The 57,250-nt window shown below is 65.4% G+C and carries 51 protein-coding genes and 1 pseudogene (2 of these 52 cut by a window edge); 32 read left to right on the top strand and 20 right to left on the bottom strand.

The features are described from left to right. On the top strand, nt 1–433 hold the 3' portion of the coding sequence (locus ACQR1E_RS14945) for a cupin domain-containing protein (RefSeq protein ID WP_434897224.1). 86 nt of this gene lie to the left of the window's left edge; 433 of the gene's 519 nt are visible here — the last part of the coding sequence; its start codon lies beyond the left edge, outside the window; the stop codon is at nt 431–433. 173 nt (nt 434–606) lie between these two features. On the opposite strand, the pseudogene ACQR1E_RS14950 reads toward ACQR1E_RS14945, so the two are convergent. The 5 genes and pseudogenes from ACQR1E_RS14950 to ACQR1E_RS14970 form a co-directional block, all read right to left on the bottom strand. Beyond that, nucleotides 607–708, bottom strand: a pseudogene (locus tag ACQR1E_RS14950) (GTP-binding protein); the annotation flags it as partial. Nucleotides 709–1,142: 434 nt separating this feature from the next. Then, nucleotides 1,143–2,372, bottom strand: a complete 1,230-nt coding sequence (locus tag ACQR1E_RS14955) for a TadE/TadG family type IV pilus assembly protein (RefSeq protein ID WP_315827018.1) — start codon at nt 2,370–2,372, stop codon at nt 1,143–1,145. A 285-nt stretch (nt 2,373–2,657) separates the two neighbouring features. After that, on the bottom strand, nt 2,658–2,816 hold the full coding sequence (locus ACQR1E_RS14960) for a hypothetical protein (protein WP_315750456.1): 159 nt from the start codon (nt 2,814–2,816) through the stop codon (nt 2,658–2,660). A gap of 23 nt (nt 2,817–2,839) precedes the next feature. Continuing rightward, the gene (locus ACQR1E_RS14965; protein WP_434897225.1) at nt 2,840–4,006 is read right to left on the bottom strand and encodes a hypothetical protein; all 1,167 of its coding nucleotides are present in this window, start codon (nt 4,004–4,006) and stop codon (nt 2,840–2,842) included. Continuing rightward, nucleotides 4,003–4,704: a FecR family protein gene (locus ACQR1E_RS14970; RefSeq protein WP_434897226.1), complete on the bottom strand. Its 702-nt coding sequence runs from the start codon at nt 4,702–4,704 to the stop codon at nt 4,003–4,005. The genes ACQR1E_RS14965 and ACQR1E_RS14970 overlap by 4 nt, the downstream gene beginning before the upstream one ends. 139 nt (nt 4,705–4,843) lie before the next feature. Here ACQR1E_RS14970 and ACQR1E_RS14975 point away from each other — a divergent pair, with 139 nt between their 5' ends. Continuing rightward, nucleotides 4,844–6,172, top strand: coding sequence for a phospholipid carrier-dependent glycosyltransferase (locus ACQR1E_RS14975; protein WP_315827015.1), 1,329 nt, complete (start codon nt 4,844–4,846; stop codon nt 6,170–6,172). 66 nt (nt 6,173–6,238) lie between these two features. Here ACQR1E_RS14975 and ACQR1E_RS14980 read toward each other — a convergent pair whose 3' ends face one another. Further along, entirely contained in the window at nt 6,239–6,889 is a 651-nt protein-coding gene (locus ACQR1E_RS14980) for an OmpA family protein (protein ID WP_315717358.1), read from the bottom strand. A 75-nt stretch (nt 6,890–6,964) separates the two neighbouring features. On the opposite strand from ACQR1E_RS14980, the gene ACQR1E_RS14985 reads away from it, so the two are divergent. The 5 genes from ACQR1E_RS14985 to ACQR1E_RS15005 all read left to right on the top strand — a co-directional run bounded on the left by ACQR1E_RS14985 (nt 6,965) and on the right by ACQR1E_RS15005 (nt 10,446). Beyond that, complete coding sequence (locus ACQR1E_RS14985; protein WP_315717356.1) at nt 6,965–7,138, top strand: hypothetical protein; 174 nt, start codon at nt 6,965–6,967, stop codon at nt 7,136–7,138. Nucleotides 7,139–7,274: 136 nt separating this feature from the next. After that, nucleotides 7,275–7,505 (top strand): hypothetical protein, encoded by a 231-nt coding sequence (locus ACQR1E_RS14990; protein WP_315717355.1) that lies wholly within the window; start codon nt 7,275–7,277, stop codon nt 7,503–7,505. A gap of 74 nt (nt 7,506–7,579) precedes the next feature. Continuing rightward, nucleotides 7,580–8,752, top strand: coding sequence for a winged helix-turn-helix domain-containing protein (locus ACQR1E_RS14995; RefSeq protein ID WP_434897227.1), 1,173 nt, complete (start codon nt 7,580–7,582; stop codon nt 8,750–8,752). Nucleotides 8,753–8,877: 125 nt separating this feature from the next. Next, nucleotides 8,878–9,435 carry a TetR/AcrR family transcriptional regulator gene (locus ACQR1E_RS15000; protein WP_434897228.1) on the top strand — a complete coding sequence of 186 codons (558 nt, stop codon included), beginning with the start codon at nt 8,878–8,880 and terminating at the stop codon, nt 9,433–9,435. Between the two features lie 48 nt (nt 9,436–9,483). Beyond that, complete coding sequence (locus ACQR1E_RS15005; protein WP_316167404.1) at nt 9,484–10,446, top strand: alpha/beta fold hydrolase; 963 nt, start codon at nt 9,484–9,486, stop codon at nt 10,444–10,446. 36 nt (nt 10,447–10,482) lie between these two features. Here ACQR1E_RS15005 and ACQR1E_RS15010 read toward each other — a convergent pair whose 3' ends face one another. Continuing rightward, nucleotides 10,483–10,917, bottom strand: coding sequence for a DUF2809 domain-containing protein (locus ACQR1E_RS15010; protein WP_316235213.1), 435 nt, complete (start codon nt 10,915–10,917; stop codon nt 10,483–10,485). Nucleotides 10,918–11,045: 128 nt separating this feature from the next. Here ACQR1E_RS15010 and ACQR1E_RS15015 point away from each other — a divergent pair, with 128 nt between their 5' ends. From ACQR1E_RS15015 to ACQR1E_RS15105, 19 genes are all read left to right on the top strand, one after another. Next, entirely contained in the window at nt 11,046–12,377 is a 1,332-nt protein-coding gene (locus ACQR1E_RS15015) for an MFS transporter (RefSeq protein WP_316235214.1), read from the top strand. 225 nt (nt 12,378–12,602) lie between these two features. Then, nucleotides 12,603–13,709, top strand: a complete 1,107-nt coding sequence (locus ACQR1E_RS15020; protein WP_315750370.1) for an efflux RND transporter periplasmic adaptor subunit — start codon at nt 12,603–12,605, stop codon at nt 13,707–13,709. Between the two features lie 266 nt (nt 13,710–13,975). Then, on the top strand, nt 13,976–17,116 hold the full coding sequence (locus ACQR1E_RS15025; RefSeq protein WP_315827008.1) for an efflux RND transporter permease subunit: 3,141 nt from the start codon (nt 13,976–13,978) through the stop codon (nt 17,114–17,116). A gap of 21 nt (nt 17,117–17,137) precedes the next feature. Then, nucleotides 17,138–17,749, top strand: a complete 612-nt coding sequence (locus tag ACQR1E_RS15030) for a TetR/AcrR family transcriptional regulator (RefSeq protein ID WP_315717347.1) — start codon at nt 17,138–17,140, stop codon at nt 17,747–17,749. 65 nt (nt 17,750–17,814) lie between these two features. Beyond that, entirely contained in the window at nt 17,815–18,438 is a 624-nt protein-coding gene (locus ACQR1E_RS15035; protein WP_315717346.1) for a flavin reductase family protein, read from the top strand. 46 nt (nt 18,439–18,484) lie between these two features. Further along, a complete protein-coding gene (locus tag ACQR1E_RS15040) occupies nt 18,485–18,913 on the top strand; it encodes an acyl-CoA thioesterase (protein WP_315717345.1) in 429 nt (142 codons plus the stop codon). A 373-nt stretch (nt 18,914–19,286) separates the two neighbouring features. Next, entirely contained in the window at nt 19,287–19,559 is a 273-nt protein-coding gene (locus tag ACQR1E_RS15045; RefSeq protein ID WP_315750373.1) for a hypothetical protein, read from the top strand. A gap of 160 nt (nt 19,560–19,719) precedes the next feature. Continuing rightward, complete coding sequence (locus ACQR1E_RS15050) at nt 19,720–19,911, top strand: hypothetical protein (protein WP_315717343.1); 192 nt, start codon at nt 19,720–19,722, stop codon at nt 19,909–19,911. A 143-nt stretch (nt 19,912–20,054) separates the two neighbouring features. After that, nucleotides 20,055–20,888: a DeoR/GlpR family DNA-binding transcription regulator gene (locus ACQR1E_RS15055; protein ID WP_315717342.1), complete on the top strand. Its 834-nt coding sequence runs from the start codon at nt 20,055–20,057 to the stop codon at nt 20,886–20,888. Between the two features lie 153 nt (nt 20,889–21,041). Continuing rightward, nucleotides 21,042–22,595 carry a glycerol-3-phosphate dehydrogenase gene (glpD, locus tag ACQR1E_RS15060; protein ID WP_434897229.1) on the top strand — a complete coding sequence of 518 codons (1,554 nt, stop codon included), beginning with the start codon at nt 21,042–21,044 and terminating at the stop codon, nt 22,593–22,595. Next, nucleotides 22,592–23,674, top strand: a complete 1,083-nt coding sequence (locus ACQR1E_RS15065; RefSeq protein WP_315717340.1) for an ABC transporter ATP-binding protein — start codon at nt 22,592–22,594, stop codon at nt 23,672–23,674. Before glpD ends, ACQR1E_RS15065 begins: the two co-directional genes overlap by 4 nt. A gap of 12 nt (nt 23,675–23,686) precedes the next feature. Beyond that, nucleotides 23,687–24,769 (top strand): ABC transporter ATP-binding protein, encoded by a 1,083-nt coding sequence (locus ACQR1E_RS15070; protein WP_315717339.1) that lies wholly within the window; start codon nt 23,687–23,689, stop codon nt 24,767–24,769. Nucleotides 24,770–24,772: 3 nt separating this feature from the next. Continuing rightward, complete coding sequence (locus ACQR1E_RS15075) at nt 24,773–25,675, top strand: carbohydrate ABC transporter permease (protein WP_315717338.1); 903 nt, start codon at nt 24,773–24,775, stop codon at nt 25,673–25,675. Further along, nucleotides 25,675–26,481, top strand: coding sequence for a carbohydrate ABC transporter permease (locus ACQR1E_RS15080; RefSeq protein ID WP_315717337.1), 807 nt, complete (start codon nt 25,675–25,677; stop codon nt 26,479–26,481). The genes ACQR1E_RS15075 and ACQR1E_RS15080 overlap by 1 nt, the downstream gene beginning before the upstream one ends. 187 nt (nt 26,482–26,668) lie before the next feature. After that, a complete protein-coding gene (locus tag ACQR1E_RS15085; RefSeq protein WP_315717336.1) occupies nt 26,669–26,998 on the top strand; it encodes a DUF2160 domain-containing protein in 330 nt (109 codons plus the stop codon). A gap of 123 nt (nt 26,999–27,121) precedes the next feature. Next, on the top strand, nt 27,122–28,864 hold the full coding sequence (locus tag ACQR1E_RS15090; RefSeq protein WP_315717375.1) for an ABC transporter substrate-binding protein: 1,743 nt from the start codon (nt 27,122–27,124) through the stop codon (nt 28,862–28,864). Between the two features lie 335 nt (nt 28,865–29,199). Next, entirely contained in the window at nt 29,200–29,976 is a 777-nt protein-coding gene (gene exbB / locus ACQR1E_RS15095) for a tonB-system energizer ExbB (RefSeq protein WP_315827007.1), read from the top strand. 3 nt (nt 29,977–29,979) lie between these two features. Then, entirely contained in the window at nt 29,980–30,405 is a 426-nt protein-coding gene (gene exbD / locus ACQR1E_RS15100) for a TonB system transport protein ExbD (RefSeq protein WP_315738390.1), read from the top strand. After that, complete coding sequence (locus ACQR1E_RS15105; RefSeq protein WP_315717332.1) at nt 30,402–31,322, top strand: energy transducer TonB family protein; 921 nt, start codon at nt 30,402–30,404, stop codon at nt 31,320–31,322. The genes exbD and ACQR1E_RS15105 overlap by 4 nt, the downstream gene beginning before the upstream one ends. A 43-nt stretch (nt 31,323–31,365) precedes the next feature. Here ACQR1E_RS15105 and ACQR1E_RS15110 read toward each other — a convergent pair whose 3' ends face one another. Beyond that, nucleotides 31,366–31,707 carry a hypothetical protein gene (locus ACQR1E_RS15110; protein ID WP_315717331.1) on the bottom strand — a complete coding sequence of 114 codons (342 nt, stop codon included), beginning with the start codon at nt 31,705–31,707 and terminating at the stop codon, nt 31,366–31,368. A 49-nt stretch (nt 31,708–31,756) separates the two neighbouring features. Beyond that, entirely contained in the window at nt 31,757–32,599 is an 843-nt protein-coding gene (locus ACQR1E_RS15115; protein ID WP_315717330.1) for a hypothetical protein, read from the bottom strand. A gap of 958 nt (nt 32,600–33,557) precedes the next feature. Here ACQR1E_RS15115 and ACQR1E_RS15120 point away from each other — a divergent pair. Further along, nucleotides 33,558–33,914 (top strand): EF-hand domain-containing protein, encoded by a 357-nt coding sequence (locus ACQR1E_RS15120; RefSeq protein WP_315717374.1) that lies wholly within the window; start codon nt 33,558–33,560, stop codon nt 33,912–33,914. 126 nt (nt 33,915–34,040) lie between these two features. On the opposite strand, the gene ACQR1E_RS15125 is transcribed toward ACQR1E_RS15120, so the two are convergent. After that, nucleotides 34,041–34,676: a response regulator transcription factor gene (locus ACQR1E_RS15125; RefSeq protein WP_434897230.1), complete on the bottom strand. Its 636-nt coding sequence runs from the start codon at nt 34,674–34,676 to the stop codon at nt 34,041–34,043. A gap of 312 nt (nt 34,677–34,988) precedes the next feature. On the opposite strand from ACQR1E_RS15125, the gene ACQR1E_RS15130 reads away from it, so the two are divergent. Both ACQR1E_RS15130 and ACQR1E_RS15135 read left to right on the top strand, forming a co-directional pair. After that, nucleotides 34,989–37,364: a TonB-dependent receptor gene (locus ACQR1E_RS15130; RefSeq protein WP_434897231.1), complete on the top strand. Its 2,376-nt coding sequence runs from the start codon at nt 34,989–34,991 to the stop codon at nt 37,362–37,364. A gap of 516 nt (nt 37,365–37,880) precedes the next feature. Beyond that, entirely contained in the window at nt 37,881–38,297 is a 417-nt protein-coding gene (locus tag ACQR1E_RS15135; protein WP_434897255.1) for a hypothetical protein, read from the top strand. A gap of 174 nt (nt 38,298–38,471) precedes the next feature. Here ACQR1E_RS15135 and ACQR1E_RS15140 read toward each other — a convergent pair whose 3' ends face one another. From ACQR1E_RS15140 to pgm, 4 genes are all read right to left on the bottom strand, one after another. Further along, a complete protein-coding gene (locus tag ACQR1E_RS15140) occupies nt 38,472–39,569 on the bottom strand; it encodes an alkene reductase (protein ID WP_434897232.1) in 1,098 nt (365 codons plus the stop codon). A gap of 158 nt (nt 39,570–39,727) precedes the next feature. Beyond that, nucleotides 39,728–40,231: a DUF1993 domain-containing protein gene (locus tag ACQR1E_RS15145; protein ID WP_434897233.1), complete on the bottom strand. Its 504-nt coding sequence runs from the start codon at nt 40,229–40,231 to the stop codon at nt 39,728–39,730. 438 nt (nt 40,232–40,669) lie between these two features. Then, a complete protein-coding gene (locus ACQR1E_RS15150; RefSeq protein WP_315750451.1) occupies nt 40,670–41,905 on the bottom strand; it encodes a lytic murein transglycosylase in 1,236 nt (411 codons plus the stop codon). A gap of 232 nt (nt 41,906–42,137) precedes the next feature. Continuing rightward, entirely contained in the window at nt 42,138–43,778 is a 1,641-nt protein-coding gene (pgm, locus tag ACQR1E_RS15155; protein ID WP_315717325.1) for a phosphoglucomutase (alpha-D-glucose-1,6-bisphosphate-dependent), read from the bottom strand. Nucleotides 43,779–44,145: 367 nt separating this feature from the next. On the opposite strand from pgm, the gene ACQR1E_RS15160 reads away from it, so the two are divergent. Further along, the gene (locus ACQR1E_RS15160) at nt 44,146–44,976 is read left to right on the top strand and encodes a hypothetical protein (protein ID WP_434897234.1); all 831 of its coding nucleotides are present in this window, start codon (nt 44,146–44,148) and stop codon (nt 44,974–44,976) included. 25 nt (nt 44,977–45,001) lie between these two features. Here the strand turns inward: ACQR1E_RS15160 and ACQR1E_RS15165 are convergent, their stop codons facing one another. The 3 genes from ACQR1E_RS15165 to ACQR1E_RS15175 form a co-directional block, all read right to left on the bottom strand. Beyond that, entirely contained in the window at nt 45,002–45,541 is a 540-nt protein-coding gene (locus tag ACQR1E_RS15165) for a hypothetical protein (protein ID WP_315826999.1), read from the bottom strand. A 13-nt stretch (nt 45,542–45,554) separates the two neighbouring features. Then, nucleotides 45,555–46,730: a zinc-dependent alcohol dehydrogenase gene (locus ACQR1E_RS15170; protein WP_434897235.1), complete on the bottom strand. Its 1,176-nt coding sequence runs from the start codon at nt 46,728–46,730 to the stop codon at nt 45,555–45,557. 110 nt (nt 46,731–46,840) lie between these two features. Then, on the bottom strand, nt 46,841–47,248 hold the full coding sequence (locus ACQR1E_RS15175; protein ID WP_315717321.1) for a hypothetical protein: 408 nt from the start codon (nt 47,246–47,248) through the stop codon (nt 46,841–46,843). Between the two features lie 347 nt (nt 47,249–47,595). Between ACQR1E_RS15175 and ACQR1E_RS15180 the strand changes: the two genes are divergently transcribed. After that, on the top strand, nt 47,596–48,894 hold the full coding sequence (locus tag ACQR1E_RS15180; RefSeq protein ID WP_315717320.1) for a TadE/TadG family type IV pilus assembly protein: 1,299 nt from the start codon (nt 47,596–47,598) through the stop codon (nt 48,892–48,894). Between the two features lie 18 nt (nt 48,895–48,912). Here ACQR1E_RS15180 and mdoH read toward each other — a convergent pair whose 3' ends face one another. Next, entirely contained in the window at nt 48,913–51,042 is a 2,130-nt protein-coding gene (mdoH, locus tag ACQR1E_RS15185; protein ID WP_434844553.1) for a glucans biosynthesis glucosyltransferase MdoH, read from the bottom strand. Then, nucleotides 51,030–52,535 carry a glucan biosynthesis protein G gene (locus ACQR1E_RS15190; protein WP_316167427.1) on the bottom strand — a complete coding sequence of 502 codons (1,506 nt, stop codon included), beginning with the start codon at nt 52,533–52,535 and terminating at the stop codon, nt 51,030–51,032. The genes mdoH and ACQR1E_RS15190 overlap by 13 nt, the downstream gene beginning before the upstream one ends. Nucleotides 52,536–53,123: 588 nt before the next feature. Between ACQR1E_RS15190 and arsA the strand changes: the two genes are divergently transcribed. Further along, on the top strand, nt 53,124–54,893 hold the full coding sequence (gene arsA, locus ACQR1E_RS15195) for an arsenical pump-driving ATPase (protein ID WP_434897236.1): 1,770 nt from the start codon (nt 53,124–53,126) through the stop codon (nt 54,891–54,893). A gap of 921 nt (nt 54,894–55,814) precedes the next feature. On the opposite strand, the gene ACQR1E_RS15200 is transcribed toward arsA, so the two are convergent. Further along, on the bottom strand, nt 55,815–57,250 hold the 3' portion of the coding sequence (locus ACQR1E_RS15200) for a helix-turn-helix domain-containing protein (protein ID WP_315717316.1). The gene runs 10 nt beyond the window's last position; only the last 1,436 of its 1,446 coding nucleotides appear in the window; the start codon falls outside the window, past its right edge — the gene reads right to left on this strand; it ends in the stop codon at nt 55,815–55,817.

Raw genomic sequence — 57,250 nt, forward strand, 5'->3', positions numbered from 1 at the left:
GGGCAATCAGCTCGATTCCAACGTGCCGTCGACGCCGGGCATGGACCGCAAGGCGGCGATCAACTTCGCGCGCGTCGGAGCGCAGAAATTGTGGGCGGGCACGGTCACGATCAGGCCTGACGCCAAGACCGGGGCGCATCATCACGGTCATCTCGAGAGCTTGATCTACGTCGTGAAAGGCAAGGCGCGGATGCGCTGGGGCGATCGGCTGCAGTTCACCGCGGAGGCCGGTCCCGGCGATTTCATCTTCGTGCCGCCCTATGTGCCGCACCAGGAGATCAATGCGAGCCCGGACGAAGTGCTCGAATGCGTGCTGGTGCGCAGCGACGGCGAGGCGGTCGCGATCAACATCGACATCGAGCCGGTCGAGAAGCCCGAGACGGTGCTGTGGATCGACCCGGTGCACCGCGATCCTGCCGAATCGAAGTCGTAGCCATCAAGGAAATGGCGGAGCCGTCTCGCGACGGCTCCGCCGGGCAGGGAGCGGCTATACCGCCTTCCCTCTCACACGCGAAGCAGGGGCGACTGTCGCGCGTGTGTCTCGCTGGTCGTTGCACCCGAGCCGTTGTTCGGATGAATGCTGATCAGGCCGCCTCGTTGGCGCGGCGCCAGCTTCCGAGCCTGGCGGTTGTTCAGGATGTGGCTGACCAAAGTGGTCTTCCCAGCCCCGAGGAAGCCGGACAAGACCGTGACGGGGAGTTTGCGCATCGAGATCGAACAGCCTCTTCAGGGGAAAGGGTCGGTGCCGGCGGGCGGGCATGCGGCCTCTTTATGCAATGTTATAACGTAACATCATCTGAAACGGGAGAGGGTGTCAAGGGGAGAGAGTGGCGACGAAGGCGTGAGTGGGCGGGCTCGCGGCCGCTTGGGGAGTCGGCAGAGGCGGCGGCCGAGACGCAGGGCTCGAGCGGCTCTGGTGAGCTGGTGAAGCCCTTGCAGTGCTGAAACGACGCTGCAGCCGCCAGCGACACCGCGTTCCCTCTGCCGTGAAGAACGCGGAGAGGGAAGCAGTATCGGTGGCGGGATGCAGCTCCGTTTCATCTCCTAAAAGAGGAGCTGATATCTTTTCGTGTAGCCGGGTCGTCAGTCCCTGCGACAAGCTACTGAAACAGCACTCACGAGAATTGGCTCAGCTATGGCACCTACCTCGACAGGAACGCCGTGCCGGCCGGACCACTGGCCGCCGACATCGACAGTGCGCCGGGCGCGATCGCCCAGTTGGTCTGGTTCAGGATCAGCGTGTTGAACACCATCGTGACGCTGTTGCTGCTCATGGTCGAGACCGAGTTGATGGTGACGTTGCGGCTCGGCAGATACATCAGGCCGGTGTAGGACGAGCTGCTGGTGCCGTTGATCGGCAGGTTCGTCGTCGACAGGCCGCTCGGCTCGTACATCAGGATATTGGCGTAGGTGCCGCTGGTCGGCGCCGACAGCGTCGCATTGACGTTGCCGTTGAAGGTGAGCGTCGCGTTCTGGTCGACGAGGTAGAAGGTGACGCCGCTGCCGGTGACCGTCCACCCCGAGTTGAAGGTCATCGCGCCGCCCTTGATGATGTAGAGGCCCGGATTGAGCGTCAGCGTGCCGGAGCCGTTGAAATTGGTCGCGCCGCAATAGACGCCGGGATTGAGGGTGACCGAGCCGGGATCATAGACTTTGTTGTTGGTGGTGCACGCGCCCACCGTGACGGCGGGCAGCTTGCCGGCAAATGGGTCGGAGATCGCCGCGCAGCCAGTCTCGGCCGGCGGAGTGACGCCGCCGTTCTTGGTGATGTTGGTGCCCTTGATGCAGATGCGCTTGACGTTGAGCGTGGCGTTGAACATCGCGGCCGGGCTCTGCGTCGACAGCACGTGGATCTCGCAGCTCGGCGCATTGAGCTGGGCCCCGGAATTCACCAGCAATGATTGCGCGTTGATGGTGCTGACCAGCAGGATGCAGACGGGCGACGTGGTCTGCGCGCCGGCCTTGGCCGTTGCGGACGCCGTCACGCCGAGCGACGTCGTGCCCATCACGTTGAGGAACGAGGTCTTCACCGAGGTCGTCGCAGTGCCCGACAGCGAGCCGTCGCTGTTGGGCGTGAAGGTCGCCGTTGTGCCGGTGCCGAACCGGCCTCTGAAGCTGCCCGAGAACACCGCGCTCGCGGTCGACACCTGCTGCGCGCTCGCCTGGGTCACGCCGGCGAGGACCGCGGCGTCGACCGACTTCTGCAACTGCGCCCTGGTGTCGCTCGACTTGGCGAAATCGACCGCGGCGCCGACCGACACCAGGATCGGGATGATGGTGATGGCGAAGATCATGCTGATCTGGCCGTCCTTCGCGCGGCCAAATCTCCATGCCAGATCGCGAAGAGTCTTCGACGAAATCGATGCGGTCATGTGCGACGCTTCCTGCTGATGGCTGTCCGAGGCTCGATGCCGGCGGATGCGAGCCCCTGCTGCAAAGGAAGTGGCGGTCAGACGTTACCGCATGCTGAATCCGGTTCCGTAAAGGAAACCGGCAGCGGAGTAGCGGAAGCGGAAGGTTATCAGGCCGTTTGCCGGATCATCGACAGGTGCCCGTTCGCACCACTCATTGGTAGCAGTCGCGCGAATTGCCTGTATTTGGCGGTGACGGCTTGTGAGTTGCAAGCGGTCGGATTGCGCCCGCCGGTGGATGTCGCGCTAACGAGGCGAACGCCAGATCCGGGGCGAGAGAACGCGGCTGCACACCAATGCGTAGAGCGCGGTCACCAGGATGACGGTGAGATTGACCATGACCGCGTTGAGCGCGCTCGGCAGCCCGACTCGCAGGATGTCGGCGAACAGCCGGCCCTGGTGCACCCGCCAGGGGCCAGCGCCAGCCGCTAATAATGGACGCGCAGGCCGATGCCGCCGTGGATGGTGTTGCCGACCGGCTGCGGGCCGAGCGTGCCGTTGACGAACAGATCGGCGATCCAGCCCTGCGGCAGGCGGAAGCCGAGCCGGCCGCCATATTCGAACCAGCCCTGGCTGCCCATGGTCGGCGTCACCGTGCCGTTGCCGGTGACGGTGGCGACGATGCCGGAGCTGGTCGCGAACGACTGGACGTAGCCGCCATTGATGTTGGCCTCGATGCTCGTGCCGAACAGGTGGGTCCACTGGCCGCCGACCTTGACCAGGCTGGTGCGGTCGGTGCCGCCGGCGATCGTCGCATCGAACGGGTTGAAGGCCACCGCGGGATCGCGATAGCCGGCGACGTGCTGCCACAACTGCCACAGCTCGACCGACGCCGCGAGCTCGTCGCGCGGCGAGAGCCGGCTGATCCAGCCGGCGCGGCCGTAGACCGCGTAGTTCGATGCCGTGGTGGTGCCGTCCACGGTGACGTTACCGAGGCTCGTTGCATAGCTCCGGCCGTAGCGCACGCGCTCATAGGGCGTCAGGATCGTGCCGACGTCGAAGAACGGCCGCGACGAGCCCCAGTCGACGAAGTCGTAGCGCAGTGCGAAGGCGCCGATCGGCGCCGACGTCACGTGGTAGCCGTTCTCGTCGTAGTGCGTGTAGGCGAGGCCCGCGAGCAGCGCCAGATTGTTTGTGAGCTGCTTGCGGCCATGGATGCCGGCCGAGAACGAGCCGGCCGAGCCGAATGCGCTAATGCAGTCGTTGCAGTTGACCTGCTCGTTGACGCCGAGCAGCACCAGCCCGAGCACGCGGTTGGTGATCATCTGGTTGAAGCGCTGGTCGGCGAGGCCGTTGATCGCGTTCGCGCTGTTTCCCGCGCCGGTGGGCGACGGCGACGGGGTCGGCGAGATCGAGGGAGAGGGCGTCGGTGTCGGACTTGAGGTCGATGTCGGCGTGGCCGACGGCGTCGGCGTCGCGGTGGGCGAGGAGGTCGGCGACGGCGACGGGCTGGGGCACGGCGCCGCCGCGAAATTGTCCACCCCGCAACTGCTCTGCGCGGCGGCCGGCGCGGCTTGCAGCGCAAGCGCGAGCAGCCCGCCGGCGATGGCGGTCATCAGGAGAGCAAGCTGACCGCGGTGCGTTCTCATCGTCATCGCCCGCACAGGATGCCGGTGAAGTCCTGCGGCGGCGTATTGCTGGCGAGATCGGTGACCGTGCAAAGGCCGGATGTCGACGCGCAGGTCGCGGCAAAACTCCAGGACGGATTGCTGGTCTTCTTGATCGCGCTTCGGCCGTTGCCGGTCGCGGTGATGATCGCGGTGTCGCCCGGCTGCGTCAGCTCGAGGCATTGGAAGGTGAGGGTGCAGACCCGCGAAGCGCCTTCCTGCAGCACGACCATGGTCTGGCCGCGCTGCGAGCGGATGTCGAGGATGGTGCCGCGCACGCCGATGGTCGCGAGCGGCGTGTTGATCTTGTAGGCGGTTTTCTCGGAATGGCCGGTGACGAAGCGGAACGCGCCGGTGCCGAGCCGGATCGCGATATCGCGATAGCTGGTCTCGTCGTTGAAGACGGTGCGGTCGAGCGTCAGGGTGGCGTTGGCGCCGAGCGAGAGATTGGTGCTGTCGATCATGACGAGCCGCGCGGCGCTGTCATTGCCGGTGCGCACCGTCTCGTTGCGCACGACGCCGTCGCCGACATTGATCGGACTGCTCGACGCGCCTGCCACGCGCAGCACGTCCTTCTGCACCAGCACGGCCTCGCCGATGCGGCCGTCGGCGCTTGCCCCGCCCGCCAAGCCCAGCAGGGCGGCGGCCGAGATTGCAGCGACACAGGCTCGGCGACGCTGATTCATATCCACACCGAAGATTGTTCCTTGCCCAATCTAGCCGAAGACGGCGCGCGGGGTTGTTGTAAAATAGGCACAAGTTTGCCTCTATGACCGTTCGGTGGTTAGTTGCCGCCACCGTGAGATCAGTTCAACGCGGAGGCCCATGAAGGTATCTGCTGCTCGCCGCGATGACGACGAAGAGGACGGCGAGGTTGCGCAGGATGGCGCTCTGTCGGTCCGCCGCTGTGTGATGACGGCATTGCTGATCTTCGCGATCGCGCACGTCGTGCTGATGATCGGGCTCGCCTCGCCGCCGAAATTCGTCTTCGACGAGGTGCATTACGTGCCGGCGGCGCGGCAGATGCTGGGACTGGCGCCGGCGACGCCGCAGCTCAACCCGATGCATCCGCCGCTCGCCAAGGAGCTGATTGCGCTGTCGATCAGGACGTTCGGCGATAACGCCTTCGCATGGCGCTATCCCGGTACCGTGCTCGGCGGGCTCGCCGTGGCCGCGATCTATCTATGCGGCCTGGCGCTGTTCGCGGCGCAATGGCCTGCCATTGCGGCGGCGCTGCTCGCGGCCTTCAACCAGATGCTGTTCGTGCAGGCGCGCATCGCGATGCTCGACATCGGCGCGCTCGCCTTCAGCCTGCTCGGGATCGCGGCCTTTCTGTTTTCGTTCCGGCAGCGCCGGCCGCAGGTCGTGTTCGCGCTGGCGGGCGCGCTGTTCGGCCTTGCGATCGCCTGCAAATGGAGCGGGCTGTTTCCGCTGCTGACGGCGCTTCTCATCGTCGGTCTCATCAAGCTGTTGCAGCATTGGCAGACCTCGTTCGGTGATGGCGAGCCGACCGACTGGTATCGGCCCGAGCAATGGCCGCAACTGAGCTGGCCGCAGATCGTGCTGTGCCTCGTCGCGATGCCCACCGTCTGCTATCTCGCGACCTTCGTCCCGCTGCACGGCCTGTCCGTCGTGGGCATCTTCGAGGCGCAGCGGCGCATCTTTGACGACAGCGTCACCACGGCGATCGCCGGCCACACCTATATGAGCGCGTGGCCGACCTGGCCGTTGCTGGTCCGTCCGGTCTGGTTCTTGTTCGACAAGACGAGCGACACCGACATCGCCGCGGTGGTGCTGCTCGGCAATCCGCTGGTGCTGTGGCCGGCGCTTGCGGCGATCGCGATCTGCGTCCGGGATTTCATCGCGACGCGCAGCGCGACGGCGTTCCTGATCCTGGCGTTCTATCTCGGCTGCTATCTGCCCTGGGCGCTGCTGCCGCGCGCGCTGAGCTTCATCTACTACTACCTGCCGTCGGCGACGCTGGCGAGCCTCGCGCTCGTCCATGTGCTGACCCGCTGGCCGCGCTGGGTGCTGTTGAGCTATGTCGCCGTCGCGATCCTGGGCTTCGTCGCGATGCTGCCGGTCAGCGCCGCCTTCATCGGCACGACGATGCAGACCTTCACCCGGTTGATGCTGTTCCAGAGCTGGATCTGAAACCGGACAAAAAGCGCCCCGCCCGCCAGGGACCGTGGGCAGGCGGGGCGATGCGCGGCGGAGCGCTCACTTCGCCGCGGTTTTGGTGTCCATGTTGACGACCTGGACCCGCCGGTTGAGCGGATCGGCCGGGTTGGCCGCGTCCTTGAGCTTGGTCTTGCCATAGCCGACCGTGACGAGGTCCTGGCCGGGGAGGGCGAACTTCTCGACCAGATAGCGTTTGATGGTGTCGGCACGGCGCTCGGAGAGATCCTGGTTGAAGCCGTCGCTGCCGATGCCGTCGGTATGGCCGGCGACCACGAAGGTCGAGCCCTTCAGGTTCGGATCGGACAGCGCCTTGCCGAGCTCCTGCACGGCCGGCATCGAGGCCTTGCTGATCTCGGCCGAGTTGTAGTCGAACTGGATCTCGAGATCGATCTTGGGCTTGGTGGCCGCGATCTCGGCAATCTGCTCGCGCTCGCCGAGCGACAGCGAGCGGGTCTTGCGGTTGCGCATGCTGTCGATGAAGGCCGCTTGCTTCGCCTGCGCTGCCGCGTCGGCCTGCGGAGTCGCCTGCGGTCCGACCGAAATGCCGCGCGTCACGGCCTTCGGCTTCAGCGCGTTGAGGATCTTGTCGGCCGATACGGCCTCGCCGGCGAGCGCGGTGCCTGCACCGATCGCCAGCATGGCGGAGAACGCCGCCGCCTGAACTGCAAAGCGTCCAAAATATGGGGTCATCGTCGTTATCCTCGGGTCGTCATGCCCTATGGCCATTGGATGCGTGAACGATAGAACGGGTTCAAAGCATCAAATGTGATCGACGTCACGTTGCCGGACCGGGCGGCGCTTGAGGGGCGAAGCGAGTGGTCCGCGGGATGCGCCGCGCGCTGCCGCAAAGCGATCGGCAGGTGGCCGGTCCGCGAACAACAAATCGGCCAGATGCGGTTCTACCGGATAGCGCTCGCCGGGAAAAAATCGCAAACCTGAGGGACGCAAACGGCGAGTGGATTCGTAGTCAAAGAAACGCGAACAGAAAAGCAAAGCCGTGTTCAACCCATCGCACAGGCGCGACTATCAGTCCCATCGGGCAAGCAGTCAGGATCAGACGGGATCAGTGGGTTCCATGTCGACGCTGATCGGAGCTGGCATCATTGCGGCATCGATCCTGCTGTCGACGCTGATCACTGCGGTCGGCAACCGCTATGTCGGCCTGGAAAGTCCCTCCGAGGATACGGCCTGGCTGGTCGACCGCCTGACCGGCCGCATCTACAAGTGCCGTGCGCCGGATCCCGGCCGCGCCAGCTGCAAGGCCGAGATCGCCACCGGCAGCATTCCGGACAAGTCCAAGCCTTGAGGTTCCGCTAGGGGATCTCGCCGGCCTGATTTGCCGTTGCGGGAGCGGGGGCGAATCTCGCACCATTGCGCGGCATGCCCGCCGTTTCCACGCCCATCCCGCTCCCCAAGCCGCAGGCGCGCCGCATCTGGCTGCGCGCGCAGCGGCTCGATGCCGAGGCGCCGTTCGGCGCGGGCCCCGAGGCGGTCGCCGCCGCCATTGCCCATCTCGGCTATGTGCAGATCGACACCATCAACGTCATCGAGCGCTGCCATCACCACATCCTGTTCAGCCGCATTCCCGCCTATCGCCGCGCCGATCTCAGGCAGGCGCAGAGCACCGACAAGACCGTCTTCGAATATTGGACCCACGCGCTGTCCTATATTCCGGTGCAGGACTTCCGCTACTTCGTTCCGGCGATGCGCCGCCACCGCCGCGAGGGCCATCGCTGGCTCACGACCGTGAAGCCTGAGGATACGCGCAAGGTCATGCGGCTGATCCGCCAAGGCGGCGCGCTGACGATCCGCGACATCGACGACGACGTTCTGCGCGAGAAGGACCACGCCTGGGCCAGCCGCAAGCCGTCGAAGCGCGCGCTGCAGCTCGGCTTCTACGAGGGCGTGCTGACGGTGTCGGGCCGCGACGGCATGCTCAAGACCTACGACCTCACCACCCGGCATTTCGGCTGGGAACGGCTGCCGAAGGGCGCCAATGATCGCGAGATCGCAACCTATCTGCTCGACCGCGGCTTGCGCGCCCAAGGCGTCGTCAGCCTCGATTCGCTCTGCCATCTCAATGCGCCAAGCAAGGCCGCGGTACGGCGGGTCATCGATGCCAGGGTCCGGCGCGGCGAGCTGCTGCCGGTGACGGCGGAGGGCGCCGGCAAGCAGGAGCACTGGATCACGCCTGCTGCATTGGCAGCGCCGATCGAGATCGATCCGGCGCGCGTGCACATTCTGTCGCCGTTCGATCCGCTGATCATCCAGCGCAAGCGGACGCAGGCGATCTTCGACTATGAGCATCGCTTCGAGGCCTATGTCCCGAAGGACAGGCGCCTGTTCGGCTATTTCGCGCTGCCCGTCCTGGTCGGCGACGAGATCGTCGCCGCGCTCGACCTCAAGACTGACCGCCAGAACGGCAAGCTCCTGATGCAGAAATGGAGCTGGGTCGGCCAGGGCAAGGCCGCGCGTGGCGAGCGGCGCAAGGCGCTGAAGCGGCAGATCGAGGATGAGCTGCACCGGTTCCAGAAGTTTCAGCTTGGAGATTGAGGCCGGGAGCAACGGGTCCGTTTTCGCTTGAATTGGGAATGATTGTTTCCTATTATCCGGCCATGATGAAGTCTCCGAAGGATTCCGTCGAGCGCCGTGGGCCTGGCCGGCCGCGCGAGTTTGACATGGACACCGCCTTGAGCAGGGCGCTGGTGGTCTTCAGCGAGCGCGGCTACCACGCGGCATCGCTGGCCGAGCTACGCGTCGCGATGAAGCTCGCGACGGGAAGTCTCTACAAGGCGTTCCAGGACAAGCGCGCGATCTTCCTCGCGACACTCGATTACTACATCGCGCGGCGTGACCGCCAGGTGCGCGAACGTCTCGATGCGCAGTACAGCGGCCGCGACAAGCTGCGGGCCTTGCTGCAGTTCTATGCCGAGTCCGCCAGTGACAGCGAGGGCCGGCGCGGTTGCATGGTCGTCACCAGCGCGGCGGAGCTCGCCACCTTGGATGCGGAGGCCGCCGCCAAGGTCCGCGGGGCGATGCGCCAGGTTGAGAGCCTGGTGTGCGATCTGATCAAGCTCGGACAATCCGACGGATCGATCCGGCCGAATCTCGACGCGGAAGCCGTGGCTGGCGCTCTTTTCTGTGTAATCCAGGGGCTGCGGGTGGTCGGCAAGACGGGGCGTGCCAAGAGCGAGATGATGAGCGTCGCAAATCAAGCCGCGACCTTGTTCGCGTGACATCGTGCCAAATTAGGAAACATTTGTTCTATAATAAGGAGAATGATCGTGCCCGAGTTGATGAACGCCATCTCTGCCCAAAGTCCGTCGCGCCTGGTCGCGGCTGAGCCGTTCTGTCGCGCCGAGCCCTCGTTGCCGGGATTCACCCACCGCTTCGAGACAGTCGAGGGTGTCAGGCTGCACTATGTCAGCGGTGGCCCGCCGGATGGCGAGGTGGTGGTGCTGCTCGCAGGCTTCCCCGAAAGCTGGTTTGCCTGGCGCAAGGTCATGCCGCTGCTCGGGTCGCGCTATCGGGTCATCGCGCCGGATCTCCCGGGGCAGGGCGACTCGGACCGGCCAGCGGAAGGCTACGACACGCAGGCCCTGGCCACGGCGGTGCATCGCCTGCTGCAGCAGCTCGGCGTCACCAGCTATCATCTGGTGGCCCATGATATCGGCGCGTGGGTGGCCTATCCCTATGCGGCCCTGTTCGAAGCCGAGGTGCGCAGTCTGGCCCTGCTCGATGCAGGAATTCCGGGCGTCACCTTGCCCGAGGCGCTGCCGTTCGCGCCCGACCGCGCGTGGCGCACCTGGCACTTCGCGTTCCACGCCGTCGCGGATCTCCCGGAGATGCTGATCCATGGCCGCGAACGCGACTATCTCGCGTGGTTCCTGCGCCGCAAAGGGGCCGATCCCCAGGCGTTCTCCGAAAGCGATCTCGACGAATACGCCCGCGTGCTGACCAAGGCCGGCGGCTTGCGCGCCGGGCTCGCTTATTATCGTGCCGCCGCACTGTCCGCGCTTCAGAACCGCGAGCTGAAACAAAGGGGCAAGCTGAAGCCGCCGGTGCTGGCCGTCGGTGCCGACCAGGGATCGATCGTGGACATGGCCGCGCCGCTCAGGGAGGTCGCCGATCACGTCGAGGGCATCATCATCTCCGGGTGCGGTCACTACATTCCGGAAGAACAGCCTGCCATCCTGGCGGAGGAGCTGAAGGCCTTCTTCGGCCGCGCCGGCGCGGGGCCGATCTGAGCTGTCGGTTGATATCGCGGCCTGCCGTGGACAGGCCTATGCCGCAGCAGGCCGCGTCGCGCATCGGTCGATCCAGATGCCGATGACGACGCCGACGACATAGGCCGCGATGTTCCACAGCGAGAAGATCCGTCCGAGCAGCAGCGCGCCGGCCAAGGTCAAGCGGAAGCTGTCGAGCCAGGGCGTGTGGATCAGCCTGGAGGCTTCGACGATGGCGGCGATTGCGATCGCGAGCCCGCCAATCAGCCGCCACGACATCAGCGGGAGCAGTGCGACGAGCAGCAGATAGACCATCGTCGCCCAGAGCACCGAGCCGCCATACTTGACGATGAAGGCGGGAAGGCCGAGGCCGAGACCATGGAAGCGCAGGCCGACCCCGAGCGCGATCGCGATCAGCGCCGTCGCGAGCGCACGTGCTGCGCGGCGGCGCCGGTCAGCGCGGGTGAGCATCTCGGGCGACGAGGGCGTCATGCGCGCGCCGCGCCCCCGCGATGCGCCGACGGGCTGTGGGATGTCAGGTTTTCCGATTGACTTGCCACGACCGATGCTCAACACCGCCTTCAACTATCAATGTCCAGAAAGCTCCCGGGAGGAGATCGATGAGTCCGTCCGCCACCACTCCGGCCGCACCTGGCCGCTCCGACATCGAGGCCGCGACCATCCGCGCGATCTCCTGGCGGCTGATTCCCTTTCTGGTGCTGGCCTATTTCTTCTCCTATCTGGATCGCGTCAATCTCGGCTTCGCCGCGCTGACCATGAACGCGGAGCTGAAATTCTCGCCGCTGGTGTTCGCCTGGGGCGCGGGCATCTTCTTCATCGGCTATTTCATCTTCGAGGTGCCGAGCAATCTCGCGCTGGAGAAGTTCGGCGCCAGCCGCTGGATCGCCCGCATCATGGTGACCTGGGGGATCATCTCGGCGCTGATGGCCGTGGTCTCGGGCCCCTGGAGCTTCTACACGCTGCGCTTCCTGCTCGGCGTCGCCGAGGCCGGATTCTTTCCCGGCATCATCCTCTATCTCACTTACTGGTATCCCGCGCAGTATCGTGCGCGCTTCCTCGCCGCCTTCGCGGTTGCCGTGCCGATTTCGACCGTGATCGGCGCGCCCGTCTCCGGCCTGCTGCTCGGCATGCACGGCCTGATGGGGCTGCAGGGCTGGCAGTGGCTGTTCATCATCGAGGGAATTCCGTCCATCATCCTTGGCGTCGTCACCTGGTTCTATTTGACCGACCGGCCGGAGCACGCGACCTGGCTGTCGGCGGAGCAGAAGGCCTGGCTCGCGGCAAGGCTCGAGGCCGAAACGGCGGCGAAGCAGGCCGCCGGACACATGACGCTCGGTGAGGCGCTGTCGTCGCCCAAGGTGATCGTGCTCAGCCTGATCTATTTCGGCTTCGTCGGCGCGCTCTACGGCATGCAGTTCTGGCTGCCGCAGATCGTCAAGGCGTTCGGACTGAGCAATGTGCAGACCGGCTTCGTCACCGCGATCCCCTATGCGTTCGGCACCGTCGCGATGATCCTGTGGGCGCGGCATTCCGATGCGACGCGCGAGCGCGTGATCCATGTCGGCGCGCCGCTGATCCTGATCGCTGTCGCGCTGGCCGCCTCGAGCGTGATCGGCGATCCCACGCTCACCATGGTCGCGCTGACGGTCGCCGCGATCGGCGTGTTCTGCGTCTTCGGCGTGTTCTGGACCTTGCCCACGGCGTGGCTGTCGGGCACGGCAGCGGCCGGCGCCATCGCGCTGATCAACTCGATCGGCAATCTCGCCGGCTTCGGCGGTCCCTATCTGGTCGGCTGGATCAAGGACACCACCGGCTCCACCACCCACGGCCTGCTCGCGCTGTCGGTGTTGCCGCTGATCGCCGGGCTGCTCGTGTTCTTCGGCGGCCATGAGAGCAGGGTCGAATTCGCGGACCAGGCGCCGGCGGAGTGAGTCCCACGTGCATGCTGTGATCGGCATTCGGCTTTCGACCGTTGTCCGGCACGGCCCCGAAAGGACGGCGGGGATGGGCATTGACGCAGTTCAGAGCCTGCCTGCCGCGCCAATGAGCACCTGCGGCAACATGTCCAGATGTTCACGAAGTCATGATCACTGACGAATATTGACAATCGTCACTCAACATTCGACACTTCCTCGCAACTGCAGCGAGGGTGCCCCATGTTGATCCGCCTGATTTTCGCGAGCTATACCAAGCTGTTGACTGGTCTTGCGCTGGCCACCATGGCCGTCGCCCTGGCCGGGTGCAATGAAACCGTCGCCCAGAAAGCCGAGCCGATCCGGCCGGTGCTGGTCGCCCCCGTGCATTACGAGGCCGAGACGCCTGAACGCAGCTTCGTCGGCACCATCAGGCCGCGCATCGAGGCCGATATCGGCTTCCGCGTCGCCGGCAAGGTCGCCAAGCGCCTGGTCGAGGTCGGCCAGACCGTCGATGTCGGCCAGCCGCTCGCCACGCTCGACGAGGTCGACCTGAAGCTCCAGGCCGAGCAGGCCGAAGCCGAATTCCGCGCCGCCACCGGCGTGCTTGCGCAGGCGTCCGCCGCCGAGACCCGAGCCAAGGAGCTGCGGGCCAAGGGCTGGACCACCGATGCTCAGATGGACCAGGCCAGGGCGTCCGCCGACGAGGCGAGGGCACGGCTCAACCGTGCCGAACGCTCGGTCGAGCTGACCCGCAACTCGCTGTCCTACGCGACGCTGGTTGCGGACGCGCGCGGTGTCGTCACTGCGAGCATGATCGAGCCAGGCGTGGTCGTTGCCGCCGGCCAGGCGGCGATCCGTGTCGCGCGTTTCGCAGAGAAGGAGGCGGTGGTCGCGATCCCGGAGACCCTGCTCGAACGCGCCAAGACCGGCAGCGCCTACGTCACGCTGTGGTCGGAAGCCGACAAGAAATATGCGGCGAAGCTGCGCGAGATCGCGCCCACCGCCGATTCCGCGACGCGCACCTATCTCGCCAAGTTCTCGCTGCCGGACGCCGGCGAAGCCGTCTCGCTCGGTATGACCGCGACCTTGACGCTCGCCGATCCCGCCACCACGCGCGTCGCGCGGCTGCCGCTGTCGGCGCTGTTCAGCGAGGGCCGCGATCCGTCGCTCTATGTCGTCAACGACAAGGGCGAGGTGACGCTGAAGCCGGTGAAGGTGAAGGCCTATGACAGCAAGGATGTGCTCGTCACGTCAGGCGTCGACGAGGGCGACAAGGTCGTGGCGCTCGGCGTGCAGAAGATCGATCCCGCCCAGAAGGTGCGGGTCGTGTCAGCGCTGACGTTCTAGTTCTCCTGTCGTTCCGGGCGCACGCAGTGCGAACCCGGAACCTCGAGATTCCGGGTTCGATGCTTCGCATCGCCCCGGAATGACGAAAGTAATGGTTGTCATTGCGAGGAGCGAAGCGACGAAGCAATCCAGACTGTTTCCACGGAAGGATTCCTGGATTGCTTCCACCGTCGCCCTTCGGGCTCTGGCGGACAAGTCGCTTCGCTCGCAATGACGATCACTGAGAATGGCCTGGAATAGCGATATCGGATCATCGGAGAGCACCCATGAAGCGGTTCAACCTGTCGGCCTGGGCGGTCAATCATCCGCCGCTGGTGCTGTTCCTGATCATCGCGCTCGGCGTCGCCGGCTTCTTCTCCTATCAGAAGCTCGGCCGTGCCGAAGATCCGTTCTTCACCGTCAAGGTCGTCAACGTCTCGGTGATGTGGCCGGGCGCGACGGCGGCCGAGATGCAGAGCCAGGTCGCCGACCCCATCGAGAAGAAGCTGCAGGAGCTGCCTTACTTCGAGAAGGTGCAGACCTATTCGAAGCCGGCCTTCACCGCGATGCAGGTGACCTTCCGCGATTCGACGCCGCCGGCAGAGGTGCCGCATCTGTTCTACCTGATCCGCAAGAAGCTCGACGACGTGCAGTCGTCGCTGCCGTCGGGCATCGTCGGGCCGTTCGTCAATGACGAGTTCTCCGACGTCGATTCCATCTTGTTCATGATGACCGGCGACGGCGCCGATTATGCGCAATTGAAGAAGACCGCCGAAGGCCTGCGCCAGCGCCTGCTCAAGGTCACCGGCGTCACCAAGGTCAATCTCTACGGCACCCAGGACGAGCGCATCTATGTCGAGTTCAGCCATGCCAAGCTCGCCACGCTCGGCATCACACCGCAGGCCCTGTTCGATTCGTTGGCCAAGCAGAACAATGTGACCCCGGCCGGCACGGTCGAGACCTCGTCGCAGCGCGTGCCGCTGCGCGTCACCGGCGCGCTCGACGGCGCCAAGGCGGTGGCGGAGACGCCGGTCGAAAGCAACGGACGCGTGTTCCGGCTCGGCGACATCGCGACCGTCACCCACGGCTACGTCGATCCGCCGAGCTTCAAGGTGCGGCAGGAGGGCAAGCCCGCGCTCGGCATCGGCGTGGTCACGGCCAAGGAGGCCAACATCCTGGAGCTCGGCAAGGAGGTGCACGCCGCCGCCGCCGATTTCATGAAGGCCGTGCCGCAGGGCATCGAGATCGAGCAGATCGCAGACCAGCCCAAGGTGGTCGAGCACGCCGTCAGCGAGTTCGTGCACTCGTTCGTCGAGGCGCTGGTGATCGTGCTGTTCGTGTCGTTCCTGGCGCTGGGATGGCGCACCGGCATCGTGGTGGCGCTGTCGGTGCCGCTGGTGCTCGGACTCGTCTTCATCGTCATGAACATCATGGGGCTCAACCTGCACCGCATCTCGCTCGGCGCCCTGATCATCGCGCTCGGCCTGCTGGTCGACGATGCCATCATCGCGGTCGAGATGATGGTGGTGAAGATGGAGCAGGGCTGGGACCGGATGCGCGCCGCGTCGTTTGCCTGGGAATCCACCGCATTCCCGATGCTGACCGGCACCCTGGTCACGGCCGCCGGCTTCCTGCCGATCGGCTTTGCCAATTCGGCGGTCGGCGAATATGCCGGCAGCATCTTCTGGATCGTCGCCATCGCGCTGGTCGCGTCGTGGTTCGTCGCGGTGATCTTCACGCCCTATATCGGCGTCAAGCTGCTGCCCGACATCAAGGTTCATCACGACCATGATGAGCACGCGATCTACGATACGCGCATGTATCGCGGCCTGCGCCGCGTGATCCGCTGGTGCGTCGATCACCGCATCACCACAGTCGCTGCGACGGTCGGCGTGTTCGCGGCATCGATCGTGGCCTTCGGCCACGTCCAGCAGCAGTTCTTCCCGCTGTCGGAACGCCCCGAGCTGTTCCTGCAGTTGCGGCTGCCGGAGGGCACCGCATTCGGTGTCACCGAGAAGGCTGCCAAATCAGCAGAGAAGCTGCTCAAGGACGACAAGGACATCGAGACCTACACCGCCTATGTCGGGCAGGGCTCGCCGCGGTTCTGGCTCGGCCTCAACCCGCAACTTCCGAACGAGGCCTTCGCCGAGATCGTGATCGTCGCCAAGGACGTCGCCGCGCGCGAGCGCATCAAGGCCAAGATCGAGACCGCGGCTGCGAATGGCGAGCTGAACGAAGCGCGCGTCCGCGTCGATCGCTTCAATTTCGGTCCGCCGGTCGGCTTCCCCGTCCAGTTCCGCGTCATTGGCCCGGATGCGGCGAAGGTGCGCGAGATCGCCCATCAGGTGCGCGACGTCATGCGCCAGAATCCGAATGTCAGGGATCCGCAGCTCGACTGGAACGAGCAGTCGCCCTACCTCAAGCTGGTCGTCGACCAGGATCGTGCCCGCGCGCTCGGCCTGACCCCGCAGGACGTGTCGCAGTCGCTGGCGATGCTGATCTCCGGCGTGCAGGTCACGACCATCCGTGACGGCATCGAGAAGGTCGGCGTCGTCGCCCGTGCGGCGCCGTCCGAACGGCTGGATCTCGCCCATGTCGGCGACCTCACCATCACCTCGAAGAACGGCGTGGCCGTGCCGCTGCAGCAGATCGCCAAGATCGAGTATTCCCACGAGGAGCCGATCCTGTGGCGTCGCAACCGCGACATGGCGATCACGGTGCGCGCCGACGTGGCGGATGGCGTCCAGGCGCCGGATGTCACCAACCAGATCTCGCCGAAGCTGCAGGATATCCGCAACCACCTCGCGCCCGCCTACCGGATCGAGGCCGGCGGCGCGTTCGAGGAATCCGCCAAGGGCAATGCCTCGATCTTCGTGCTGTTTCCGCTGATGGTCATCGTGATGCTGACCCTGCTGATGATCCAGCTGCAGAGCTTCTCACGGCTGATCCTGGTGTTCCTGACCGCGCCGCTCGGCATCGTCGGCGCCTCGCTCGGGCTCAATGTCGCCAACGCGCCGTTCGGCTTCGTGGCGCTGCTCGGCCTGATCGCGCTCGCCGGCATGATCATGCGCAACGCGGTGATCCTGGTCGATCAGATCGAGACCGACGTTGCCCATGGCCTGACCCGCAAGGAGGCGATCATCGAGGCCACGGTGCGCCGTGCCCGCCCCGTGGTGCTGACCGCGCTCGCCGCGATCCTCGCCATGATCCCGCTGTCGCGCTCGGCGTTCTGGGGCCCGATGGCGATCACCATCATGGGCGGGTTGTTCGTTGCAACCTTCCTGACGCTGCTGTACTTGCCTGGATTGTATGCCCTATGGTTCCGCAAGAGTCTGGACGAGCGCGGAGCGAAAGACGCGGATCATTCCGCAGCGCAGCACACTGACGTGCCGAGGCCCGCGCTTCCTCTGGCCGAGGCCGCCGAATGAAGGACCAACAAGATCGCAGGCATGATGACCCTGGTTTCCGACCATATCGAATCCGATACGCACGAGCGCATTCTCGTCGTTGCTGAGCGCCTGTTTCGACAGATCGGCTACCAGAAGACGACCGTCGCCGACATCGCCAAGGAGCTCCGTATGAGCCCGGCGAATGTCTACCGGTTCTTCGACTCCAAGAAGGCGATCCACCGGGGGGTCGCCCACACGCTGATGGCCCAGGTCGAGGCGGCCGCCATCATGATCGCGGAGCGGCCCGGCCCGGCGGCGCCGCGGCTGCGCGAGCTGCTCGGCACGATCCATCGCATGAACACCGAGCGCTATGTCGGCGACAGCAAGCTGCACGAGATGGTCGCGGTGGCGATGGAGGAGAGCTGGGACGTCTGCGAGGCGCACATGCTGCTGATCACCGAGATCATCGGCCGGGTGATCGGGCAGGGCGCGGCGTCCGGCGAATTCGCGGTCACCGATCTGCCGCTGGCGGCAAAATGTGCGACGACCGCGATGATGCGCTTCTTCCATCCGCAGATGATCGCGCAATGCGCGACCAAGCCGGGCCCGACGATCGACGAGATGATCGATTTCGTGCTGTCAGGCCTTGGTTCCAGGCGCGCTGCAAGCTAAGTTCGCCGTCATTCGAGCGAAGCTTCGTCGCTTGCGCTCCCCGCAATGACGGAAGGGACGACGGCGTGACCGAACGGGATCTGCATTTCTACGAACCGAAGAACGGCCACGGCCTGCGCCACGATCCCTTCAACGCCATCGTCGCGCCGCGTCCGATCGGCTGGATCTCGTCGCGTGATCCGGACGGTCACGTCAACCTTGCGCCGTACAGCTTTTTCAACGCCTTCAACTACACGCCGCCGATCATCGGCTTCTCCTCGACGCAGTGGAAGGACTCGGTCGCCAACATCCAGGACACCGGCGAGTTCGTCTGGAACCTGGTGACGCGCGGCCTGGCGACGCAGATGAATGCGACCGCCGCGCATGTCGCGCGCGAGGTCGACGAGTTCAAGCTTGCGGGCGTGACGCCGGTAGCTTGCAAGTTCGTCAACGTGCCGCGCGTCGGCGAAAGCCCTGTCGCGTTCGAGTGCAAGGTGACGCAGATCATCCAGCTGCAGGGCGCCGACGGTGCCAAGGCGCAGGCCTGGCTGACGCTCGGCGAGGTGGTCGGCGTGCATATCGACAAGACGCTGATCAAGGATGGCGTCTACCAGACGGCGCTGGCGCATCCGATCGTCCGTGCCGGGCGTCGCGGCGACTATTTCGAGATCATGCAGGAGGCGATGTTCGAAATGGCGAGGCCGGACTGACGGACTTGCGCCTCTTGAACGCTGCTGCAATTGGAGACCACCCGACGTGACCGAAGCGACCGTCCATGCCGCGCTGTCCGCGCCGACCGAGCCCCGCGGCGATCTCTGCATCCGCACCCTGGCGATGCCGGCCGACACCAATGCCAATGGCGACATCTTCGGCGGCTGGCTGCTCAGCCAGATGGACGTCGGCGGCGGCGTGTACGCCGCCAAGGTCGCGAAGTCGCGCACGGTGACGGTCGCGATCGAGGCGATGAACTTCCGCAAGGCGGTGTATGTCGGCGATCTCGTTTCGGTCTATGCGCATCTCGTCCGCGTCGGCCGCACCTCGATGACGGTGCGTCTCGAAGCCTGGGTGCTGCGCCGGAAGGAGGAGCAGCCGATCCTCGTCACCGACGGCAACTTCACCTACGTGTCGATCGACGACGATGGCCGGCCGCAGCCGATCAGGCGCGACGGCTCCGTCACAGCCTGATCACATTCGCGGTCTGTCGGCGCAAGTAACCTCTGTTAATCCGCCGCATATGTCGCTCGCTCGGCATAAGGAACCGCGATCCGGCGATACGCGTTTGTTTGGGTCGGGCGGGACGGAGACGCGAAGGCCGAGCATGCGCGCTCGGCGTCTGCCGCGATCACTCTCGCGCGAGATGCGCCTTGTCCACAGGGCGAGCGTCTTTACGATAATTGCAAGTTCTGGTTGCTTGGCTGCGCGTTGCCGCGTCTCTGCCGTATTGCGTGCTTCGAGTGACACATTCGGACGAGCAGCGCTGACGGCAGTTCGTTTTCGATCCACAAGGCAAAAAATGCCAGCCGGAAAAAATTGCCGGCACAGAGGAAACGGCGGGGGCGTGTTGCGCGAACAGGGTGGGAGGAAGTCCATGTCGGACGTTGACGAGAAACTGACCTTGCAGGTCCTGAAGAAGCTGCAGCAGCGGCTTCTCCACGCCGAGCGCAGGATTTGCGTCTACGAGAATCAGCTCAGCGCGTTTCGTGAACATCACGTCGAGGTGTTGAGGGATCTGCGCACGATCTATCAGTTGCTTGGTCAGCATCAACACCGTCTCGGCGGAGCCGATGCGTCGCTGCGCAAGGTGACGCTCGTGCCGGATGATCCGCACTGATTCGGCAAGGGGTCACGGCGTGAGTGCGTGCAGCGCAGCCAACATAACATCCACACAATTTCCTGTTGGCATTCACATCGGAATAGCCGGTGGCTCCCTGCACGGAACATTCGTCATGGAGCTCGGTTATACGCCCCGGAATGAACGACGGGATTGCGCAATGTCCGACACCTACATCATCGAGGTCAGCTCCCAGGCGGCGGGGATCGTCGTCCGCGACCGCGGCGGCTTCCGCTTCTTCGCGGCGTCCCATCGCTTCAATGCCCTCGAGGGCCAGGTGTTTCGCAATGCCCGCGAAGCCGAACGCGCCGCGATTCGGCTCGTGACCGGCGAGCTGAGCGCAGCCGCCTGAGCAGACGGGCGCACACGGCGGACGTCAGCCGGACCAGACCGCCGCGACGTTTCAGGCGATTGCTGCGATGCGCCCAATGCTTGCCGATTGACGCTTGACTCGATCAGCATCACCATGGTGCAGCTTGTCCCCGAAAGCTTGCCATGGCCGTCCTCTCTCAACGCCAGACCGACATCCTCAACATCGCGCGCGCCTCCGGCCGCGTCATGGTGGAGGATCTCGCGCGCCGCTTCGAAGTCTCGGCCCAGACCATCCGCAAGGACCTCAACGATCTGTGCGAGCAGCGCGCGCTGACGCGCATCCATGGCGGGGCCATCATCGCCTCCGGGGTCGAGAATCTCGCCTACGAGGCGCGGCGCTTCGTCGCTGCCGAGGAGAAGAAGGCGATCGGTGCGGTCGCAGCCGCGCGGATTCCGAACGGCTCCTCGCTGTTCATCAATATCGGCACCACGACGGAGGAGGTGGCGAGCGCGCTGTCGTCGCACCAGGACCTGCTCGTCATCACCAACAATCTCAACGTCGCGATGCTGCTCTATCCGCATCCGCGCATCGAGGTGATCGTGGCCGGCGGCACGGTGCGGCGCTCAGACGGCGGCGTGATCGGATCGACCGCGACGCAGCTGATCGGCCAGTTCAAGGTCGACTATGCGATCATCGGCGCATCCGCGATCGACGAGGAAGGCGCGCTGCTCGACTTCGACTATCGCGAGGTCCAGGTGGCGCAGGCGATCATCGCCAATGCCCGCAGCGTGATGCTGGTGGCCGATTCCACCAAGCTCCACCGCAGCGCGCCGGTGCGCATCGCCCATCTCAGCCAGATCCAGACCTTCGTCACCGACCGGCCGCTGCCGGACGGACTGGCCAGCCTCTGCCATAGCCGCGGCATCGAGGTGGTCTCGGCGATGTCCGCCGACGAGGCCGACGACGCCGTAGAGGCAACCGAAACGGCGGGGTCCGCCGTGCTCCGCCGCGCCTGACTTTCCGCCACTCTTGCAGGCTCCTTGATCCCGGTTTGGGCAGGTTTTGCCCAACCGCGGCCCAACATGCGAATTTCGATTTGCTTTCACTTTCGTTTGTGTTTAACTCGAAACTGAAAGTGAAATCGCCGCAGTCAAGGCGATTGCCGGGGGATGCGTCTGTTGGAGCGGATCTACGACCTCGCCATTATCGGAGGCGGCGTGAACGGTTGCGGCATCGCGCGCGATGCCGCCGGACGCGGAAATTCCGTTTTCCTTTGTGAAATGAATGATCTGGCGAGCGGAACCTCGTCCTGGTCGACCAAGCTCGTGCATGGCGGCCTGCGCTATCTCGAATATTACGAGTTCCGGCTGGTCCGCGAGGCGCTGATCGAGCGCGAAGTCCTGTGGCAGATCGCGCCCCACATCATCCGTCCGCTGCGCTTCGTGCTGCCGCATCATTCGGGGCTGCGCCCGGCCTGGCTGCTGCGCCTCGGCCTGTTCCTCTATGACCATCTCGGCGGCCGCAAGCTGCTGCCGCCGACGCGGTCGGTGAACCTGCGCAGCGACGAGGTCGGCCGCCCCTTGATCCCCGGGCGCTACAGCAAGGGCTTCGAATATTCCGACTGCTTCGTCGACGATGCGCGTCTGGTCGTGCTGACCGCGCGGGATGCTGCCGATCGCGGCGCCGTCATCCGCACCCGCACGCGTGCGACCGAGATCCGTCAGGATGGCGGCCATTGGCTGGTCACGACCGATAACACGCAGACCGGCGAGCGCGAGACCATCAAGGCGCGCGCGCTGGTCAATGCCGCCGGTCCCTGGGTCGAGCAGGTGCTGGCGACCGGCGCCGGCGTCAATGCCAAGGCCAAGGTGCGGCTGGTGCAGGGCTCGCACATCGTGGTGCGCAAGCTCTACGATCACGATCGCGCCTACATCTTCCAGAACGCCGACGGCCGTATCATCTTCGCCATTCCCTATCAGCAGGATTTCACGCTGATCGGCACCACCGATCGCGACTATCAGGGTGATCCGGCCAAGGTGAAGGCGACCGACGAGGAGATCGCCTATCTCTGCGCCGCGCTCGGGGAATATCTCGCCAAGCCGGTGACGCCGGCCGACGTTGTGTGGAGCTATTCCGGCGTGCGGCCACTCTATGACGACGGCGCCAGCGAGGCCAAGGCGGCGACCCGCGACTACGTGTTCGAGCTCGATACGCCCGGCGGCTTGCCGCTGCTGTCGATCTATGGCGGCAAGATCACCACCTACCGGCGCCTGTCGGAAGAGGCGCTGGAGCGTCTCGCGCCCTATGTGAAAGGGGGCAAGGCGGAGGAGGGATGGACCGGCAAGGCGTCGCTGCCCGGCGGCGACATGAAGGTTTCGGCCGTCGGGCCGTTGATTGCGGATCTCCGCAAGACCTATCCGTTCCTGTCGGATGCACATGCGAAGCGGATCGCCCATGCCTATGGCACGCGGGCTGCGGCCATGCTCGCCGGTGCGACATCTTTGGCCGATCTCGGCCAGGATTTCGGTGGCACCTTGACGGAGCGTGAAGTCAGGTACCTGATGACGAACGAGTGGGCGTTGACGGCCGAGGACATCGTGTGGCGGCGATCGAAGCTGGGGTTGCGGATGTCGGCGGCTGAGATCGCCGCGCTCGATGCGTGGATCACAGCCAATCGCGAGCGCTCCGCCGTGCCGGCGCGTGAGGCGGGAGGGCGCGCATGAGCGTGACGCTCGATCACGTCTCCCGAATTGTCGACGGCGTGACCACCATTCGCGACGTCTCGCTGACGTTGCAGCGCGGTACGCTGAGCGTGCTGCTCGGGCCGACGCTGTCCGGCAAGACCTCGATCATGCGGCTGCTCGCCGGCCTCGACCGGCCGACCACGGGGCGGGTGCTGGTCGACGGCAAGGACGTCACCGGCGCCGACGTGCGGCAGCGCTCGGTCGCGATGGTCTATCAGCAGTTCATCAACTATCCCTCGCTCTCGGTCTATGAGAACATCGCTTCGCCGTTGCGCGTGCAAGGCAAGTCGCGCCAGGAGATCGAGAAGCGCGTGGCGGAAGCAGCCCGGCTGCTCCGGCTCGAGCCCTATCTGAAGCGTACGCCGCTGCAGCTCTCCGGCGGCCAGCAGCAGCGCACCGCGATCGCGCGCGCCCTGGTGAAGGGTGCGGACCTCGTGCTGCTGGACGAGCCGCTCGCCAATCTCGACTACAAGCTGCGCGAGGAGCTGCGCACCGAGCTGCCGCGCATCTTCGAGGCATCCGGCGCAATCTTCGTCTACGCCACCACCGAGCCGTCGGAGGCGCTGCTGCTCGGCGGCCGCACCATCTGCATGTGGGAAGGGCAGGCGCTGCAGGCCGGCGATACTGCGGCCGTGTATCGCCGACCCGACACCTTGCGTGTCGGCCAGGTGTTCTCGGATCCGCCGATGAATACGGTCGAGATCCAGAAGCGCGGCGAGAGCGTGGAGTACGCCGGCGGGGTCAAGGCGCCGGCGGTAGGCCTCTATGCTGATCTGCCCGATGGCGCCTATCGCGTGGGCTTCCGCCCGCATCAGCTCGGGCTTGGCAAAGGCGATGGCAGCCACGGCCGCCATGCCTTTCCTGCGATCGTCTCGGTCACCGAGATCACGGGATCGGAGAGCTTCGTGCATCTGACGCGCGACGGCATGAACTGGGTCTCCGTGCTGCACGGCGTCCATGAATACGAGCCCGGCGAGATCCTCGACGCGGTGCTCGATCCGTCCAATGTGTTCGTGTTCGACGCCGGCGACCGCCTGGTCGCCGCGCCGGCGATCTGAGGGAGATGCCGCATGGCCCGCATTGACCTCGTCGATCTCGCCCACGCCTACAACGGCAACAGCGGCGATATCGAGAGCTACGCGCTGAAGCCGGTGACGATGACCTGGCGCCAGGGCGGCGCCTATGCGCTGCTCGGCCCGTCCGGCTGCGGCAAGACCACGCTGCTCAACTTGATCTCCGGCATTCTGACGCCTTCGCACGGCAAGATCCTGTTCGACGGCACCGACATCACCAAAGCCTCGACCCGCGAGCGCAACATCGCGCAGGTGTTCCAGTTTCCGGTGATCTACGACACCATGACGGTCGGCGAGAACCTCGCCTTTCCGCTCAAGAACCGCGGCGTGCCGAAAGCGGAGATCGACAAGCGCGTCGCCGAGATCGCGCGGCTCTTGGACCTGACGCCGGACCTGCATCGCAAGGCGACACGGCTCACCGCCGACGCCAAGCAGAAGATCTCGCTCGGCCGCGGCCTGGTGCGCTCCGACGTCGCCGCCGTGTTGTTCGATGAGCCGCTGACCGTGATCGATCCCGAGCTGAAATGGCAGCTCCGCTCGAAGCTGAAGGCGCTGCATCGCGAGCTCGACCTGACGATGATCTACGTCACCCACGACCAGACCGAGGCGCTGACCTTCGCCGACACCGTCGTCGTGATGCACGACGGCCGCGTGGTGCAGAGCGGCACGCCGGCGGAATTGTTCGACAAGCCCGCGCACACCTTCGTCGGCTACTTCATCGGCTCGCCCGGCATGAACATCCTCTCCGCCGAGGTAAAGGGCCGCGAGGCCCGCATCGATGGCCACACCCTGACGCTGTCGCGCAGCTACGACGCGCTGCCGGCCGGCGCCAAGATCGAGATCGGCGTCCGCCCGGAATTCGTCGATGTCGCTCAGCCCGGACCGGGCCTGCTCGACGCCAATATCGAACGTGTCGACGATCTCGGCCGCATCCGCTTCGCCCGCGTCCGCGTCGGCGACGTCAAGTTCGCCGCGCGCCTGCCGGCCGGCTTCTCGCCGCAGGGCTCGGCGATCGGGCTGAAGTTCGATCCAGCCTATGTCCACGTCTATGCCGACAGCCGTCTCGTCGAGGGAGCCTGAGTGATGGACAAGACCATCAACAACAAGGCCTGGTTCCTGGTGCTGCCGGTGTTCCTGCTGGTGGCGTTCTCCGCTGTCCTGCCGCTGATGACGGTGGTGAACTATTCGATGCAGGACACGTTCGGCAACAACCAGTTCTTCTGGAATGGCGTCGGCTGGTTCAAGGAGCTGCTCGATCCCTCGACCGATCTCGGCGGGCGCTTTCTCGCCTCGCTCGGGCGTAACCTGATCTTCTCGCTCGCGATCCTGGCCATCGAGGTTCCGCTCGGAATCGTCGTGGCGCTGTCGATGCCGCGGGGCGGATGGACCGTGGCGTTCTGCCTCGTCGTGCTGGCGCTGCCACTTCTGATTCCGTGGAACGTGGTCGGCACGATCTGGCAGATCTTCGGCCGCTCCGACATCGGCCTGCTCGGCTACACGCTCAACGCCATCGGCCTGGACTACAATTACGTCTCGAACGACGCCGACGCCTGGTTTACGGTCATCTTGATGGACGTCTGGCACTGGACCAGCCTGGTAGCGCTGCTGTGCTATGCCGGCCTGAAGTCGATCCCCGACGCCTATTACCAGGCTGCGCAGATCGACGGCGCCTCGCGCTGGGCGGTGTTCACCGCGATCCAGCTGCCCAAGATGCATCGCGTGCTGCTGATCGCCGTGCTGCTGCGCTTCATGGACAGCTTCATGATCTACACCGAGCCGTTCGTCGTCACAGGCGGCGGGCCGGGCAATTCGACGACCTTCATCTCGATCGAGCTCGTCAAGATCGCGCTCGGCCAGTTCGATCTCGGCAAGGCGGCTGCCCTGTCGCTGGTCTACAATCTGATCATCCTGATCGTCTGCTGGGTGTTCTACACCATCATGACCAATGCCGGCGCCGAGCGGCGGCCGGTGAAAGGGGGCGCGTGATGAACACCATTCCGGGCCGTCGGATCATCATCTCGCTATTCCTGGTCTTCCTGCTGTTGCCGATCTACTGGCTCGTCAACATGAGCTTCAAGACCAACAACGAGATCGTCACCACGATGAACTTGTGGCCGCATCAGCCGACGCTGGCCAACTACATGCGCATCTTCACCGACGAGAGCTGGTATTCCGGCTACATCAACTCGCTGAAATACGTGATCATCAACACGGTGATCTCGATCCTCGTGGCGCTGCCGGCGGCCTATGCATTCTCGCGGTACCGCTTCCTTGGCGACAAGCACCTGTTCTTCTGGCTGCTGTCGAACCGCATGGCGCCGGCTGCGGTCTACGCGCTGCCGTTCTTCAATCTGTATTCGGCGATCGGCCTGTTCGATACGCCCTGGGCGGTGGCGCTGGCGCATTGCATCTTCAATATCCCGCTCGCGGTCTGGATCCTCGAAGGCTTCGTGTCGTCGGTGCCGCGCGAGATCGACGAGACGGCGTTCCTCGACGGCTACTCGTTTCCGCGCTTCTTCGTGAAGATCCTGGTGCCGCTGATCGCGAGCGGCATCGGCGTCGCCGCCTTCTTCTGCTTCATGTTCTCCTGGGTCGAACTGCTGCTCGCGCGCACGCTGACCTCCGTCGACGCCAAGCCGATCTCGGCGGTGATGACGCGCACCGTCTCGGCGTCCGGCATGGATTGGGGTCTGCTCGCGGCTGCCGGCGTGCTCACGATCATCCCCGGGGCGCTCGTCATCTGGTTCGTCCGCAACTACATCGCGCGCGGCTTCGCGCTGGGACGGGTGTGATGACGCACGCTTGTTGCCACGGCCTCCGTTCCGCCTCCCCCGCTTGCGGGGGAGGCCGTATCGCATCGTCAGATGCGATACGGGTGGGGGCATCTCTCCTCTCGGGCGCTCCGACGCGCGGCGCCCCCACCCCAACCCTCCCCCGCAAGCGGGGGAGGGGGCCCATTACCGCCTGGAGCCGATAGCCATGAACAGCATCGCATGGATGGCATGGACCTTGCCGACCGCGATCTTCTTTGCTGCGCTCGCATGCACGCTCGGCGTCATGATCGTGCTCGCCGCGCGCTACCCGGAGGCCGAGCGGGTCGGCGTGCTGCGCATCCCGACCACGCGCGGCGACCGGCTGTTCATCTCGCTGATCTCGGCCGCCGTCATTCATCTCGTATGGATCGGTCTGGTCGGCACCGACACGATTGCGACCTTGCCGATCGGCGAGGAAGGGTTTGAGGTTTCGAGCCTGTGGCTCGCGACCGCAATTTCGCTTGCATCAGCCGTTGCGATCTTCCGCACCGTCTGACGCAGGTGAAAAGGGGCAGATCCGGGGGCAACCCGGACCTGGATACGTCTGTCGCTCAAGGAGGAAAGCATGCGACACTTGAAACCTAGGAAGCATCACCTGACCAAGGCGAGCTATCTCGCGATGACCAGCGCTGCTGCGCTGTTCGCCGCCACTATGACGCTGTCCGTGCCGGCACGTGCGGACGACGCCACGATCCAGAAGTGGATCGACAGCGAATTCCAGCCTTCGACGCTGTCGAAGGAAGAGCAGAAGAAGGAGCTCGAGTGGTTCGCGAAGGCCGCCGAGCCCTTCAAGGGCATGGAGATCAACGTCGTCTCCGAGACCATCACGACTCACGAATACGAGTCGAAGACTCTCGCCAAGGCGTTCAGCGAAATCACCGGCATCAAGCTCAAGCACGACATTATCCAGGAAGGTGACGTCGTCGAGAAGCTGCAGACCCAGATGCAGTCCGGCAAGAACGTCTATGACGGCTGGATCAACGACTCCGACCTGATCGGCACCCACTTCCGTTACGGCCAGACGATCGCGCTGTCGGACTACATGAAGGGCGAAGGCAAGGACGTCACCGATCCGATGCTCGACGTCAACGACTTCATCGGCAAGTCGTTCACGACCGCGCCGGACGGCAAGCTCTATCAGCTGCCCGACCAGCAGTTCGCGAACCTGTATTGGTTCCGCTACGACTGGTTCACCAATCCGGACTACAAGGCCAAGTTCAAGGCCAAGTATGGCTACGACCTCGGCGTGCCCGTGAACTGGTCGGCCTATGAGGACATCGCCGAGTTCTTCACCAACGACATCAAGGAGATCAACGGCGTCAAGGTCTATGGCCACATGGACTATGGCAAGAAGGATCCCTCGCTCGGCTGGCGCTTCACCGACGCCTGGCTGTCGATGGCCGGCAACGGCGACAAGGGCATCCCGAACGGCCTGCCGGTCGACGAATGGGGCATCCGCATGGAAGGCTGCCGTCCGGTCGGCTCGTCGATCGAGCGCGGCGGTGACACCAACGGCCCGGCGGCCGTCTACTCGATCGCGAAGTATCTCGACTGGATGAAGAAGTATGCGCCGCCGCAGGCGCAGGGCATGACCTTCTCCGAGGCCGGTCCGGTCCCGGCGCAGGGCAACGTCGCTCAGCAGATCTTCTGGTACACCGCCTTCACCGCCGACATGGTGAAGCCCGGCCTGCCGGTCGTGAATGCGGACGGCACGCCGAAGTGGCGCATGGCCCCGTCGCCGCATGGCGCGTACTGGAAGGAGGGCATGAAGCTCGGCTACCAGGATGCCGGTTCTGCGACGCTCTTGAAGTCGACCCCGCCGGATCGCCGCAAGGCCGCCTGGCTGTACCTGCAGTTCATCGTCTCCAAGACGGTGTCGCTGAAGAAGAGCCATGTCGGCCTCACCTTCATCCGTGAATCCGACATCTGGGACAAGTCGTTCACCGAGCGTGCGCCGAAGCTCGGCGGCCTGATCGAGTTCTACCGCTCGCCCGCGCGCGTGCAGTGGACCCCGACCGGCAACAACGTGCCCGACTATCCGAAGCTGGCGCAGCTGTGGTGGCAGAACATCGGCGATGCGTCGTCCGGTGCGAAGACCCCGCAGCAGGCGATGGACGCGCTCGCGGCCGCTCAGGACTCCGTCCTCGAGCGTCTGGAGAAGTCCAAGGTCCAGGGCGAGTGCGGTCCGAAACTGAACAAGAAGGAATCGGCCGAGTTCTGGTTCAACAAGTCGGCCAAGGACGGCAACATCGCTCCGCAGCGCAAGCTCGCGAACGAGAAGCCGAAGGGCGAGACGATCGACTACGACACCCTGATCAAGTCGTGGCCGGCCACCCCGCCGAAGCGCGCCGAGGCGAAGTGAGCCAACGCTCTGAAGTCATCGCCCGGCTCGACCGGGCGATCCCATCACGAAGGCCGGGAGCAATCCCGGCCTTTTCTTTTGGCCCAGAGGCGAGGGGCTTCCCGTTCCATTCGGGAATTATTCCCGGGTCGCCTGGGACAACTTCCACGCAGCAAGTGCCTTGAAGCCGGTGAGGACAGGCGGCACTCTTTGACGATCGGGATTGTCGCGATCTTCGCCGTGACTTTGCCCCAACGACGCGAAACAACAAGGCCTCGACACGATCCGGCATGGCCCCATGCGATCCACGCCGGGATCGTGATCACCAACCACGGGGCCCCCGAGGGAGTACGGCCATGGATCAGGCGCACATCGCCAATATCGCGAGCACGCTGCCGGAGGCGTTGTCGCCCTGGACCATGTTCATGCAGGCCGACATCGTCGTGAAGTCGGTGATGATCGGGCTGGCGCTGGCTTCGGTCGCAACCTGGACCGTTCTGGTGGTGAAGACGATCCAGCTCCGCGCGGCACTGCGCACCTCGCGCAGCGCGCTCGGCATCGCGATGGCCGCGCGCGCGCTGTCGGATGCGACGGGACGCATTTCCGCCGACGACGGTGTGGTCGGACGGCTGCTGGCCGTCGCCGATGACGAAATCGACAAGTCGCGTGGCCTCCCCGCCGATGGCATCAAGGAGCGTGTCTCCTGGCAGTTCGAGCGGATCGAGGCGGCGGCGGTGGCGCGGATCGGCCGCGGCATCGGCATTCTCGCCACCGTCGGCGCCGTCGGGCCGTTCGTCGGCCTGTTCGGCACGGTCTGGGGCATCATGAACAGCTTCATCGGCATCTCGCATGCCCACACCACCAACCTCGCGGTGGTGGCGCCGGGCATCGCGGAGGCGCTGCTCGCCACCGCCTTCGGCCTCGCCGCGGCGATTCCCGCGGTCGTGATCTACAACCTGTTCGCGCGCGCCACCGGCGGCTATCGCGCCGTCATCGCCGATGCATCGGTGGCGGTCATGCGCCTGCTCAGCCGTGATCTCGACCGGCAGCACGCGGGGCCCACAGAGGTGCGGCGCAGCGCCATCCGCGCGGTCGACGCGCCGCTGCTATCGATCGCCAATCCGGCGGAGTGAGCCATGGCCGTCAAGCTTGCCCGGCGCCCCGACGAGTTCGAGGAGACGCACGACATCAACGTGACGCCGTTCATCGACGTCATGCTGGTGCTCCTGATCATCTTCATGGTGGCGGCACCGCTCGCCACGGTCGACGTCCCGGTCAACCTGCCGGCGATCTCGGCCGAGCCGCAGCCGCGCGCGGAGACGCCGGTCTTCGTCACCTTCAAGGCCGACCGCTCGCTCGCCGTTGGCGACCAGAGCGTGGCGCAGGCCGACATTGCCGCCTCGCTCGATGCCGCCACCAAGTCCGATCACGAGCAGCGCGTGCTGCTGCGCGCCGATCAGACGCTGCCCTATGGCGAGGTGATGGCGCTGATGAACACGTTGCGCCGCGCCGGCTACACCAAGGTCGCGCTCGTTGCCCTGGAAGACCGGGGCGCGCAGTGAGCGTTCTGACGCTCGATCCGTTCGAACACGAGCAGCGCCGGGAGCGGACGCTGTGGACCATCGCCGCGCTGGTGGTGGGCGGGCTGCACGTCGGGCTCGCCGTCGGCTATCTGCTGCTGCGTCCCGCGCCGCAGGGGCGTGCCCAGGCGCCGGCCTTCGACGTCGTGTTCACCCCGGCGGTGGTGAGCGAGCCGGCGCCGACGGCGCAGGATGCGCCGGCGTCCGAGCCGCCGCCGGTGGAGCCGCCAAAGGATGAGCCGGTGAAGGACGACCCGGTCGCGCGCGAGGCCGTCGCTGAGCCTGTCCCGGCTCCCTCCGAGCCGGAGCCGGTGCCGGATGTCGTTCCCTCGCCGGAGCCCGCGCCACAGGTCGCCCTCGCGCCCGAGCCGCCGCGTGCAGACGATGTCGTTTTGCCGCCGCCGCCACCACCGAAACCGATCGAGGCGAAACCGCCGGAGCCGAAGCCCGTTCCCGTGCCCGAGCGTGTCGAGCGCAAGCCGGTGGAGAAGAAGGAAACGAAGGAGAGGGCCGAGAGGAAGCCCGCACCGCCGAAGCCGGCTGCGGCGCCGGCGGCCCGGCCTTCACGTGTCGCGTCGGCGCCCAATCCCGGCGAGGACAGCGTCGGGGCGCGCGAGGGCCAGGCCAGTTGGAACGCCGAGGTGGTGGCGCAGATCCGCCGCGCCGCGACCTATCCCTCCGACGGCAATGGCGCGAGCGGCACCGTCATGCTGAACGTCGTGATCGATCGTAACGGCCGGCTGCTGTCGCGGCGGCTCGCTGGAAGCTCGGGCTCGCCGGCGCTGGACCGCGCGGCGATGGGCATCATCGAACGCGCCGCGCCGTTCCCGCGCTTTCCGCCGGCGATGGCTCAGGCGCAGGTCTCGCGCACGGTCCCTCTCCATCTGAGGCCGCGCTGAGCGCGGCGCCATCCAGGGCGATATCGGTGCCGCCGCGTGCCGCTTATTTGCTGCACTCGGTCAGATCCGTATCGCGCACGACGAACTGCGCGCCTTCCTTGAGTTCGATGTTCTTGGCGACGCAGGTGCGGCCGCCCTTTTCGGACAGCTTGATGTCGTAGCGGCCGGACTTCACGCCGACCAGCGTCATGCGCTCATTGTGGTCGACCTCGCCCTCGTCGTCGTTCTTGCACTGGTCGGCGCCCCAGGTTTTGGTGCCGGCGGCCGCCAGGTACATTTTCACGATGGTCTGGCCGGTGCGGTTGAGGAAGCGCGGGCCGTCCTCGGCGGACGCGGCGGAGCCGGCCAGCATGAGAAGCGCGCAGGCGGTGACGAGGCGACGCATGACGAGTGTCCTTTTCTTATGATTGGTCATGGGATGAAGGCGCGGGGGGTCAGAAATCCTTGCCGATGCTGGTCTTGACGGCAAGGCCGCGCGAGGCGTTGGTCAGGCCGTAGCCGACGCCGAAGCTGAACTCGAAGCCCTTGAAGCGGGTGTCGGCGACGGCGTAGAGCGTCTGCATCTGTTGATTCCAGGGCAGGATGTAGCCGAACGGTCCGAGATTGGAGAAGTGCTCGATACCGACGGTCCAGCGATCGCTGAGGCGCTTGACGAAGCGCACCGAGGGCTCGAAGGCCGAGCCGGCGCCGTCGATGCCGAAGGTCATGTTCGCGTTGAAGATGAGCTGATAGTCGTTGGGCAGGTTGACGCCGATGATCGGCGTGAACATCTGCGCCACCCGCGGCGTCGCCTCCTGCACGAAGCGCGGCGCGCCGGGCTGGCCGGCGCCGGCCTTGTTGGCGACCCACAGGTCCGGCGTCAGGCCGCCCTGCGGCGCCAGGATGGTGCGTGACACCAGGCCGAGGAAGACGGTGCGCTCGAGCCGGTCGCCCTGGATGAAGGTCTGGCGAATGGTGACGCCGCCGGACTGGAATGAATAGCCGGGCACGCCATTGTCCATCACGTTGCCCAGCGCCATCGGCACATTGGTGCGGGCAAAGGCGTAAGGCGAGGTCAACGCGATCTCGTACCATTCGGTTGGCGAGTAGCCGATCTCGGTCTCGCCGGTGACCGCACGCTGCGGCACGCGGCGTCCGCCGTTCTGTTGCGGATTGAAGGTTGTCAGATAGCCGAAGCGCTGTTCGACCTGGAAATGTCCGGGCGAGGCGGGGTCATTGCCCTGGATCTCCTCGGCCGCTGCACCGAACGGCGCGAGCACGAGAGCACCGGCAGCCATGTACAATCGCGATCGTCTTTTTGTACTCCTGGCGATGCCGTTCGGCTGCATGTCCCCGCGCTCCCTTCAACTAATGAGCTAACGAGTCGGCTGGGCGAAAACATGCGGGCCTGTCGGCTGAAAGATGACGCGATCGGGAAACGATCAGTCGTCGAATGCCGCAATTGCTCCGGCCCTTGCTGTTTCGATGAGGAATAGGGATGTTTTGGCAAGTCGAACGGGACATTTTGACCGGGACAATATGGCGGCCATTTCGCGAGTGAATCTCAACGCGGTGATGAATGTGGCGTGCTGCAAACACATTGAGGTCATAGAGCGAGGAAAACATGTGTTGCAGCATGCATTGCTGATCGCCGGATCAGCCAGAGAATGGACACGCCCGTGCTTCACACACCCGGTCATCATCGCCGCTTGTCCGCTCGGCCGATGCGGCTTGGACTGGTGCTCACACTGCTTCTGTCCACGCTGCTGCCGGATGGACGCGCCTTCGCGGAGGAGCCGCTGCGGGACCAGCTGGAAGCCTGGTGGAATCAAACCCAGGCCGGCAAGAGAGATCAGGTTGGGCAAGTCCGACAGGCGTCATCGGGGAGCGGTGCCAGAACCGCAAGGCATGTCGCCAAGCGCGGACGCCACGTCGCCAATGCTCGGGCCGAGGCAGGAGGAGGTGTCTTCGACCACGATAGCAGTCCGCGTCGCGACCGTCCGGGGAGATATTTCCTGCACGGACCGAGGTTCTAGTTCCGACCGCTCTTGCGGGAATTTCCCGAGCGTCGTGTTCTTGCACTTGCGAAATAACGAGGCCTCCCATAGGTCAAAGCGATGTGTGGCGCGTTGCCGGTGAAACCGCCGACGCTCGCATACGTTGTTTTCGTGCGCTTCATCGCCGCCCCTCGGACGGCGGAGATAAAGGATCAATTCGATGAATTGGAAACTGATGATGACGGCCGCTGCCGTCGGCATGGCCGCGATCGTCGGCACGTCGACGATCGCTGTCAGTGCACCGGCCCGTTCCAAGCTGCTGACCTCGATCGACCCCGACAAGGACGGCACCGCCGACATGAACGAGGTCCGCACGGCCGCCGGCGCGCTGTTCGATCGTCTCGATCGCGACCACGACGGCACGCTCGACGCCAAGGAGCTGCGCGGCCGCGTTTCGGCCAAGGATCTCAAGGCCGCTGATCCAGACAATGACGGCACGCTGACCAAGGACGAGTATCTCGCGCTGGTGGAAGGCCGCTTCAAGGCGGCCGATCCGGACGGTGACGGCACGCTCGATTCCAAAGAGCTGAAGTCGGTGGCCAAGCTGCTGAAGTGAGACATCGGTCCGCACTGGACCGACGCGACATAGACATGAGCTCGAGGGCCTGTGACGGGAGACCGTCGCAGGCCCTCGTCTTTCAGGCAGATGCTCGTGGCGGGCCGGCAGGAAGGCGATTGGCCCTCACAGGCTTGGGCGGGACATTTCCACTGCGAGACGAACCAGATCGGGCAGGCTGCGGGCCCCGAGCTTCTGACGCAGCCGGTAGGTCAGGTTGATGACGGTCTTGTAGCTGATGCCGAGATGGTCGGCGATCGCCTGATAGGATTTCGCCTGGGCCAGCAGCGCAAGGGCCTGGCGCTCGCGCGGGGTCAGCGCAGGGGTCGCCATGCCGTCCGGGTTGGCGCGGAGCAGGGCGATGCGGGTGGCGAGCTGCGGATCGAGATAGGTGCCGCCGGCTCGAACCTGCTCCAACGCCCTGGGCAGCTCGTGCGGCGGCGCGTCCTTCAGCAGATAGCCGCTGGCGCCGGCGTCGATCGCCGAGCGGACGATGCGCGGATCGGCATGCATGCTGAAGACCAGGATCCGGGCGCGGGGATCGTGCGACCGCATGCGTTCGATCAGACTGATGCCGCCAAGCTCCTGCCCGTGCAGGCGCAGATCGACGATCGCGACATCCGGCCGGTCACGGACATAGGCTTGGTACCCGCTGTCGGCATCGTGTGCCTCGGACAGCGCGCGGATCCCGGCTTCGTTCAGCAGCCAGCGGCAGGCCGTGATCACGACCGGGTGGTCATCGACGAGCAGAACGCGATACATCCGATGAAGGTCTTGCCCTTATGGCGCCGACGGCGCCGATGCTTCCTCTACCATGTGAGTTCCCTTGCAAACCAGGATCGGGTGCAACAGTGCGGCCGAGGCTGGGAGATAGCTCGGCGAATCGATCGCCACTTTCCGGATCCGGGAAGATTGTCCCTAGGGGCCGAAGAATATTGCCCGTTGCGACGAACTGGAGGGCTGTTTACGAATGTTAACGTTCGTAAACGGGTAAATCGGCCAGTTCTGGTGCGGGTAAAGGCTCAGGGGCGTGGGCTGTTGCCGGATCCGGTCGACAAGAAACTGGGGGACGTCTTGACCAGACTGTCGGCGCTGAAGAGCGCGCTTCTCGCGACCTGTGCGTTGCTGCCCGCGGCTGCGTTCGCGCAGCAAACCCTGCAGACCATCGAGGTGGTCGGCGTCTCGCCCGTTCAGGGCAGCGAGATCGCGAAGGACAAGATTCCTTCCAATGTCGAAACCATCGGGGCGCGGGAGCTCGACCACAGCCGCGCGCCGACGCTGCTCGACAGCATCCTGCAATCGGTGCCCGGGGTCTCCCTCAGCGACCAGACCGGGAACGCGTTCCAGCGCGACTTGAATTATCGCGGTCAGACTGCCTCGCCGGTGCTCGGGACGCCGCAGGGCATCGCCGTCTACCAGAACGGCACCCGCATCAATGAGGCCTTCGGCGACGTCGTGAACTGGGACCTGATCCCGGAAATGGCGATCGCACGCATGACCCTGATGCCGAACAATCCGCTGTTCGGCCTCAACGCCACCGGCGGTGCGCTGTCGATCGAGATGAAGAACGGCTTCAACTACCAGGGCGGGGAAGCGCAGTTGTTCGGCGGCTCGTTCGGCCGGATCCAGTCGGGCGCTCAATACGGCTGGAACAACGGCACCTACTCGGCCTATATCGCGGCGGAAGGCGCCTATGACCGCGGCTGGCGCGACTACTCGTCGGCCTCGCAGATCCGGCGCATGTATGCCGATTTCGGCGCGCGCGGCGACAATACCGAATTCCATCTCTCCTTCACCGGTGCCGACAACAAGCTCGGCTCGGTCGCCGCGACACCGATCGAGATGCTGAACCAGCGCTGGTCCAGCGTCTATACCTGGCCGCAGTCGCTGCATCTGCAGATGCAGATGGTGCAGGCGAGCGCAAAGTGGACGCCGACCGACACGCTGTCGATCCAGGCCAACGGCTATTACCGCAACTACAAATCCGCGCGCGTCGATGGCAATAGCACCGAGGTGCGGGACGGGGGCGGCGTGTTCGTCCTTGAGGACGCCGCGGGGACCCCGTGGGACATCAACCGCAACGGCCCAACCGCCAACACGCTGGCGGGCGATGCGGCGCTCGGTCAGATCGACCGCAATGCCGTCAAGACCGACAGCTATGGCGGCTCGCTGCAGGCGACCTCAACGACGCAGCTCTTCGGCCATGACAACCATTTCGTCGTCGGCGCCAGCGTCGATCACGGCAATACCAACTTCCAGGCCACATCCGAGCTCGGCACCATCGACAACAATCTGTTCGTCACCGGCCTCGGCGTCTACGTCGATCAGCCCAATGCCGGCCTCGCCCCGGTCAACCTGAATGCCAAGAACACCTATCTCGGCGTCTACGCGACCAATACCTTCGACATCACCTCGCAGCTCGCCTTGACCGCCGGCGGCCGCTTCAACTGGGCGCAGATCAACCTGCGCGACCAGACCGGTTTCGCGCCGCTCCTGAACAGCAACAACAATTTCCAGCGCTTCAACCCGGTGGTCGGCCTGACCTACAAGATCACGCCTGACGTGACCGCCTACGCGGGCTATTCAGAAGCCAACCGTGCGCCGACGCCGCTCGAGCTCGGCTGCTCCGATCCGGCCAATCCCTGCCTGATCGACAACTTCCTGATCGCCGATCCGCCGCTCAAGCAGGTGGTGTCCCGCACCGTCGAAGGCGGCCTGCGCGGCGAGATTTCCGGCGGCCGCTCGGCCTACGCCGCCGACCTGCCGGCCTACCGCAAGGCCCCGATCAAATCGGTGGCGGTCGATGATGGCTGGCGGCTGCGCTGGGGCCTCAGCCTGTTTCGTACCGAGAATTCCGACGACATCATCCAAGTCGTCGACCCGGCCAACCCGGTGCGCGGCTATTTCAAGAACGCCGGCACCACGCTGCGCCAGGGTGTCGAGGCCAAGGTCGACCTGGCCTGGAACCGGTGGACCGCCTACGCCAACTACACCTTCATCGACGCCACCTTCCGCAGCGCCTTCGACGTCAACGATCCGTTCCTGCGGGTGCCGGTCGGCGTCGTCTCCGGCAACCACATTCCCGGCATTCCGGCGCACCGCCTGAAGCTCGGCGCAGAATATGCCGTGACCGACGCCTGGAAGGTCGGGGCGAGCGTCAACTATGTCGGCAGCCAGTACCTGCTGCACGACGACACCAACGTCTACCCGAAGGTCCCGGCCTACTGGGTCGTGAACGTCAACACATCTTATCAGGTGACCAAGAACGTCGAGGTGTTCGGCCTGATCCAGAACCTGTTCAATCAGCGCTATTACTCGGCAGGTACCGTGTTCGACCCCGCCGGCTTCAACACCGCCGGTGGCGGAACGGCGTTCGCGCTGAACGATCCGCGTAGCATGGTTCCGGGGATGCCGCTCGCGGCCTATGCCGGCATCCGGGCGAAGTTCTGAGCTTCGCATCCTGACGACCATAGGCGCATCCGCGCCGCGCCACGGCAGCCCCCACCGTGGCAGGAAGGCCGGGAGAAATCCCGGCCTTCTTCTTGCTTGACTGAAAGCGTGACGTGTCTCCGCTACCGTAGGGTGGGCAAAGGCGCGCGTGCGATACTGCATGTCACGAGCTCAACTCCACCGCGCGCCGTGCCCACCATTCCTTCCGCTTGCGCGGATGCACGGCGGGCACGTGACCGCCCTGCGGGCGGCTGCTTTGCCCACCCTACGCAGCCGGTATGAATCGTCGATGAGTCTGCTCACGATGGATTTTGGGCAATTATCCCGCTGACCTCGTGAAGGAGATCGCTGCGCGCCTGTGGAATTTGCGAAGCATCGCGATTAGTTGCTGCCGGCCTTCGCCAACTACGAACTTCCGCCACAGAACCCGACCAGCTATTGCGCATCGTATCGAGCAGCGAGGTGGCGCATATGAGCCGTAGATCTTCAAGCCTTATATCGATCATCGCGTCATCGATGGAGGCCGTTCACCGGCCCCACGTGCCTCCATGGGTGCGAGCGACAATCTCTGTCGTGCTTCTCGCTGGCAGTCTGGGGGCGCATTCTCTGCTGCTTGGCGATGCGGCGGCGCGCGATCTCGATGGGCGTTACGCCAATTCTCCGCTCAAGGGCTGGTTCGAGAGTTTGCGTTCGGGCAAGGGGCCGTGCTGCTCGGATGCGGATGGCACCGCGCTCTCGGACACGGATTGGGACACGAAGGATGGCCGCTACCGTGTTCGCATTGAAGGCCAATGGTGGGTCGTTCCGGAAGAGGCCGTGGTGACCGAGCCCAATCGCGCCGGCCGGACGATGGTATGGCCCGTGTATTATCGCGAGCTGAATACGGGCCTGCGCATCGATGTGCGGTGCTTCCTGCCCGGCAGCATGATGTAGGTGGGGATGTGCCGGATCGCAGAAGCGCAGGGTGGGCAAAGGCGCGAAGCGAGATGTTGCGACAGGCGCGGCCTCTCGTGCGGGGTGCCCACCGCTCCCTCCGCTCTCGCGGAGGCATGGTGGGCACGCGGCCGCCCTGCGAGCGGCTGCTGTGCCCACCCTACGTGATGGCGACTACTCCGCCGCTTGCGACGCTTTCAGCGTCGGATAGTCGGTGTAGCCCTTCTCGCCGCCGCCATAGAGGGTGGCGCGGTCGAGCTCGTTGAGCGGCGCGCTGACCTTGAGCCGCTCGACCAGATCCGGGTTGGCGATGAACGGCCGGCCGAAGGCGATCAGGTCGGCCGCGTTGGCATCGAGCTGTTTGTTCGCGAGCGCGAGGTCATAGCCGTTGTTGGCGATGTAGGTGCCCTTGAAGCGCTTGCGCAGCGACGCGTAGTCGAACGGGGCAACGTCGCGCGGGCCGCCGGTCGCCCCCTCGATCACGTGGATGTAGACCAGATTCAGCGCCGCGAGCTGGTCGACGATGTAGTCGAACAGCGCCTGCGGATTGGAATCCGAGATGTCGTTGGCCGGCGTCACCGGAGATAACCGAATGCCGGTCCTGTCGGCACCGATCGCCTCCGACACGGCCTTGGCAACCTCGAGCATCAGCCTTGCGCGGTTCTCGATCGACCCGCCATAGGCGTCGGTGCGCTTGTTGGCGCCGTCCTTGGCGAACTGGTCGAGCAGATAGCCGTTGGCGCCATGGATCTCGACGCCGTCGAAGCCGGCCTCGATCGCATTCAGCGCGGCCTGCTTGAACGCCGCGACGATGCCGGGAATTTCCGCGAGCTCGAGCGCACGTGGCGTCGAGACGTCGGTGAACGCGCCGCCGACGAAGGTCTTGGTCTTGGCCGCGATCGCCGAGGGCGCGACCGGCGCACCGCCATTCGGCTGCAGCGAGACATGGGAGATACGGCCGACATGCCAGAGCTGGATGAAGATGCGCCCGCCCTTGGCATGCACCGCGTCGGTCACCTTGCGCCAGCCGGCGATCTGCTCCTTGGAATAGATGCCAGGCGTGTCCTGGTAGCCCTGGCCCTGCTGCGAGACCTGGCTGGCCTCGGAGATCAGGAGGCCGGCGGAGGCGCGCTGGCTGTAATATTCGGCCGTCAGCGGACCCGGCGCGAGGCCGTCGACCGCGCGGTTGCGGGTCAACGGCGCCATCACGACGCGATTGGCGAGGGTGACCGGACCGAGCTGATATGGCGCGAACAGTTTGGATGCACTCATCGGGATCTTTCCAGGAGAGGGGAGGGGGTCGTGGTGAGTTGTGCATTGCCGCGAACAGCGCAATGCCGCGAGGTATCCGTCCGGCGCAGACGTGCCGCGCGATGGAGCGGCCGCAACGGGCCATCCGTTGGATAGCCTGTTGCAATAGACGAAAGGGATCAGGCGACGCCCAGGAAGTCCCGCTTGCCGATTTCGACGCCGTTGTGGCGGAGGATGCCGTGGGCGATCGCGGCGTGGAAATAGAAGTTCGGAAACGAGACGCGGTTGACGAAATCCTGCCCCTTCAGGGTCAGCGTGGTGTTGGGCCCGCTTGGAAAGGTGACGTCGCGGCTGTCGGCCCCTTCGAACTGCGCCGGCTGGAACGTCTTCAGGTAATCGATGGTTCTGGCAAGCCGCTGGCGAAGCTCGGCGAACGTCGTCTCGGTGTCGGGTGTGCTCGGGACCTCGCTATGGGAAAGCCGTGCGCAGCCCTTGGCGGCGAAGTCGCAGGCGAGCTGGATCTGTTTGGAGAGCGGCAGCATGTCCGGGTACAGCCGTGCGCCGAGCAGCACCTCGGGGGCGATCTTTTTGGGCTCGCAATGGGCCTCGGCCTTGCTGAGCAGGCCGGACAGGCTGCCGAGGATCTGGAGGTAGGCCGGCACGGTCGAATCGTAAAAGGACATGATGCTCTCTTTTGGCAGGAGACGTCGCGACGAAGGCGCGCGCCCTCGCAGATGGGGCGGCGTCCAAGAGAATGCAACTGCATCTTTCTGGTTTTTGCGGTTGCCGTGCATTCCAGTCGTTCACGCTGAGGTCACGGCGATTGTGGACGCGTCCCCTGGAGGATTTCCCCAAGCCGTGGCCGAAATGCCGGATCGAGGTCGTGGAGAACGACGAGCCTGGGTGGCCGAACAGGGGCAGGATGAAGATCGGCGCTACAAGCCAAATCGGGCTTCAATTGCCCGTCTGCTCGCGCTTTTGTCCTGAGCGATCATCTGGCCGTCCAATTCCGAGGTGATAAATTGGAATAGCGAAGAGCGGACGACACGGTCGCATGAAGTCGGACAATAAGTCATCTGCAATTGAGAGACGAGGAGCGCCGCGCGATGATGTCGGCTCACCTACCGTGTCGCTGTCGCTGAAGCCGGCGCCGCCTGCGCCCGCGGCGTGCCGCGCATGCGTACGAGCAGTTCCGCCGTCGGCCAGGAATCGGCCGGCAGCCCGAGCCGCACCTGCATCGTTTTGACCGCGATGCGGCTCTGCTGCCCCAGCACGCCGTCGACCTTGCCGACGTCGAAACCGGCCTTCACCAGGAGCTGCTGCAGTTCCTTGATCTCTTTGAACGGCAGTTGCGCCACGGGGCCGCTGGCTTTGCGCATCGGCGCCGCGCCGGCGATGCGGGTGGCGAGATAGGCCGCGGTGGTCGAATAGATCAGCGAATTGTTCCACTCGGTGTAGGCGGCGAAATTGGCATAGGCCAGGAACGCCGGGCCGTTGCGGCCCATCGGCAGCAGCACCGAGGCTTCGAGCGCATCGTTCGGCAGCGGCCGGCCGTCGGCATAGGTCACGCCGAGGCCGGCCCATTTGCTGCGCGGCGCCTTGACGGTGAGATCGGCCTGCTCCCACGGAAACGCCTGGGGCACGCGGATCTCCTCCAGCCACGGCTCGCCGCGGCGCCATTTCAGTCCGGTCGCGATGTAGTTCGCGGTCGAGCCGATCACGTCGGGCGCGCTGCGCAAGAGGTCGCGGCGGCCATCGCCGTCATAGTCGACGGCATAGGTGACGTAGTGGGTCGGCAGGAACTGCGTCTGACCGAGCTCGCCGGCCCAGGAACCGATCATCTCCTCCGGCGCGAGATCGCCGCGGTCGATGACCTTCAGCGCGGCGATGGTCTCATTCTGGAAGCGCTCGCTGCGGCGGCAATCATAGGCCAGCGACACCAGCGACGGCAGCACCGGCAAATTGCCCATGTTGGCGCCGAAATCGCTCTCCAGGCCCCAGAACGCGGCGATGACCGCCGGGGGCACGCCATACTCCTTCTCAGCGCGCGCGAACGCTGCCGCATGCATCCGGATGTGCTGCTGGCCGTTCTGCATCCGGTAGGGCGCGGCCATCCGGCCGGCGAACTCGGTGAACAGTTGACCGAACACGCGCTGGCCGCGGTCGCGATTGACGATGCCCTGGTTGTAGGTGAGGTACGGCGAGGCGGCCGCGATCGCGCGCTGCGACACGCCTTCGGCAATGGCGCGTTGCTTCAGCTCGGCGAGAAACCGGTCGAAGCTCTGGCCGTTATGGCAGGCCGCGGCGCGCATCGATGGCGCCGGCTTCGGACGTGGTGCGGCCGCCTCCGGCGCCATTTGCGCCGCGGCGCTGACAACCAGCATGAACGAGGTTGCGAGCGCGCTGAAGGTGACGCGCAAGGCAGTCGAAGAGCTTCGCATCCGGTCTCACCGATGGCTGTCAGGTCGTTGTCCAGCCATCGATATCCGATGCGGGGGGCGGGAGGGAAGGGGGCAGGGGCGAACAGCGAATGGCGAATGGGAAACGGCAAGAACCCTATTCGCTACGCCCTATTCGCTACTCGCCCTTTCATCCCACCTTCGCCAGCGCCGCCTGGGCCTCGCTCTGGATCCGCTTGAGATGCTCGGCGTCGCGAAAACTCTCGGCATAGAGCTTGTTGACGTCCTCGGTGCCGGAGGGTCGCGCCGCGAACCAGCCGTAGTCGGTCTCGACCTTGATGCCGCCGAACGACTGGCCGTTGCCCGGAGCCTTCGTATGCACCATGCGAACGGGATCGCCGGCGAGCTCCTTCAGGTTCAGCATTTCCGGCGTCAGCGCCTTCAGCGCCGCCTTTGCCGGCGGGCTCGCCGGCACGTCGATGCGCTCATAGACCGGCGCGCCGAGCTCGGCCGTCAGCTCCTTGTAGAGCTCGCTCGGGTCACGGCCGCGCCTGGCCATGATCTCGGCCGCGAGCAGCCCGAGGATCAGGCCGTCCTTGTCGGTGGTCCACACCGTGCCGTCGCGCTTCAGGAACGAGGCGCCTGCGCTCTCCTCGCCGGCGAAGCCGAAACTGCCGGAGCCGAGGCCCTCGACGAACCATTTGAAGCCGACGGGGGTTTCGACGAGCTTGCGGCCGAGCTTGCGTGCGACGCGGTCGATCATCGAGCTCGACACGATGGTCTTGCCGATCGCGGCATCGCTTCGCCAACCGGGCCGGTGAGCGAACAGGTAGGAGATCGCCGTCGCTAGATAGTGGTTGGGATTCATCAGCCCGCCCGAGCGGGTGACGATGCCATGGCGGTCGGCGTCGGTGTCGTTGGCAAACGCGACGTCGAAGCGCTCGCGCATGCCTATCAGGCTCGCCATCGCGTAGGGCGAGGAGCAGTCCATGCGGATCTTGCCGTCCCAGTCCGCGGTCATGAAGCGGAAGGTGGGATCGACGACGTCGTTGACGATTTCAGCGTTGAGACCGTAGCGCTCGATGATCGGCGCCCAGTAGGCGATCGCCGCGCCACCGAGCGGATCGATGCCGATCTTGATCCCGGCCGCCTTGACGGCGTCGAGATCGACGGTGTTGGCGAGATCGGCGACGTAGGGCGTGATGTAGTCGTAAGCGTGCAACGAGCCGCGCTGCTTGGCCTGGCTGTAGCTGATGCGCGATACGCCATCGAGGTCGTTGGCCAGATACACATTGGCCTGCCGCTCGATCTCGGCCGTCGCGTCCGTGTCGGCGGGGCCGCCATGCGGCGGGTTGTATTTGTAGCCGCCATCCTCCGGCGGATTGTGCGACGGCGTGATGACGACGCCGTCGGCGAGATGCGCCGTGCGGCCCTTGTTGTAGGAGATGATGGCGTGCGAGATCACCGGCGTCGGCGTGTAGCCGCCGTCCTTGTCGACCATCACCTCGACGCCATTGGCGCCGAACACTTCGAGCGCGCTGGCAAGCGCCGGCTCGGCCAGAGCGTGGGTGTCGATGCCGACGAAGAGGGGGCCGTCGAGGCCCTGCTGGCGGCGGTAGTCGCAGAGCGCCTGGCTGGTGGCGAGAATGTGGTTCTCGTTGAAGCCGGTCTTCAACGACGAGCCGCGATGCCCCGACGTGCCGAAAGCGACGCGCTGGGTCGGCTCGTGCGGGTCGGGCTTCAGCGCATAATAGGCCGTGATCAGCCGCGGAATGTTGGCGAGCGCGGCATTGGCGATCGGCTTGCCGGCTGCGGGGTCTGTCTTGGCCATGGAGCATCCTTCGCAAGTTCGAGAAACATCTGCGGCGGCGCTTCGTTCCGCCGCGGCGGGCGCAGGGAACGCGGGGCGTCGCGACGAACCTGCCGCAACATGGCGGCGCGCGGTGATCCGATCAACGGAATTCGTGCACGCCCCCCGCGGCGGCGTGAAGCCTATTTGATATCCGCTGAGGGAATGCCGGGTTCTCGCGGTCGAGGCCGGCCAATGTCGCCGCCTTGTGCGCGCGACATTAACCACGCCTCACTGAGTCCGCGTGCCGGGACCGGCGCTTAAGCCTGAGTTTAACGGATGGCCGTTGAAATAGCAGGCCGGAGCAGAGGCGCGTCTCGTGCGCGGGAGAGTCGTCAGGAGCGGAAAAGTGAGAGCGCTTTGTCTCGGCGCGTTGGCCGTCGTTTCAACCTTGGCCCTGGCCGGCTGCAGCCACCAGGTGACGCCGCAGGTGGCCTCGCCTTGCGTCGATCTGAGCGGAAGGCCCTGCGTGGACGGTCCCGTCGCCGACCAGTCGCCGCAATCATTGGAGCCTGCCGACACGATCCACAAGCCTGCAGCCGCGGTCGCGCGCCGCGCGACTCTGCAGCACAAGCACGCCCGCGCCGCAAAGCGCCGGGTCAAGTCGCCAATCGCCACCGCCAAGACGATTGAAAAGCCGATTGAAAAGGCGATTGACAAGCCGATCGAAAAGCCGCTCGCGGCGCCGGCGCGCACGCCGCGGCCCGATCCGGTCGCGCCGGCTGACGGCGCGCCCGCGCCGGTGATCAAGACCCCCTCCGTCACGACCGATATGCCGAATCCGGCCAAGGTCCAGAGCGACGTCATGGTGGCTGCGGTGACGGTGGCGGCCGAGCTGGCCGAGCGGATGACCGCGCTGCGTGTCCCAGAGGGGCCCGCCGACAGTCATCTCGTCGCGGTGCTGCTGGCGCGTCCCACCGTGCGCGGATTGGGCGATCTCAGCGGCAAGGTGATCGCGATCGACGAGCGCTACGCCAAGTCCAACGCGAAGATCACCGCGGCCATGAATGCGGCCGGTGCGACGGAGGTGCTGCTGCTGGAAGGGCAGGCCACCGCGATCACCCGGTTGAACAATGGCGAGGTGAGCGCGGCCGTGGTGGCCCTGGTCTCGCCGGAGGCCGCGGAGGCGTTTCCGAAGGTCGCGGGCTTTCGCCTGTTCTCTGTCGTCCTGAAGCCGTAGCTTCAGGACGCTTGTCACAGGCCGGCTAGGTCGCGGCGGCGCTGCGCGACGGCCGCGGCAGCGCCGCGCCCTTCACGGCCGCGATTCCCCTGGGAAAGCCGCTGCGGTCGCTATAGAGGCGCTTGCGGCCGCGTCGCGGATCGTGCTGCCTCTTGACGTCCTGGGCGCACATGTAGTCCAGCGCCGTGATGCCTCCGACCATGACCAGCGCCGCCAGCACGCTGCCCGCGCGCGGATTGCTCGGCCTGAGCTCACCGGCCAGCGTCAGCATGTCCAGCCCGTCGCCGGCGACGCGGCTCAGCAGGCCGGCCCGCTTCTCCACCGACAGCGTGAGCACGCCGGCGAACAGCTCGCGCACGCCATAGGCCCGCACCAGTCCCTCGCGGCCCTCCATGCCGAGCGCATGCGTGACGCGGTGCGGCGCCAGCAGCTCCAGCGTGCCGAGCACGATGCTGAACCAGCCGAGCCCGCGGGCCAGACGATCGGCCGGCGTCAGCGAGCTGGGGCCGGTCGAGATGATCTTGGGGTCGCCCTTGGATCTCACGAGATTCGAGAAATGAAACATGCGATGCGATCCCTTATGGCTTCAGCACGACCTTGACGCAGCTGTCCTGCTTGTCGCGGAAGGCGCGGTACATCTCAGGTCCCTGCGCGAGCGGCACGGTGTGGGTGATGACGAAGGACGGGTCGATCTGGCCATCCTCGATGCGCTGCACGAGGTCGTCCGTCCAGCGGTTGACGTGGGTCTGGCCGGTGCGGATCGTCAGGCCCTTGTTCATCAGCGCGCCCATTGGCACCATGTCGGACAGCCCGCTGTAGACGCCGGGGATCGAGACGATGCCGCCGGGACGGCAGACATAGATGATCTCGCGCAGCACGTGCGGCCGGTCGTTCTCGAGCATGAACATCTGCTTGGCGCGACCGATCACGCTGTCGGGCTGCGCAAGGGTGACGTGGCTCTCGAAGCCGACGCAATCGATGCACTTCTCCGGGCCCTTGTTGTCGGTCAGCTCGTTCAGCCGCCCGACCACGCTCTCCTTGTCGAAATTGAGGGGGATGGCGCCGCCGGCCTCGGCCATCGCCAGCCGCTCCGGAATGCGGTCGATCGCAATCACCTGGGAGGCGCCGAGCAGGATGGCGCTGCGGATCGCCATCTGTCCCACCGGGCCGCAGCCCCACACAGCGACCGTATCGTCCGGCTCGATGTCGCATTGCGCGGCCGCCTGCCATCCGGTCGGGAAGATGTCGCTGAGAAACAGCGCCTGCTCGTCCGTCATGCCGTCGGGAACCTTGATGTGCGTGGCGTCGGCGAACGGCACGCGCAGGTATTCGGCCTGGCCTCCCGGATAGCCGCCGGTGAGATGCGTGTAGCCGAACAGGCCCGCGGTGGTGTGTCCGAACACTTTCTCGGCAAGATGCTTGTTGCGGTTGGTGGTCTCGCAGACCGAGAAATTGCCGCGCCGGCACTGCTCGCATTCGCCGCAGATGATGGTGAAGGGCACGACGATGCGATCGCCCTTCTTGAGCTTGCCGTTGACGCCGGAACCGACCTCGACGACCTCGCCCATGGTCTCGTGGCCCATGATATCGCCGGGCATCATCGCCGGGATGTAGTTGTGGAACAGATGCAGGTCGGAGCCGCAGATCGCGCAGCTCGTCACCTTGATGATGGCATCCCTGTCATGCTCGATCTCGGGATCGCTGACGGTGTCGCAGCGAATGTCCTCTTTGCCATGCCAAACCAGCGCCTTCATACGGTCCTCCGGACAGAATGTTGCGGAGGCAAGTCGAAGGGCGCGGCGATGGTTGCTATCGAGCGCGGAATTTTCCGGAGTGGCGCGGCGTCCCGCGCTCGATGGCCGGCTCAGGCCTTCCGGGCGGCCTTCTTCGGCGCGGGCCTCGCAGGATCCCTCCTGGCAGCCTTGCCAGCCTGTTTGCCGCCTTGCGGCTTGGCCGCCGCACCGTCGGCCTTCTTCTCCGGCTGCTTGGTCTCCGGCTTCCTGGGCAGCTCCGCGGCGGCGGCCTGGCGCATCGCGCGGGCGTAGCTGTCGGCGACGTTGTCGGCGGAGATCAGGAGCCGTCGGGCGGCGGCATTGGCCTGCTCGACCGCCTCGCGGGCGAGCAGCTTGAAGCGCTCCTTGGCGTCCTTGTCCTTGGCCTTGACGGCCATGCCGTTGAAGCGGTCCTTGCGCTTCTTCGCCGCTGCCAGAATGGCCTTGTTCTGCTGCTTGGCCAGTTGCCGGATCACGGCATCAAGATCGGCATCCGCCATCGTCGTCCCCAACTCCCCCAGAGAATCAGCGCGCCCCGGCGCTGCAAACCGCGCGGACTATGCAATCGGTGCCGCCGCTTTGCAATCGGGGTACCAGAGGAGGGGTGCCGCGCCGATCAGGGGCGGCGGGCCGATGAGATCCGTCCGGCATTCGATGCCGGGGCCCGCCAAAAAAAGCGTCCGCATGGCGGTCATGTCGCTCCGAGTGGTGCAACGGCACCGCAGAAAGGCCGCTTACGACAATCGGAAACGCAACGTAACCAATTCTCGGCAATTCCATCAATTCCAATGCAACGCTTGATCCGCAACATTCCCGGCAACATCACCGTGTTCGTTGGAGTGTGGCCGTGCTGGCCGGAAATAGATACCTCAGGCTACTGTCGCGGTTCCGTCGCGACCAGAGCGGCAACATCGCGATCATCTTCGCGCTTGCTTTGCTCCCGATCCTCGCCTTCGTCGGCTCGGCGATCGACTATTCGATGGCCGTGCGCGCCAAGGCGAAGCTGTCGGCTTCGATGGACGCCGCGATGCTGGCCGCGACCGGCTACACCGCCATGCGCGGCGCCGCGTCGGACGCCAAGACGGCGGCGACCAACATGTTCAACGGCCAGATGTCGGCGCACAATCTGGCGGCGGACTCGCTGAACATCGATATCAGCGATAGCGTCACCGCGCGGACCGTGACCGGCAGCGCCACCGTCGTGGTCAAGACGGCCTTCATGCACATGTTCGGCTACCCGACCATGACGGTCTCGGCCTCGTCGTCGGCTTCGGCCTCGTTCCCGACCTACATGGACTTTTACGTTCTGCTCGACAACTCGCCGTCGCAGGGTCTCGGCGCAACCACGGCCGACATGACGACGCTGCAGAATGCGACGTCCGACAAGTGCGCCTTCGCCTGCCACGACACCTATACGTCCAGCTCGAAGAAGACGCTGCAGACCAACAGCTATTATTCCATCGCCAAGAAGAAGGGCGTGACGATGCGCATCGACGTCGTCCGAAGCGCGACGCAGTCGCTCACGGACACGGCGACCGCCAGCCAGGTCGTCAGCAACCAGTACCGCATGGCGGTCTACAGCCTGGGCAGCGACTGCGGCTCGCTCGGCCTCACGACCATCGCCAGCCTGTCCTCGAGCATGTCCTCGGTGAAATCGTCGGTCGGTTCGCTCGACCTGATGACGATCCCCTACAGCGGCTACAACAACGACATGTGCAGCGATTTCGACGGCGCGATGTCCGCGATGAACGGCGTCATCCCGACCCAAGGCGACGGCTCGTCGACGAGCCCGCAGAAATGGCTGTTCTTCGTCTCCGACGGCGTCGCCGACTATTCCTATCCGACCACCTGCAGCAAGACAGTTCTCTCGGGCGGCCGCTGCCAGGAACCGCTGAACACGACGACCTGCGATGCGTTGAAGGCTCGTGGCATCAAGATCGCCGTGCTCTACACCACCTATCTCGCGATCACCAACAACAGCTGGTACACGACCTATATCGCGCCATGGCGGGATTCGATCAGCGGCATCATGAAATCGTGCGCCAGCCCGGGCTACTACTACGAGGTCGATTCGAGCGGCAGCATCGGCGCAGCGCTTACCGCGCTGTTCCAGCAGGCGATCGCATCGGCGCATCTGACCAAATAGGGCAGGTCGTCCAGGCGCTCATGCGGGAAGTGCGACGAGCTGCTCCAGCGTCGCGCCATCCCTGAGCACGGCCAGGATCTCACGGCGCGACAGGAAGCGGATCGCCTGCGTGAACGAGCCGGCCCCCGCGATCCGCGCTTTGGCGGTGGCGAGGTCGACGTCGATGTCGCCCGGCTCGCGACGCCGAGGCGGCGGCAGGGACGCAACGTGCTGGCGGCAGAGACCGGCGTTCTGGCGCAGTTCGACCAGCGCCGCCCGGCGATCCGGCCGCAGATTCTCCGCAAGCTGCTTGGCGCGGACCAGCACCGGCGGCGGAGCGCGATCCTCGGGCGTCGTGAACAGGCGCGCGCCGGTGCTGCGGCCGCCCGTGAGCAGACCGATCGGAATCGACAGCACGAGGCCGGCGATGACCGGCGACATCCAGGCCAGCAGGGGGACGGAGACAGCATAGGCGCTCGCCGCCATGACCAGGCCGCATACCGTCGGCAGCGCGAATTTGCGAAGGATCTCCTGCCGGCTCACGCCGCCGTCGCTGCGGCGCTGCACCTGCCAGCCGGCGTCGCGCCCCATCAGGATTTCGATCACGGCGATCGACTGGAAGATCATCATCGAAGGCGCGATCAGGGCCGCGAGCAGCGTTTCCGCCAGCACGGCGACGCAGAGGCGCAACCCGCCGCCAAAGCCTCGGCGTCGCGTCGGCGTGAACAACGTGACGAGGCAGGCGAGCAGCTTCGGCACCATGAGCAGGCCGAGCGTCGCCGCGAAGACCTGGGCGGCGAGCACCGGGTCCTGGGCCGGCCAGGTCGGAAACAGCGCAAAGCCCTTGGGGAAATATTCGGGCCTGACGAAGTTGGCCTGCAGCGAGATGAGGATGCCGAGCACGAGAAAGGCAAACCACAACGGCGCGGTGACATAGGCGCCGATGCCGATCAGCAGATGCAGCCGCGACACCCAGTGCAGGCCGCGCGCCGGCAGCACGGCGAGATGCTGCAGATTGCCCTGGCACCAGCGCCGGTCGCGCGCGGCATGATCGATCAGGGACGGCGGCACCTCCTCGAAGCTGCCGTCGAGATCGACCGTCATGTAGATTCCCCAGCCGGCGCGGCGCATCAGGGCGGCCTCGATGAAATCGTGGCTCAGGATATGTCCGCCGAACGGCTTGCGCCCGGGGAGCTCGGGCAGCGCCGCGTCTTGCGCGAAGGCCGCGACCCGGATGATCGCATTGTGGCCCCAGTAATTGCCTTCCGCGCCGTACCACCACGCATTGCCGGCCGCGATCATCGGGCCGTACAGCCGGCTCGCGAACTGCTGCAGCCGCGCGAACAGGCTGGTGCCGTTGACGATCACGGGCAGGGTCTGGATCAGCGCCGCCTGCGGCGCGTTCTCCATGGCATGGGCCAGCCGGACCACGGTCGCGCCGCTCATCAGGCTGTCGGCATCAAGAATGATCATATAGTCGTAGGCCGCGCCGAAGCGCTGCACCCAGTCGGCGATGTTGCCGGACTTGCGGGCGACATTGTCGGCCCGGTGGCGGTAGAACACCCGATCTGTGCCGCAGGATTGGCGCAGATCGACGAACGCAGCCTCTTCGCCGATCCAGATGTCGGGATCGGTGGTGTCGCTGAGCAGAAACCAGTCGAAGCGCTCGGCCTGTCCCGTCCCGGCGACCGATTCGATCATGGCGCGCAGCCGCACCATCACCGCGTCCGGATCCTCATTGTAGGTCGGCAGCAGCATGGCTGTGCGGCCGGACAAAGAGGGCAGGGGACCGTCGATGTCGATCGCGATCGTATCGCGCCGCCGCCCCAGCAGGGCGCAGAAGCCGGCCAGCGCACAAACGAAGGCAAAGGCGATCCACGCGAGCAGGATCGAGAACAGCACGAGTACCATGCCTTCCAGCACGGTCACGCCACCGACCTCGACGACCTCGTACATCTTGTAGCAGCCCACCAGCGTCAGCGCCGCAGTGCCGGCGAAGATGAGAGCGCGCCGGAATGCGATGCGGCCGCCGCTCGTGATGGCACGTCGGCCGGGCGCGGCATGATTGAGTGGCGACGGCACCATCGCGAGCGGCGCCTCGGCCGGGAGAAAGCTCGCGTCGCTAGCCTCATAGGTCGGACGCGGCTGCGCTGCGGTCATGGCGTCCATCGATAGACCCAGGTTTCGGATACGGGCTTGTCGTTGGCAACCAGTTCGGCCCTGAGCTCGACCGGCGCATCGCCGACCGCGCATTGGAAGCTGAGCCGCCAACCTTGCGTCTCCGGGTTCGGCTGCGCGACGATGTTCGTCACCTCGGATTTCGCCGCGCTGACCACGCCCTTGACGATGTTCGGATCGAGGCTCTTCAAGGCGTCGCCTTGGAGCTCGAGAACGAACAGCCGGCCTTCGCCGCGGGTGGCCACGCCAGTGCGCGTGAAGCGCGCCAGCGTATTCGGCTTCGGCACATCGGGCCCCCAGTGCAGGCGATAGGTCATGTTGTGCTCGCCCTTGGCCGCGAGCGGCGTCTTCGGCCGCCAGAAGGCGGCGATGTTGTCGTGGATTTCCTGGTTGGTGGGGATCTCGAACAGCACCACCGCGCCGTCACCCCAGTCGCCGATCGGCTCGATCCACAGGCTCGGCCGCCGTTCGAAATGCGATTCGAGATCCTGATAGGCGGTGTATGTCCGTTCCCGCTGCATCAGGCCGAAGCCGCGCGGATTGAGGTCGTTGAACACGCTGACCTGCAGGTCGCGCGGATTGCTGAGGGGGCGCCACAACTGCTCGCCCTTGCCGTTGAACATCGCAAGCCCGTCGGAATCGTGCACGGCGGGGCGGAAATCGTCGACGTCGTTGCGGTCGTTGGGTCCGAAGAAGAACATGCTGGTCATCGGCGCCAGTCCGGCGTGAGCGATCTCGACGCGCGGATACAGCGATGCCTCGACGTCGAATACGGTGGTCTCGCCAGGGCGGATCGTGAACCGGTAGGAGCCCGTCGCGCTCTTGCTGTCGAGCAGCGCATGCACCACCATTGCGGTGGCGCCTTGCGTCGGCTTCTCCAGCCAGAACGCCTTGAACACCGGAAACTCCTCGCCCTTGGCCTCGCCGGTGTCGATCGAGAGCCCGCGCGCCGACAGTCCGTAAATCTCGCCCTTGGCGACGGCGCGAAAATAGCTCGCGCCGAGGAACACACAGACCTCGTCGTAGTAGTCCGGCCGGTTCATCGGCGCGTGGACGCGGAAGCCGGCAAAGCCGAGATCGGCCGCCGGGAAGGCCGGGACTTGCTGACCGAATGCAAAGTCCTCGGGTCGATAGGCCACGGGGCTGGCTTTGCCGTCCGCAACCTCATAGATCTCGACCCGGTCCTTGTAGATCGAGCCGCGATGGAAGAACTGCGCCTGGAACGGCAGGTTCTCACTGCGCCACAGCGCATGGTCCGGCAAGAACCGAATCGAGCGGTAGGCGTCGTAGTTCAGCTTCGCCAGCGCGTCCGGCAGCTTGTCATCCGGCGCAGCGTAGGGCTTGGCGGCGAGATTGCGCGCGAGGTCGCGCACATAGGCCGCATTGAACGGCTGCGCCGCAGGCGGCGCGGCTGATGCGCTCCGCGTCAAGGATGCGGCGACCGGGATCGCAGCCGCTGATTGAATGAACTGACGGCGATTCAACTTATTCTCGCTTTGCTGCATGGAACTGCGGAGCAACATTTCTGAAGGCGTCGGGTTCCATCGGAAGTCAACGAGAGGGGGCTGCTTTGGAGTCCCTTCCTGCTGAACGCGCCACCGGCGATCCCGCCGGCGCGTGCAGATCATGGGCGCGCCGTTCTGAACGCAACGTGAGCGACGGACCTGCGTGACAAACTTGGAGCCGAGACGTGAACATTCGACCTGCTCGCCAGCCACGGCAATTTCGCTTCTCGTGGCTCACGCTGGAAGGCTTGGGGCTGCATCCGGGGCCGGGCCGCCGGTCTTCCACGTCGTGGAATCGCAGACAGCAGCTGCCGCAATGCCGACGACTGTTGCGCTCCGCGGCACGATTGTTGACTTATCGCAATTAAGGAATCCGGCCGAGGCTCTACCAGTCGATTGGTCTGCAGCAGCCGATCCAGGCGGGGAGGATGACTGGTCACCCGAAAGGACGTCAAAGTCAGTCGGGCATTCCAGGGTTATGCACAGGATCGAACGAACGTCGGCGACAAAAATCGTATTGGCTCCCGGGTCGGCAATGTCGCACACAATCACTTGGAAGGGATTTGAATGCTTCGATTGCGTGCGCTGAACGCTCCGACGCCATTTCTCTTTTTCACTGGCAAGGGCGGTGTGGGCAAGACGTCGCTCGCTTGTGCGACCGCCATCAGTCTCGCGGACCGTGGGTTGCGTGTCCTTCTGGTCAGCACCGATCCTGCGTCGAACCTCAACGAGATGTTGGAAGTTGAACTAACTGACAGTCCAGTGCCGGTGCCGAACGCGGCAGGGCTCTTCGCGATGAATATCGACCCTGAGACCGCAGCCGAGAGCTACCGAGCTCGCGTGCTTGAACAGCTCGAGCCCACGGTGACGGATCAGGAGAGATCGACCATACGCGAGCAGCTTTCCGGCGCATGCACCACCGAGATTGCCGCATTCGACGAGTTCGTCGGATTGCTCGACGGAGACAGAGCGGGTTACGACCATATCATCTTCGATACGGCCCCGACCGGCCACACCCTGCGGCTCCTGAGCCTGCCGAAGGCTTGGACCGGTTTTCTGAAGGACAACAGCCGCGGCGCCTCCTGCCTCGGCCCGCATTCCGGTTTGAAGATGCAGGAGGATCGTTTTCGACAAGCGCTTCAGGCGCTGAGCGATCCGAGGCGGACGACCGTGGTCCTGGTGACCCGCGCCGACCGGAGCGCAATCCGGGAGGCGGCGCGAACGTCGAGCGAACTTGATGGGCTCAATCTCACCAATCAGACGCTCGCCGTGAACGGACGCTTTCACGCCACTGACCCTACTGACGCGGTCGCAAGTTCACTCGAGCGGGATCAGGATGAGGCTCTCGCCTCGATGCCGGACTCGCTGCGTAAGCTGCCGCGGGACGAAATCCCACTGGTTGGGTTCGACATTGTGGGTCTCGCGGCGCTCAGGGCAGTGTTGTCGTCGTCCGGTCCACGGCTTGAGACGTCGACTGGCGAACAAGTTGGAGTGCCGGTTGACGTGCAGGGACTCGACCGTCTGGTCGATGACATCGCTCACCGCAATCGCGGCCTCATCATGGTCATGGGTAAGGGCGGCGTCGGGAAGACGACGATTGCGGCTGCCATCGCTGTCGGCCTCGCGAGGCGCGGGCATGCCGTCCACCTCAGCACGACCGATCCAGCGGCCCACGTCACGGATGTCGTTGACGCCGCGAGCCCAGGGCTGACGGTGGACCGGATCGATCCTCGGCGCGAGACGGAGCGCTATGTCGCGAAAATACTAGCGAGCCGCGGCCGCGACCTGGATGAGCAGGGCAAGGCGCTCCTGCTTGAGGACCTGGCTTCGCCCTGCACGGAGGAAGTCGCCGTTTTCCATGCCTTCTCGCACGTGGTTGCGGAGGCTCGGAGCGCCTTTGTGGTGCTCGATACGGCGCCGACCGGTCATACCCTGCTCCTACTCGATGCGACCGGGGCCTATCATCGCCAGTTGACGAGCCAATTGGAGCCGGGCGGTGCCGGCCGGGTGATCACGCCGCTGATGCGGTTGCAGGATTCCACCTACACGCAGATCATCCTGGTGACCCTGCCGGAAACGACGCCCGTTTCGGAGGCCGCCGCTCTCCAGGAGGACCTGCGGCGCGCCGGCATCGAGCCGTTCGGTTGGGTGATCAACAAATGCCTCGCCGCCTCCGGAACTCGCGATCCCCTGCTGCGGGCGCGGATTGCCAGAGAGCGGATGCAGATCGCTCGTGTTCAGGACGGCTTGGCCAAGCGCGCTTTCATCATGGCGTGGCGAAGCAAGCCTCCCATCGGCATCGAGGAGCTGGAGACGTTATCGATGCCGAGTTCTTGATCACGTTCAGCTCGATCGCGATCTGGTCTCCCCCTATCGGGATCACGTCTTCATTGCCCGATCGCAGGATATGGCGAGATCAGGGGCCGAGTTTGTTGCGGTCGTTGCGACGCAGCGACGGCGAAAATCCCCGCCCGCCCGTCGGGCAAATCGGCCGCTCAGTTTTGTTGGATTCGCGGCGCGCGCTCTCCTCTCATGGCCTGTCGAGCTGTCAATTCTATGTGCGCCGATGGACTGATTTCGTCAGCCAGTTCAGCTGGATCACTCGTGTCCAGTCCCATCGGCAAAAATATTCTTGTTTCCATTTTTCAGAATTTGATGTTCACTCCGCTCGTCCCGCCTCGATCTGAGGGGCGTATCGCGGTCGTCACGAACGTGGGGTGCGGGATGCGATGGGCGTATCGAACCGCAGCGCGAGCGATCGTGCCGACGAACGGTTTGATGCGCACGATCAAGCCGTGTGGTCCTGATCTCCCGGTGCTGAGATCCAGTTCGCGCCGACGATGGCGCTGATGACAGGGGCAAGACAGCCGGTCCCTGGGGAGAGCACGGAGTAAGCCGTAAAGCCATCGCGCAGGGAAGGCCGGGATGTCCCAGCCGAACCTGTGGTTCCTGCCCCGTGCATTTCTTTCGCACGGGGGCCATGGGGGCGGCGAGCTCCCGGTCTTCCCTGCGCCCTCTGTATTCAAGGGGGCAAACGAACAGCAAAGCTCGGGCGCCGATGCGCCGCGAGAAGGTGATCGTATGTCTCTCCACGTCATTGCGAGGCGCCCTTGCGCCGAAGCAATCCAGGGCTCAGCGCGCGACTCTGGATTGCTTCGCTTCGCTCGCAATGACGCAGAGAGAGGAGCTGCAAACTCGGTGTCATTCCGGGGCGCGGCTCGCGCAAGCCCCGGAATGACGCGGAGGAGAGCGTTGGCTCTACAGCTCCCTTGCATTGCTGAACGCGAACGAGCTGACGCGCCGCGTCGTCTCATCCAGGATCAGCGTGCGCGTGATCGGCGGCTCGGCGCGCTGGGCGCAGTTTTCGCGTTCGCAGAGCCGGCAGTTGACGCCGATCGGAGTGCCCTCGGTTTTCTCCAGATCCATGCCGGCGGCGTAGACGAGGCGCGACGCATGCCTGATCTCGCAGCCGAGGCCAATGGCGAAGCGTGGCTGCGGCAGCGGATGCGGCGCGACCGGGCGGCGGACCATCTGGGCGATCGAGAAATAGCGCGAACCATCGGGCAGCTCGATGATCTGCTTGAGGAGGCGGTCGGGCGTGTCGAAGGTCGAATGCACGTTCCACAGCGGGCAGGTGCCGCCGAACTTGGAGAACGGGAAGGTACCCGACGAGAAGCGCTTGGAGACGTTGCCGGCATTGTCGACGCGCAGCATGAAGAACGGGATGCCGCGGGCGTTCGGGCGCGACAGGGTCGTGAGGCGGTGGCAGACCTGTTCGAAGCCGGTGTTGAAGCGCTGCGCCAGCACGTTGATGTCGTAGCTCAGCGCCTCCGCAGCAGTGAGGAACGGCGCATAGGGCATCATGACGGCGGCGGCGAAGTAGCTCGCGAGCGTCATGCGGTAGAGCCGGCGCGCGGTGTCGTCGATGGCGCCGGCGCGGCCGATGATGAGTTCGAACTGCGGCAGGCATTCGGCCATGCCGAGCTGCACCGCGAGCTGGAAGGTGCGTCCGGGCCCGTCGACCAGTTCGGAGATCAGGAGCTGGCGGCGATGGCGGTCGTAACGGCGCAAGGTCTCGCGCATGACGTCGACCGGCATGACCCGCGTCTGCACCGAATGCTTTTCGCGCAGACGGGCGGCGAGCGCCGCATAGAGCCCTTCGGCCGGCACGTCGAGCGCGTCGCGCAGGCTTTCGGCCTGCTGCTCGAGCTCGGCGAAATAGTTGCGGTTGGCTTCGATCAGGTCGCGCACCCGCTCGATCGGGTTGGCCTCGAAACGGGCGCCCTCGTTGCGGTCGGCCATCTGCGCCGCCACCAGCGTCTCGCCGCGGCGCGCCTCGGTGTAGGCCGCGTACAGCCGCTGCAGCGCGTGGGTGACGCCGGGGCAGAGCTCGGCGAGATCGCGCAGCTCCTGCTTGGGCAGCTCGATCTGGCGGAAAAGCGGATCGGAGAAGATCTCGTTGAGCTCGGCGAAGAAGCGGTCCTCGTCGGCGCTGGCGAGGTCGCGCAGGTCGAGGTCGTAGGTTTCGGCCAGCCGCAGCAGGATCTGGGCAGAGACCGGGCGCTGGTTGCGCTCGATCAGGTTGACATAGCTCGGCGAGATGCCGAGGCCCTCGGCGAGCTGGGTCTGCGACAGCCCCAATTGCTGGCGGATGCGCCGGAAGCGCGGGCCGACGAACAGCTTCTTTCCGGATT

Source organism: Bradyrhizobium sp. HKCCYLRH1030 (assembly GCF_051168395.1).
Lineage (GTDB): Bacteria > Pseudomonadota > Alphaproteobacteria > Rhizobiales > Xanthobacteraceae > Bradyrhizobium.

Bases quoted from the DNA above. Each gene is read 5' to 3' on its own strand.
- ACQR1E_RS14955 (WP_315827018.1), bottom strand. From the start codon at position 2,372: ATGACCGCATCGATTTCGTCGAAGACTCTTCGCGATCTGGCATGGAGA.
- ACQR1E_RS14965 (WP_434897225.1), bottom strand. From the start codon at position 4,006: ATGACGATGAGAACGCACCGCGGTCAGCTTGCTCTCCTGATGACCGCC.
- ACQR1E_RS14970 (WP_434897226.1), bottom strand. From the start codon at position 4,704: ATGAATCAGCGTCGCCGAGCCTGTGTCGCTGCAATCTCGGCCGCCGCC.
- ACQR1E_RS14975 (WP_315827015.1), top strand. From the start codon at position 4,844: ATGAAGGTATCTGCTGCTCGCCGCGATGACGACGAAGAGGACGGCGAG.
- ACQR1E_RS14980 (WP_315717358.1), bottom strand. From the start codon at position 6,889: ATGACCCCATATTTTGGACGCTTTGCAGTTCAGGCGGCGGCGTTCTCC.
- ACQR1E_RS14990 (WP_315717355.1), top strand. From the start codon at position 7,275: ATGTCGACGCTGATCGGAGCTGGCATCATTGCGGCATCGATCCTGCTG.
- ACQR1E_RS14995 (WP_434897227.1), top strand. From the start codon at position 7,580: ATGCCCGCCGTTTCCACGCCCATCCCGCTCCCCAAGCCGCAGGCGCGC.
- ACQR1E_RS15000 (WP_434897228.1), top strand. From the start codon at position 8,878: ATGGACACCGCCTTGAGCAGGGCGCTGGTGGTCTTCAGCGAGCGCGGC.
- ACQR1E_RS15010 (WP_316235213.1), bottom strand. From the start codon at position 10,917: ATGACGCCCTCGTCGCCCGAGATGCTCACCCGCGCTGACCGGCGCCGC.
- ACQR1E_RS15015 (WP_316235214.1), top strand. From the start codon at position 11,046: ATGAGTCCGTCCGCCACCACTCCGGCCGCACCTGGCCGCTCCGACATC.
- ACQR1E_RS15020 (WP_315750370.1), top strand. From the start codon at position 12,603: ATGTTGATCCGCCTGATTTTCGCGAGCTATACCAAGCTGTTGACTGGT.
- ACQR1E_RS15025 (WP_315827008.1), top strand. From the start codon at position 13,976: ATGAAGCGGTTCAACCTGTCGGCCTGGGCGGTCAATCATCCGCCGCTG.
- ACQR1E_RS15030 (WP_315717347.1), top strand. From the start codon at position 17,138: ATGATGACCCTGGTTTCCGACCATATCGAATCCGATACGCACGAGCGC.
- ACQR1E_RS15050 (WP_315717343.1), top strand. From the start codon at position 19,720: ATGTCCGACACCTACATCATCGAGGTCAGCTCCCAGGCGGCGGGGATC.
- ACQR1E_RS15055 (WP_315717342.1), top strand. From the start codon at position 20,055: ATGGCCGTCCTCTCTCAACGCCAGACCGACATCCTCAACATCGCGCGC.
- glpD (WP_434897229.1), top strand. From the start codon at position 21,042: ATGCGTCTGTTGGAGCGGATCTACGACCTCGCCATTATCGGAGGCGGC.
- ACQR1E_RS15065 (WP_315717340.1), top strand. From the start codon at position 22,592: ATGAGCGTGACGCTCGATCACGTCTCCCGAATTGTCGACGGCGTGACC.
- ACQR1E_RS15070 (WP_315717339.1), top strand. From the start codon at position 23,687: ATGGCCCGCATTGACCTCGTCGATCTCGCCCACGCCTACAACGGCAAC.
- ACQR1E_RS15075 (WP_315717338.1), top strand. From the start codon at position 24,773: ATGGACAAGACCATCAACAACAAGGCCTGGTTCCTGGTGCTGCCGGTG.
- ACQR1E_RS15080 (WP_315717337.1), top strand. From the start codon at position 25,675: ATGAACACCATTCCGGGCCGTCGGATCATCATCTCGCTATTCCTGGTC.
- ACQR1E_RS15085 (WP_315717336.1), top strand. From the start codon at position 26,669: ATGAACAGCATCGCATGGATGGCATGGACCTTGCCGACCGCGATCTTC.
- ACQR1E_RS15090 (WP_315717375.1), top strand. From the start codon at position 27,122: ATGACCAGCGCTGCTGCGCTGTTCGCCGCCACTATGACGCTGTCCGTG.
- exbB (WP_315827007.1), top strand. From the start codon at position 29,200: ATGGATCAGGCGCACATCGCCAATATCGCGAGCACGCTGCCGGAGGCG.
- exbD (WP_315738390.1), top strand. From the start codon at position 29,980: ATGGCCGTCAAGCTTGCCCGGCGCCCCGACGAGTTCGAGGAGACGCAC.
- ACQR1E_RS15110 (WP_315717331.1), bottom strand. From the start codon at position 31,707: ATGCGTCGCCTCGTCACCGCCTGCGCGCTTCTCATGCTGGCCGGCTCC.
- ACQR1E_RS15115 (WP_315717330.1), bottom strand. From the start codon at position 32,599: ATGGCTGCCGGTGCTCTCGTGCTCGCGCCGTTCGGTGCAGCGGCCGAG.
- ACQR1E_RS15120 (WP_315717374.1), top strand. From the start codon at position 33,558: ATGGCCGCGATCGTCGGCACGTCGACGATCGCTGTCAGTGCACCGGCC.
- ACQR1E_RS15125 (WP_434897230.1), bottom strand. From the start codon at position 34,676: ATGTATCGCGTTCTGCTCGTCGATGACCACCCGGTCGTGATCACGGCC.
- ACQR1E_RS15135 (WP_434897255.1), top strand. From the start codon at position 37,881: ATGGAGGCCGTTCACCGGCCCCACGTGCCTCCATGGGTGCGAGCGACA.
- ACQR1E_RS15140 (WP_434897232.1), bottom strand. From the start codon at position 39,569: ATGAGTGCATCCAAACTGTTCGCGCCATATCAGCTCGGTCCGGTCACC.
- ACQR1E_RS15145 (WP_434897233.1), bottom strand. From the start codon at position 40,231: ATGTCCTTTTACGATTCGACCGTGCCGGCCTACCTCCAGATCCTCGGC.
- ACQR1E_RS15150 (WP_315750451.1), bottom strand. From the start codon at position 41,905: ATGGCGCCGGAGGCGGCCGCACCACGTCCGAAGCCGGCGCCATCGATG.
- pgm (WP_315717325.1), bottom strand. From the start codon at position 43,778: ATGGCCAAGACAGACCCCGCAGCCGGCAAGCCGATCGCCAATGCCGCG.
- ACQR1E_RS15165 (WP_315826999.1), bottom strand. From the start codon at position 45,541: ATGTTTCATTTCTCGAATCTCGTGAGATCCAAGGGCGACCCCAAGATC.
- ACQR1E_RS15170 (WP_434897235.1), bottom strand. From the start codon at position 46,730: ATGAAGGCGCTGGTTTGGCATGGCAAAGAGGACATTCGCTGCGACACC.
- ACQR1E_RS15175 (WP_315717321.1), bottom strand. From the start codon at position 47,248: ATGGCGGATGCCGATCTTGATGCCGTGATCCGGCAACTGGCCAAGCAG.
- mdoH (WP_434844553.1), bottom strand. From the start codon at position 51,042: ATGGACGCCATGACCGCAGCGCAGCCGCGTCCGACCTATGAGGCTAGC.
- arsA (WP_434897236.1), top strand. From the start codon at position 53,124: ATGCTTCGATTGCGTGCGCTGAACGCTCCGACGCCATTTCTCTTTTTC.